Annotated in this window: 51 protein-coding genes (2 of these 51 only partly in view); 29 read left to right on the forward strand and 22 right to left on the reverse strand. The window is 64.8% G+C overall.

All coding sequences use genetic code 11. From position 1 onward, the window contains the following. Nucleotides 1-504, forward strand: the 3' portion of a protein-coding gene (locus G5S35_RS28650; RefSeq protein ID WP_110328663.1) for a BCAM0308 family protein. 12 nt of this gene lie to the left of the window's left edge; the window shows 504 of its 516 coding nt (coding positions 13-516); its start codon lies off the left edge, out of view; the stop codon is at nt 502-504. A gap of 15 nt (nt 505-519) precedes the next feature. Continuing rightward, nucleotides 520-1,233 (forward strand): phosphoribosyltransferase, encoded by a 714-nt coding sequence (locus G5S35_RS28655; protein WP_110328662.1) that lies wholly within the window; start codon nt 520-522, stop codon nt 1,231-1,233. A 161-nt stretch (nt 1,234-1,394) separates the two neighbouring features. Here the strand turns inward: G5S35_RS28655 and G5S35_RS28660 are convergent, their stop codons facing one another. Both G5S35_RS28660 and G5S35_RS28665 read right to left on the reverse strand, forming a co-directional pair. Beyond that, nucleotides 1,395-2,036: an HD domain-containing protein gene (locus G5S35_RS28660; RefSeq protein WP_074986188.1), complete on the reverse strand. Its 642-nt coding sequence runs from the start codon at nt 2,034-2,036 to the stop codon at nt 1,395-1,397. A gap of 126 nt (nt 2,037-2,162) precedes the next feature. Then, a complete protein-coding gene (locus tag G5S35_RS28665; protein ID WP_110328660.1) occupies nt 2,163-3,161 on the reverse strand; it encodes a GlxA family transcriptional regulator in 999 nt (332 codons plus the stop codon). Nucleotides 3,162-3,546: 385 nt separating this feature from the next. On the opposite strand from G5S35_RS28665, the gene G5S35_RS28670 reads away from it, so the two are divergent. After that, nucleotides 3,547-4,143: a carbonic anhydrase gene (locus tag G5S35_RS28670; protein ID WP_065060543.1), complete on the forward strand. Its 597-nt coding sequence runs from the start codon at nt 3,547-3,549 to the stop codon at nt 4,141-4,143. 841 nt (nt 4,144-4,984) lie between these two features. Beyond that, nucleotides 4,985-6,301, forward strand: a complete 1,317-nt coding sequence (locus tag G5S35_RS28675) for a dicarboxylate/amino acid:cation symporter (protein ID WP_065060544.1) — start codon at nt 4,985-4,987, stop codon at nt 6,299-6,301. A 102-nt stretch (nt 6,302-6,403) separates the two neighbouring features. Here G5S35_RS28675 and G5S35_RS28680 read toward each other — a convergent pair whose 3' ends face one another. Next, entirely contained in the window at nt 6,404-7,801 is a 1,398-nt protein-coding gene (locus G5S35_RS28680; protein ID WP_110328659.1) for an MFS transporter, read from the reverse strand. A 324-nt stretch (nt 7,802-8,125) separates the two neighbouring features. After that, a complete protein-coding gene (locus G5S35_RS28685) occupies nt 8,126-9,523 on the reverse strand; it encodes a DHA2 family efflux MFS transporter permease subunit (RefSeq protein ID WP_237181555.1) in 1,398 nt (465 codons plus the stop codon). A 148-nt stretch (nt 9,524-9,671) separates the two neighbouring features. On the opposite strand from G5S35_RS28685, the gene G5S35_RS28690 reads away from it, so the two are divergent. After that, nucleotides 9,672-10,532 (forward strand): LysR family transcriptional regulator, encoded by an 861-nt coding sequence (locus G5S35_RS28690; RefSeq protein WP_074986196.1) that lies wholly within the window; start codon nt 9,672-9,674, stop codon nt 10,530-10,532. A gap of 95 nt (nt 10,533-10,627) precedes the next feature. Continuing rightward, nucleotides 10,628-10,849, forward strand: a complete 222-nt coding sequence (locus G5S35_RS28695) for a hypothetical protein (RefSeq protein ID WP_065060550.1) — start codon at nt 10,628-10,630, stop codon at nt 10,847-10,849. Between the two features lie 80 nt (nt 10,850-10,929). Here the strand turns inward: G5S35_RS28695 and G5S35_RS28700 are convergent, their stop codons facing one another. Continuing rightward, on the reverse strand, nt 10,930-12,381 hold the full coding sequence (locus tag G5S35_RS28700; RefSeq protein WP_065060551.1) for an MFS transporter: 1,452 nt from the start codon (nt 12,379-12,381) through the stop codon (nt 10,930-10,932). Nucleotides 12,382-12,586: 205 nt separating this feature from the next. Then, the gene (locus G5S35_RS28705; RefSeq protein ID WP_124263174.1) at nt 12,587-12,781 is read right to left on the reverse strand and encodes a hypothetical protein; all 195 of its coding nucleotides are present in this window, start codon (nt 12,779-12,781) and stop codon (nt 12,587-12,589) included. Here G5S35_RS28705 and G5S35_RS28710 point away from each other — a divergent pair. Further along, on the forward strand, nt 12,771-13,886 hold the full coding sequence (locus G5S35_RS28710; RefSeq protein WP_082991943.1) for a GNAT family N-acetyltransferase: 1,116 nt from the start codon (nt 12,771-12,773) through the stop codon (nt 13,884-13,886). The genes G5S35_RS28705 and G5S35_RS28710 overlap by 11 nt on opposite strands. Before the next feature lie 57 nt (nt 13,887-13,943). Here the strand turns inward: G5S35_RS28710 and G5S35_RS28715 are convergent, their stop codons facing one another. The 5 genes from G5S35_RS28715 to G5S35_RS28735 form a co-directional block, all read right to left on the reverse strand. Further along, on the reverse strand, nt 13,944-15,134 hold the full coding sequence (locus G5S35_RS28715; RefSeq protein ID WP_065060552.1) for a glycosyltransferase family 4 protein: 1,191 nt from the start codon (nt 15,132-15,134) through the stop codon (nt 13,944-13,946). Nucleotides 15,135-15,488: 354 nt separating this feature from the next. Further along, on the reverse strand, nt 15,489-16,277 hold the full coding sequence (locus tag G5S35_RS28720; protein ID WP_074986198.1) for an ABC transporter substrate-binding protein: 789 nt from the start codon (nt 16,275-16,277) through the stop codon (nt 15,489-15,491). A 29-nt stretch (nt 16,278-16,306) separates the two neighbouring features. Further along, nucleotides 16,307-17,461, reverse strand: coding sequence for a methionine aminotransferase (locus G5S35_RS28725; RefSeq protein ID WP_183039595.1), 1,155 nt, complete (start codon nt 17,459-17,461; stop codon nt 16,307-16,309). Nucleotides 17,462-17,601: 140 nt separating this feature from the next. Then, the gene (locus tag G5S35_RS28730; protein ID WP_065060555.1) at nt 17,602-18,495 is read right to left on the reverse strand and encodes a LysR substrate-binding domain-containing protein; all 894 of its coding nucleotides are present in this window, start codon (nt 18,493-18,495) and stop codon (nt 17,602-17,604) included. Continuing rightward, entirely contained in the window at nt 18,492-19,451 is a 960-nt protein-coding gene (locus tag G5S35_RS28735; RefSeq protein ID WP_183039596.1) for a substrate-binding domain-containing protein, read from the reverse strand. Before G5S35_RS28735 ends, G5S35_RS28730 begins: the two co-directional genes overlap by 4 nt. A 707-nt stretch (nt 19,452-20,158) precedes the next feature. On the opposite strand from G5S35_RS28735, the gene G5S35_RS28740 reads away from it, so the two are divergent. Genes G5S35_RS28740 through G5S35_RS28750 form a run of 3 tightly spaced genes read left to right on the forward strand, consistent with a single transcriptional unit; the run spans nt 20,159 to nt 21,704 of the window. Next, on the forward strand, nt 20,159-20,695 hold the full coding sequence (locus G5S35_RS28740; protein WP_183039597.1) for a PAAR domain-containing protein: 537 nt from the start codon (nt 20,159-20,161) through the stop codon (nt 20,693-20,695). Continuing rightward, entirely contained in the window at nt 20,696-21,283 is a 588-nt protein-coding gene (locus G5S35_RS28745) for a glycoside hydrolase family protein (protein ID WP_110328652.1), read from the forward strand. Further along, nucleotides 21,249-21,704: a hypothetical protein gene (locus G5S35_RS28750; protein ID WP_146230054.1), complete on the forward strand. Its 456-nt coding sequence runs from the start codon at nt 21,249-21,251 to the stop codon at nt 21,702-21,704. Before G5S35_RS28745 ends, G5S35_RS28750 begins: the two co-directional genes overlap by 35 nt. A gap of 512 nt (nt 21,705-22,216) precedes the next feature. On the opposite strand, the gene G5S35_RS28755 is transcribed toward G5S35_RS28750, so the two are convergent. From G5S35_RS28755 to G5S35_RS28765, 3 genes are all read right to left on the reverse strand, one after another. Then, nucleotides 22,217-22,588, reverse strand: a complete 372-nt coding sequence (locus tag G5S35_RS28755; protein ID WP_183039598.1) for a copper resistance protein CopC — start codon at nt 22,586-22,588, stop codon at nt 22,217-22,219. Nucleotides 22,589-22,621: 33 nt separating this feature from the next. After that, complete coding sequence (locus G5S35_RS28760) at nt 22,622-23,533, reverse strand: hypothetical protein (RefSeq protein ID WP_231957575.1); 912 nt, start codon at nt 23,531-23,533, stop codon at nt 22,622-22,624. Between the two features lie 101 nt (nt 23,534-23,634). Then, the gene (locus G5S35_RS28765) at nt 23,635-24,024 is read right to left on the reverse strand and encodes a DUF2946 domain-containing protein (protein WP_176081578.1); all 390 of its coding nucleotides are present in this window, start codon (nt 24,022-24,024) and stop codon (nt 23,635-23,637) included. Nucleotides 24,025-24,275: 251 nt separating this feature from the next. Here G5S35_RS28765 and G5S35_RS28770 point away from each other — a divergent pair, with 251 nt between their 5' ends. Continuing rightward, nucleotides 24,276-26,312 carry an NADPH-dependent 2,4-dienoyl-CoA reductase gene (locus G5S35_RS28770; RefSeq protein ID WP_183039599.1) on the forward strand — a complete coding sequence of 679 codons (2,037 nt, stop codon included), beginning with the start codon at nt 24,276-24,278 and terminating at the stop codon, nt 26,310-26,312. A 130-nt stretch (nt 26,313-26,442) separates the two neighbouring features. After that, nucleotides 26,443-28,548 (forward strand): hybrid sensor histidine kinase/response regulator, encoded by a 2,106-nt coding sequence (locus G5S35_RS28775; RefSeq protein WP_183039600.1) that lies wholly within the window; start codon nt 26,443-26,445, stop codon nt 28,546-28,548. 55 nt (nt 28,549-28,603) lie between these two features. Here the strand turns inward: G5S35_RS28775 and G5S35_RS28780 are convergent, their stop codons facing one another. Beyond that, nucleotides 28,604-28,756, reverse strand: a complete 153-nt coding sequence (locus tag G5S35_RS28780; protein ID WP_183039601.1) for a DUF6496 domain-containing protein — start codon at nt 28,754-28,756, stop codon at nt 28,604-28,606. A gap of 183 nt (nt 28,757-28,939) precedes the next feature. Between G5S35_RS28780 and ku the strand changes: the two genes are divergently transcribed. Both ku and ligD read left to right on the forward strand, forming a co-directional pair. Further along, nucleotides 28,940-29,803 (forward strand): non-homologous end joining protein Ku, encoded by an 864-nt coding sequence (gene ku, locus G5S35_RS28785; RefSeq protein WP_065060563.1) that lies wholly within the window; start codon nt 28,940-28,942, stop codon nt 29,801-29,803. A 44-nt stretch (nt 29,804-29,847) separates the two neighbouring features. Continuing rightward, complete coding sequence (gene ligD, locus G5S35_RS28790; RefSeq protein WP_183039602.1) at nt 29,848-32,493, forward strand: DNA ligase D; 2,646 nt, start codon at nt 29,848-29,850, stop codon at nt 32,491-32,493. 31 nt (nt 32,494-32,524) lie between these two features. On the opposite strand, the gene G5S35_RS28795 is transcribed toward ligD, so the two are convergent. Continuing rightward, the gene (locus G5S35_RS28795) at nt 32,525-33,001 is read right to left on the reverse strand and encodes a surface-adhesin E family protein (RefSeq protein ID WP_183039603.1); all 477 of its coding nucleotides are present in this window, start codon (nt 32,999-33,001) and stop codon (nt 32,525-32,527) included. Between the two features lie 230 nt (nt 33,002-33,231). Here G5S35_RS28795 and G5S35_RS28800 point away from each other — a divergent pair, with 230 nt between their 5' ends. Next, complete coding sequence (locus tag G5S35_RS28800) at nt 33,232-34,359, forward strand: pyridoxal-phosphate-dependent aminotransferase family protein (RefSeq protein ID WP_237181557.1); 1,128 nt, start codon at nt 33,232-33,234, stop codon at nt 34,357-34,359. Between the two features lie 56 nt (nt 34,360-34,415). Here the strand turns inward: G5S35_RS28800 and tkt are convergent, their stop codons facing one another. After that, entirely contained in the window at nt 34,416-36,461 is a 2,046-nt protein-coding gene (tkt, locus tag G5S35_RS28805) for a transketolase (protein WP_183039605.1), read from the reverse strand. 192 nt (nt 36,462-36,653) lie between these two features. On the opposite strand from tkt, the gene G5S35_RS28810 reads away from it, so the two are divergent. After that, the gene (locus G5S35_RS28810) at nt 36,654-36,956 is read left to right on the forward strand and encodes a hypothetical protein (RefSeq protein ID WP_065060566.1); all 303 of its coding nucleotides are present in this window, start codon (nt 36,654-36,656) and stop codon (nt 36,954-36,956) included. A 51-nt stretch (nt 36,957-37,007) separates the two neighbouring features. On the opposite strand, the gene G5S35_RS28815 is transcribed toward G5S35_RS28810, so the two are convergent. Next, on the reverse strand, nt 37,008-37,904 hold the full coding sequence (locus G5S35_RS28815; RefSeq protein WP_074986215.1) for a LysR family transcriptional regulator: 897 nt from the start codon (nt 37,902-37,904) through the stop codon (nt 37,008-37,010). 246 nt (nt 37,905-38,150) lie between these two features. On the opposite strand from G5S35_RS28815, the gene G5S35_RS28820 reads away from it, so the two are divergent. The 7 genes from G5S35_RS28820 to G5S35_RS28850 all read left to right on the forward strand — a co-directional run bounded on the left by G5S35_RS28820 (nt 38,151) and on the right by G5S35_RS28850 (nt 47,492). Continuing rightward, on the forward strand, nt 38,151-40,472 hold the full coding sequence (locus tag G5S35_RS28820; protein WP_183039606.1) for a TonB-dependent siderophore receptor: 2,322 nt from the start codon (nt 38,151-38,153) through the stop codon (nt 40,470-40,472). A 40-nt stretch (nt 40,473-40,512) separates the two neighbouring features. Then, the gene (locus tag G5S35_RS28825; RefSeq protein WP_065060569.1) at nt 40,513-41,436 is read left to right on the forward strand and encodes an ABC transporter substrate-binding protein; all 924 of its coding nucleotides are present in this window, start codon (nt 40,513-40,515) and stop codon (nt 41,434-41,436) included. Nucleotides 41,437-41,504: 68 nt separating this feature from the next. After that, on the forward strand, nt 41,505-42,131 hold the full coding sequence (pnuC, locus tag G5S35_RS28830; protein ID WP_074986216.1) for a nicotinamide riboside transporter PnuC: 627 nt from the start codon (nt 41,505-41,507) through the stop codon (nt 42,129-42,131). A 30-nt stretch (nt 42,132-42,161) separates the two neighbouring features. Next, entirely contained in the window at nt 42,162-43,379 is a 1,218-nt protein-coding gene (locus G5S35_RS28835) for a phosphotransferase enzyme family protein (RefSeq protein WP_183039607.1), read from the forward strand. Next, nucleotides 43,376-44,266 (forward strand): sulfurtransferase, encoded by an 891-nt coding sequence (locus tag G5S35_RS28840; RefSeq protein ID WP_074986219.1) that lies wholly within the window; start codon nt 43,376-43,378, stop codon nt 44,264-44,266. The genes G5S35_RS28835 and G5S35_RS28840 overlap by 4 nt, the downstream gene beginning before the upstream one ends. Nucleotides 44,267-44,601: 335 nt before the next feature. Further along, entirely contained in the window at nt 44,602-45,732 is a 1,131-nt protein-coding gene (locus tag G5S35_RS28845) for an extracellular solute-binding protein (RefSeq protein ID WP_074986221.1), read from the forward strand. Further along, entirely contained in the window at nt 45,729-47,492 is a 1,764-nt protein-coding gene (locus G5S35_RS28850) for a sensor domain-containing diguanylate cyclase (RefSeq protein ID WP_183039608.1), read from the forward strand. The genes G5S35_RS28845 and G5S35_RS28850 overlap by 4 nt, the downstream gene beginning before the upstream one ends. A 306-nt stretch (nt 47,493-47,798) precedes the next feature. Here the strand turns inward: G5S35_RS28850 and G5S35_RS28855 are convergent, their stop codons facing one another. Next, nucleotides 47,799-48,743, reverse strand: a complete 945-nt coding sequence (locus tag G5S35_RS28855) for a class I SAM-dependent methyltransferase (RefSeq protein WP_183039609.1) — start codon at nt 48,741-48,743, stop codon at nt 47,799-47,801. A 162-nt stretch (nt 48,744-48,905) separates the two neighbouring features. After that, nucleotides 48,906-49,559 carry an ASCH domain-containing protein gene (locus G5S35_RS28860; protein ID WP_237181559.1) on the reverse strand — a complete coding sequence of 218 codons (654 nt, stop codon included), beginning with the start codon at nt 49,557-49,559 and terminating at the stop codon, nt 48,906-48,908. A gap of 247 nt (nt 49,560-49,806) precedes the next feature. On the opposite strand from G5S35_RS28860, the gene G5S35_RS28865 reads away from it, so the two are divergent. After that, nucleotides 49,807-50,934 carry a branched-chain amino acid aminotransferase gene (locus G5S35_RS28865; RefSeq protein WP_065060576.1) on the forward strand — a complete coding sequence of 376 codons (1,128 nt, stop codon included), beginning with the start codon at nt 49,807-49,809 and terminating at the stop codon, nt 50,932-50,934. Nucleotides 50,935-51,025: 91 nt separating this feature from the next. On the opposite strand, the gene G5S35_RS28870 is transcribed toward G5S35_RS28865, so the two are convergent. Next, nucleotides 51,026-51,802, reverse strand: a complete 777-nt coding sequence (locus G5S35_RS28870) for an SDR family NAD(P)-dependent oxidoreductase (RefSeq protein WP_065060577.1) — start codon at nt 51,800-51,802, stop codon at nt 51,026-51,028. Nucleotides 51,803-51,960: 158 nt separating this feature from the next. Between G5S35_RS28870 and G5S35_RS28875 the strand changes: the two genes are divergently transcribed. The 5 genes from G5S35_RS28875 (at nt 51,961) to G5S35_RS28895 (ending at nt 56,230) form a co-directional block, all read left to right on the forward strand. Continuing rightward, the gene (locus tag G5S35_RS28875; RefSeq protein ID WP_110328640.1) at nt 51,961-52,857 is read left to right on the forward strand and encodes an AraC family transcriptional regulator; all 897 of its coding nucleotides are present in this window, start codon (nt 51,961-51,963) and stop codon (nt 52,855-52,857) included. Between the two features lie 73 nt (nt 52,858-52,930). Further along, entirely contained in the window at nt 52,931-53,143 is a 213-nt protein-coding gene (locus G5S35_RS28880) for a ParD-like family protein (RefSeq protein ID WP_065060615.1), read from the forward strand. Continuing rightward, entirely contained in the window at nt 53,140-53,907 is a 768-nt protein-coding gene (gene map / locus G5S35_RS28885; protein ID WP_074986227.1) for a type I methionyl aminopeptidase, read from the forward strand. Before G5S35_RS28880 ends, map begins: the two co-directional genes overlap by 4 nt. Nucleotides 53,908-54,237: 330 nt before the next feature. Continuing rightward, nucleotides 54,238-54,978: a DUF2325 domain-containing protein gene (locus G5S35_RS39625; RefSeq protein WP_237181561.1), complete on the forward strand. Its 741-nt coding sequence runs from the start codon at nt 54,238-54,240 to the stop codon at nt 54,976-54,978. Nucleotides 54,979-55,165: 187 nt separating this feature from the next. Beyond that, nucleotides 55,166-56,230 carry a fatty acid desaturase gene (locus tag G5S35_RS28895; protein WP_183039610.1) on the forward strand — a complete coding sequence of 355 codons (1,065 nt, stop codon included), beginning with the start codon at nt 55,166-55,168 and terminating at the stop codon, nt 56,228-56,230. Nucleotides 56,231-56,314: 84 nt separating this feature from the next. On the opposite strand, the gene G5S35_RS28900 is transcribed toward G5S35_RS28895, so the two are convergent. Continuing rightward, nucleotides 56,315-56,947 carry the 3' portion of an Nramp family divalent metal transporter gene (locus G5S35_RS28900; protein ID WP_074986230.1) on the reverse strand. 678 nt of this gene lie beyond the right edge of the window, so only the last 633 of its 1,311 coding nucleotides appear in the window; the start codon falls outside the window, past its right edge; its stop codon occupies nt 56,315-56,317.

A 56,947-nucleotide genomic window follows, 5' to 3' on the forward strand; every position in this document is an offset into this window, starting at 1 on the left:
CGCAACGAAAGCGCGGCGACTGGAATGCGTCGCGACAAGCGACTGCAACCGCACACGAACGACAGCTATCGCGCCCCCGCCCGCGTGATGAGCGGCACGGGCTGCCGCGAATGTGGCGCTATCTACGAAAATGGCCGGTGGATTTGGAGCGCCAGCGCGGAAGTGACCCGACAACTCCTGTGTCCCGCCTGTCGAAGGATTCAGGATCACGCGCCGGCGGGAGAGTTGTGGCTCAAGTCTTGCGACTATCTGAACGCGCACCTCGATCAGGTCGTCGCGCTGCTCTCCCGCGAGGCGCGCAACGAAGCAGGCCTGCATGCGCTCGAACGCATCATGGACATACAGGTCCAGTCCGATGGCGTGCGCGTTTCGACGACGGGCCCGCATGTGCTCCGCAAGCTCGCCGCAGCGATGCTGCGGGCGCACCACGGCAGACTCTCGATCGAGTATCGCGATGGCGAACGGCTGTTGCGTGCCCGATGGAGCCACGAAAGCCGGCCCTGAAGAGGACGCCAGATCATGAGCGAGGTATTCCGCGATCGTGCCGATGCCGGCAGACAGCTTGCAACGGCGCTCCAGCGCTACGCAGGCCGCGATGATGTCGTGGTGCTGGCGCTGCCACGAGGTGGCGTGCCGGTTGGTTACGAAGTAGCGAGGGCCTTGCGATGTCCCTTGGACGTGCTGATCGTGCGCAAGCTCGGGGCGCCCTATAACCCTGAGCTGGCGATGGGCGCCGTGGCGAGCGGCGACGCGCTCTACGTCAACGACGCAGTGATGCGCGCGCTTGGCGTGAGCGAAGCGCGGTTCGCCGAGACCCTTGCGCGCGAGCGCATCGAGCTGCAGCGCCGTGAGTCGGCTTACCGGGGACAAAGGCCGCCTGTGGCGGTGCTCGGGAAGACGGTTATTGTCGTGGATGACGGAATCGCAACGGGCGCGACCATGCATGTGGCCCTCAAGGCGCTGCGCGCGAGTCGGCCGCGAGCGCTCGTCATCGCGGTCCCGGTCTGTCCGGTCGGTGCCGAAGCGCGCTTCACCGAGGAGGCGGACGATTTTGTCTGCGTGATGCAGCCGTACCATTTCATGGGCATCGGGCAGTTTTACGCGGACTTTTCCCAGACCGGCGATGACGAAGTTCGCGCTTGTCTGGACGCCGCTCAGGAGTGGCAGCTTTCGGCTGCATGCGGCGATGCCGCCGGCGCGCGGCCCTTGCCTCCCGACGGCAGGCCGGACTGAGCGGACGGCCGTGGCAGCAAGGAGGGCAGGGACGGTATGCGCTCGGAAATCACGCGGATAAGGCAAAGGCGTAGGCGCTATCGAACCGATCACGATTGCCGCCCCATCACAAGACATGGGCCGCGGCCTCGCGGGTTGCTGCTTGATCTCGTTGCGTCAGCTTAGCTTTCGAACGGCGCGGCGAGCAGCAGATCGCAGACATCGGGGATTTCAATGCCCGGCGCGAGGCGACGTCCAATGTCGGCCAAACCCGTTCCAATCGCAGTATGGGGTTTCCGTCTCGCCACTTCGGCGAGTGCTTGCGTGAACGCCTGTTTGAAGCCGAGCCGGGGATAAAGCGCGAGGGTGTCGTCGATCAACTGCGGAGATATCTCGTCCATCCTGAGTCCCATCACGTCGACGTGGGCGCCGAAGTGCACGAGCGCGACTTCCGGTTCCCGGCGATCGGCGATATCTGCGGATGAGTGAAGCGCGATCGCATCCCAGACAACATCGACTTTCGCCTTCGGATAGTCATGCGCATGCAGGAACCTGCTCGCCGCGTCGGCGCCATCGACCTCAAAGCGTTTATCTGCCGCGTGATGCGCCGACAACCCGAGATCGTGAAGCAGCGATGCGAGATAAACGAGCTCGCGATCGTATTTCATCTGCCGCTTTTTTCCGATGAACTCCGCGAACCACCACGTCCGGTGAACGTGATTCAAAAGCGGCTTCGTGTGGGCTGATTCGGCGAGCGCGGCTGCTCGACGTGCAAGCTCGGAATCAGGAGCCGTTATGCCTCCGACGGTGACAGGGTGTTTCATACAGGATCCTTGAATGTTCGGTACGACGAAGATAGGGCGTACCGAACCCGTCAGCAATGACAAACACACCTCGTTTCCGGCCGATGGCTCGTCGTCGGCATGCCGGCGTGAGGCTTCTCGTGCGTGTTATGCCTTTGGCGGTCCGAAGCGTCGGCGGTAGTCTTGCGGAGCCACACCGTACACTTTCGTGAAGGCCCGGCGCATACGCTCGTCGTCGCCAAAACCCGTCCTGCGCGCGATGACCTGGATGGGCTCGTGCGCAGACTCGAGTAGACGTCTGGCCGCTTCGATGCGCAGTCGCTCTACCGCCCTCGCCGGGCTTTCCCCGGTTTCGCGAAGATAGACGCGAGCAAAGTTGCGCGGGCTCATCCGTGCGGCGTCGGCGAGTGCGGGAATGGACAGGTCCGCGTCCAGATGGGTACGAATCCAGTCATGGAGGTCTTCGAACCGGCCGCGCGCGTCGCGCATCTGCTGGCGCAGTTCGATGCTGAACTGCGCCTGGCCACCGGGTCGCTTGAGAAAGAGAACCATGCCGCGTGCAACATTGAGCGCCGCGAGATGGCCCAGATCGTCCTCGATCATGGCCAGCGCCATGTCGATCCCGGCGGAGACGCCGGCGGACGTCCAGATATGGCCGGACGTGACGAAAATCGAGTCGGGCTTCACGTTGATGGCCGGATGTTGTTGCTCCAACCGGTTGCAGGCCGCCCAGTGAGTCGTCACATCCCGATGATCGAGGACGCCGAGTTGCGCGAGGACGAACGCGCCCGTGCACACCGAACCGAGCCGACGCGGTCGTTCCAGATAGTTCGCCAGCGTTGCACGCAGCGATGCCGTCGCGGCGGCGGGCATGATCAGGTCGGCGCCGGCGATGAGCAACGTGTCGACAGAGTCCATCATCGTGTCATCGATGCACTCCGTTTCAAGCTTCACACGCGTGTCCGTCCGCACCGAACCGCCTGACTCGGAGGCCAGCACGACCTGATACGCGGAGCGACCGTCGTCAAAACAGGCATCGCTGAAAGCTTGCAATGGACCTGATATGTCCAGGAGCTTGGCGCCTTCATAGGCGACGATGACAACCTTGCGCGGCGCTCGACCATCCGGATTGTCGGTTCTGGACATTTGCTGACGTATCAAAGTACGGGGATCGCCGATCGAACCGGACCCAGCCTTATGCGGGCCATGACAAGACCTGGCTATGGCGACCGGTCGTGGACCAGCGCACACGCTACCGGAATCCGGCGTAGCGGCGCAAGGCCAACCATACCTCATTTTCTGCCAATGTCCGGGCGCGCCGCCAGGTCTTACGCGAGGTCGGCGGTGCGAGAGCAGGCGGATATCGCGGCCGGTTCGGAGTGAGCGGGAAAAGAAAACGAGGTCTTGCCCAGAACGAATTAGCGTTCTGGCAGAAAACGAGGTGTCAATGTCTGCGGCACATCGATCAATGATCCTATAGTGATTCAGCTAATCGCATCAGTCCATGAATGTGGAAAATGGAGCAAGGAAAATGAGTCAATACAGCGAATTCGAATTCAGGAAGCAGCCGTGGTTTGACGCGGCGTGGTTCGATCGGTCAAATTTTCAGGGATTCAGTCGCTTCATTCCGATGAAGACGATCGTGGTCCACTGCTTTGATCCGAGGGCATCTGAAATACCGCAGGCTGTCGCGGACTATTTCGGTGATGAGGTTTATCCCGGTGAGAACATTCTCGACGAAGCGGGCAACCGCATCGGTAACACGCGTACGTTGTTTGCGGTGTCTAACGCGGGTGGGCGCGCGCTTTCGGCTTTGCAGTCGGTCGCCACGATGGACTATCTTTTCAAGGTTCAAAATGTCGTTGTGGTGCATCACTCGTTTTGCGGCGCTACGGCTTTCGAACCTGAAGACCTCGTTGATGAGTTTCATCATCATCACCATGCCGATATTTCAACGCTGTTCGATCACGATAGCCTCGCCATTTCGAACTTCGAAGATTCGATCAAACACGATGTCCGCTTACTTCGCGACAGCGCAGCCGTTCCGGCGAACGTCAAGCTTTACGGTTTCTTTTACGAGATCAATTCGGGCAAATTGACGGAGGTGGTGCGCGACATTCCGGCCTGAAGCCGGCTTCGGGGCCGCGCATGGGGGATCGCCGCCGGCCGCGTCTTCCTGAATTGCAATGTATCGGCCTGTGTAGATATTTAATTAAAACGACGGAGCATTCGTAGACATCGCCGATGTTCAAACAGCAGGCAGCACTTCAGCCGGTGTGGCTTCAGATACCGTTTCAACATCTCGAAACGTAGCTGGGCTCGTTGAAAAAAGCCGCCACTTCTGCCAGAAGCGGCGGCTAGCACACACGCCGGCGCTGAGGCGCCGATGATTGCGGAATGTCTAAACGCAATCACAGTTCAATTTAGCAACCCGAAAAGCTTTCGTCCATATTTAGAAACGTTTGAGTACCGTTTATTTGTGTAATGCGGATGCAGCCTCATGCGCATTGCATCGCATGGGCGCGGGTCGAACTGAGTGCTTTTTCCTGCTGAGACGCCGCCCACCGGTGGAGCATCGGCTTTAGAACATGTAGAGACCGGAACGATCCCCCTGGTTAAACCTTGCGCTGAGTCGCCAACAGAATTGAGATGTTCAAAGTGAATAATAATTTCACACCAACATTGAGATTGTAATCGGCATAAAAGGATTTTCTGGGGTTTCTGAATAACCGCCGATTGCGTGGTGAGCTTCACAGCGATGGTCAACTTTGTTTGTCGCAAATCGTCAAGCCAAGGTTGTCTGCACCAAACCAGCATGGGTTTGCGTCTCACCAACACCCGACATTCCGCCACACCAGGGTTTTTGACAGGTTTGCAACAACTGGTGCAACAAAGTACAGTGTTGCAACAAATGTATTCGTAAGCCTGTTGCCGGCCGCTCGTCTGCGCGGCCAAAAAGGAGTGTCGCAATGAAACGTACGAAGCTGACCGGCTGGATCGTGATCGGCATGCTATTGGGGATTGCCGTGGGTTACGGCTGTCATCGCGCGATCGACGACGCGCAGAGCCTGAAGTCGGTCGCAGACGGCTTCGCGCTCGTCACCGACCTGTTCCTGCGGCTCATCAAAATGATCGTCGCGCCGCTGGTGTTCGCCACGCTCGTGGTGGGCGTCGCGAAGATGGGCGACGCGAAGGCGGTCGGTCGCGTAGGCGTGCGCACGCTCGCGTGGTTTCTTGGCGCAACCTTTGTTTCATTGCTGCTGGGGGCGCTGGTCGCGAACTGGCTGCAACCGGGCGCGGGGCTGAATCTGCCGCTGCCCGATTCGCATGCCGCCACCGGCATTCAGGCGGGCGCGATTTCGATCCGCGAGTTCGTCACGCATCTGGTGCCCAAGAGCGTGGTGCAGGCCATGGCCGAAAACGAAATCCTGCAGATCGTGGTGTTTGCGGCGTTCTTCAGCCTCGGCATCATCGCGATCGGCGAGCAGGCGAAGGGCATCGTCAAACTGCTCGAACAGATTTCGGCGGTCATGTTCAAGGTGACGGGCTACGTCATGGCGTTTGCGCCGGTCGCCGTGTTCGCCGCGCTCGCACACGTGGTGGCCATTCAGGGTCTGGGCGTGCTGCTCAGCTACGGGCGTTTCATGGGCGTGTTCATTGGCGCGCTGGTGCTGCTGTGGTGCGCGATCGTCGCGGCGGGCGGTCTCGTGATCGGTGGCCGTGTGTTCGGACTCGTGCGCTCGGTGCGTCTGCCGATGCTGCTGGCGTTCAGCACGGCGAGCAGCGAATCGGCGTATCCGAAGCTGCTCGAACAACTCGAACGCAGCGGCGTGCCGCGCCGCATTTCGAGCTTCGTGCTGCCGCTCGGCTATTCGTTCAATCTCGACGGCTCGATGATCTATTGCACCTTCGCCACGCTCTTTATCGCGCAGGCGTATGGCATTCACCTGTCGTTCATGGATCAGGCAGCAATGCTCGCGATCCTGATGCTCACGAGCAAGGGCATGGCGGCCGTGCCGAAAGCGTCGCTCGTCGTGATTGCGGCGACGCTCGGGCAATTCAATATTCCCGAAGCGGGTCTGCTGCTCATCATGGGCGTGGACACGTTCCTCGATATGGGGCGCACGGCGACCAACGTGCTCGGCAACAGCGTGGCTGCCGCCGTGGTGACGAAGTGGGAAGGCCAGCTTGGCCCGGTGTTGAGCGAGGACGAGTACGAAGCGCTCGCGACTGCGCGAGAGGAAGCGCATGCCGGCGCGGGTCTGGTCGAAGGCGTGACGACGTAATCCGTATCGTACGGAATCCGAATTAATCGTCGATCAAGATCATCCGGATAAAAAACGGCGGCCCGCATCACGCGGCGCCGCCGTTTTTTATTACCTTGCCGTTTAGCGGCTGATGTCTTCGAGCGAACGTCCGCGCGTCGCCGGTCCGAGCAGCACCATCACGATCCCGACCAGCATCGACACGCCGATAAACATCGCCACGCCCGGCACGCCGTAGTGGTGCAGCAGAATGCCGATCGCCAGCCCGGCGAACGCGGCGGCGATGCGGCTCCACGAATAGACGAAACCCACGGCGCGCGCCCGCACGCGCGTCGGGTACAGCTCGGCCTGGTAGCCGTGATACGCGTACGACATGATGTTCGCGGCGAGCGTGAACAGCACGCCCAGCACGATCAGCAGCCACGGCTGCGAAGCCTGCGCGAACAGCGCGATCACCACGGCCATGATCAGCAGGCCGCCGACGATCTGGGTCTTGCGTTCGAGCTTGTCCGCGAACCAGAAGCCGATGAGCGGCCCGAACGGATTCGCGATGGCGATCACGAACGCATACGCGAGGCTCTGCGTGACGTGAATGCCGCGCTCGATCAGCAGCGTCGGCACCCAGGCGGCGAAGCCGTAGAAGCCGATCACCTGCGCCATGTTGAAGATCGAGAGAATGACCGTGCGACGCAGATACGGCGGGCGCAGCACTTCGGCGAGCGAGCCCGCACCGGCGACTTCCGGCGCGGCCGGTTCGGGCGCGGGCAGCGGCGTGCGGGTTTCGGCTTGCACGCGGCGCTCGATATCGGCGACGATGCGCTCCGCGTCGGCTTCGCGGCCGTTGCGCGCGAGCCAGCGCGGGCTTTCGGGAATGCGTCGGCGCACGAACCACACGACGATCGCGCCCAGCGAGCCGATCAGGATCACGACGCGCCAGTAGTCGAGGCCGAGCGGCTGTGTGTCCTTGAGCGCATAGGCGAGAAACGCGACCACCGGCACCGCGCAGAACGTGATGACCTGATTGAGCGCGTAGGCGCGGCCGCGTTCGCCGCGCGGAATCAGCTCGGAGATGTACGTGTCGATCGTCACGAGTTCGATACCGATACCGATGCCCGCGATGAATCGCCAGATGTTCAGCGCGAGGCCGGTGGTCTGGAACGCCATGATCGCCGTGCAGACGATGTACCAGATCAGCGACCAGGTGAAGATCATGCGTCGGCCGAAGCGGTCCGCGACCTGGCCGAACACGAGTGCGCCGACCCAGAGACCCGCGAAGGTCGAGAATACGAAGGTGCCGAAGCCCGCCACTTTCAACGGCCCCAGCGCCGAAAAGAAGCCGAGCGACTCGGGCGTGAAGAGTCCGGCGTGGACCATGCCGGGCGCCACGTAGCCGGTGAAGAACAGGTCGTAGAACTCGAACACGCCGCCGAGCGACAGCAGGATCACCATGGTCCAGACGGTGCGTGACGGCGGCAGCCGGTCGAGGCGGGCCGCGATCTCCGCCGATGTTGGAGTCGACATCGAATTCCTTTTATGAGTTTCAGGTGCGAGCAGTGAGACCTGGCGCGGGCGAGCATGAGCGCGCAGGAGTTATGCCGCAGCTTAATTGAGGCGGCGCTTCACGGCACCTGGTTGAAACCCAGCTTGAAGGCGGGCGGCGGGGATCGTCGGTCGCGCGGGGACGTAAAGAGAAGCGCAAGCAGCGGCGTTTCGAGCGTCGATTGCCCGATGCCGCTGTTGGGCCATTGCGCGGCAAACGCGCTTGATCGGGGAGATCGCGCCTGCGCGGCGCGATGCCTGTCGTGAGGTCTGGCGTGAGGTCTGGCGCGATGCCTGGCGTTGCGCCTATCGACCGCCCGCCGCCACGGCTTTCACCGTCGCGCGCGCCGGCGGCGCTTCCTCGATGCCACGGAAGATCAGCGCGGAGATCAGCGTGATCGCGCCCACGGAAGCGAAGCTCACGCGAAAGCCCAGCGCCACCGAGTCCCAATGCGCGGCGACGAGGCTCACGAGCGCGCCGCCGATGGTCACGCCGAGGCCCATCGCGAGCATCTGCACCATCGAAAAGAGGCTGTTGCCGCTGCCCGCGTCTTCGTGCGAGAGACCCTTGAGCGTGATGCTGTTCATCGCCGCGAACTGCATCGAGTTGGCCGCGCCGAAGATCGCCAGCACGACGAGCGAGACGATGACCGGCGTGCCGCGCGAAATCAGTGCGAACGCGACGATCGAGCCGCCGACGATCAACGTGTTGACGAGCAGGAAGGTGTCGTAGCCGTAGCGGCGGATCAGCGGCGCGATCCAGCGTTTGGCGACCGTGCCCGCGAGCGCGGCCGGCAGCATCATGAGGCCGGAATGCAGCGGCGTGTAGCCGAGTTCGAGCTGCATGAGCAGCGGCACGAGAAACGGCACCGCGCTGGAACCGACGCGGCAGACGAGATTGCCGATCAGACCCACGCTGAAGTTGGGCTCGCCGAACAGCGCAAGCTTGAAAAGCGGATCGCGGCGGCGGCGCGCATACGGCACGTAGGCGAGCGCGGAGGCGAGGCCGAGCGCGAAGAGTCCCGCCGACCAGGCTGCGCGATGCGTCTGCACCGGCGCGTCGAAGGCGAGCGAAAACGCGATCATGCACAGCGAGACCAGCGTGCAGCCGATCACGTCGAACGGCGGCGCGGCGGTGCCCGAACTGCGCGGCAGATAGCGCCACACCATGAACAGACCGGCGGCGCCGATCGGCACATTGATCAGAAAGATCCAGTGCCAGGTGATGGCCTGCACGAACCAGCCGCCGAGCGTCGGGCCGACGATCGGTCCGACCTGCCCGGCGACCGAAATCAGCGCGAGCGCGGAGACGTATTGCTCGCCCGTCACGGCGCGCAGCACGGCGAGGCGGCCGATCGGCATCAGCATCGAGCCACCGACGCCTTGCAGTACGCGCGCAATGACGAGTTCGCCGAGCGTATGCGCGCTCGCGCAGCACAGCGAGCCGAGCACGAAGATGAGGATGGCGGTGAAGTAGACGCGGCGCGTGCCGAAGCGGTCGGCGAGCCAGCCCGAAGCGGGCGTGAGCATGGCCATGGTGAGCGTGTAGGCGACGATCACCGGCTGCATCATGAGCGGTTTGACGCCGAGGCTGTGCGCCATGGAAGGCAGGGCGGTGTTGACGATCGTCGTGTCCAGCGCCTGCATGAAAAAGCCTGCGGCGACGATCCACAGCAGCGCCGTCTGGCTTGAATCCTTGTTCATGGGAACGTCTTGGCGGGGCGCGAACGGTGGGGAAACACGGGCGCGCAGCGCGGAAATCTGCAATGACGTCATGATATTGTCATCGCGGGCAATCGGGAACCCCACTCAGGACATTGACTGTTATCGGCGTTGCCGATAACAATGCGGCATGCTCAATCCCACCTGGCTCAAATCCTTCGCGACTGTCGCGGCCTGCCACAGCTTCACTGCTGCGGCGCGGCAACTCGGCCTGACGCAGTCGAGCGTGAGCGACCATATTCGCCGGCTCGAACAGGAAATCGGCCGCCGCCTGTTCGTGCGCGACACCCATACGCTCGCGATCACGCCCGACGGCGAGGCCATGCTCGCGCACGCGGGCGCGATCCTCCAGGCGATCAACCGCGCCGAATCGCAATTCCGCGCGCCGCGCCTGAAGGGCCGCGTGCGGCTCGGTTCCTCCGACGACATCGCGCTCGGCCCGCTGCCCACCGTGCTCACAGCGTTTCGCAACGCGCATCCGGACGTCGAGCTGGAAATCATCATCGGCATGACGGGGCGGCTTTACGAGCTGCTCGACGCGGGCGCGATCGACCTGATGGTGGGCAAGCGGCGGCTCGGCGACAAGCGCGGCGTGGCGCTCTTCACCGGGCGGCTCGAATGGCTCGCGCGCACCGGCACGATGGTCGATCTCACGCAGCCGCTGCCGCTCAATCTCGTGGCCGAGCCGAGCGTCACGCGCGCCGTGGTGCTCGACGCGCTCGCGCAAACCGACTTTCGCTGGCAGATCGTGTGCACGAGCAGCAGTCACTCGGGCTGCGTGGCGGCGGCGCGCGGCGGTCTGGGCATCACGGTGCGGCCGCAGTACCTGGCGGCGCGCGGACTCGCGCCGCCGCTCAATGTCGCGAGCCTGCCGGTGTTGCCGGACGTCGAATTCATCGCGCTCGCGGCGAAGCGCCTGAGCCGTCCCGCGCAAACGCTGATGCAATTGCTGCACGACAGCGATCTGCGTGGCTCGTGGATCGGCGAATGAGGCGCGCCCGTTTCCGCACGATCGGGCGCGCGCCGCACGCGCGTCTGGTGTAAGATCCGCCGCCTGGCATCAGGTATTAGCGGCAGGTGAATGATATGGATCGAAAAACAGCGGAGCGTCTGCTCGTCGACGCGGACAGGATTGCCGAATTCGTTCTCGAATGTTTCGATCTGACGCTCGACGCGCCGCAAGGGCGCGAGCTTTACGACCGCGCGTTCAGCCTCTACCTGAAGCGCGAAGCGGGCGACGTGCCGCTCGCCGATCTCTACGACGCGCTCAAGGGCCACGGCGAGTTGCCGGAAGCGCCCGCGGCCTGAACGTGCATCGCGCGCGGGCTCGCGGCCCGCGCATCGCGTTGCAAACGTCCGTTTTCCAGACTTAGCCCACTCAGCCCGATTCAGCCTGACTCCCCCGCGCGCGCCGCATAGGCACGCACGGGCGCATCGGCATCGTCCTCGGCCAGCGCTTCGAGCGAGAGCCCTTTCGTTTCGATGCCCATGACCGCCACGGCCAGCGCGGCGACGACGAACGACAGCGCGCCGAGCGTGAACACGCCGCTTTGTCCGAAGACCGGCAGCACGACGCCCACGGCGTACGGGCCGATCAGCGAGCCGACGCGCCCGATCGCCGAGGCGAATCCCGATCCCGTCGCGCGCGCGCCCGTGCCGTACAACTCCGGCGTGTAGGTGTAGAGCACGGCCCACATCCCGAACATGAAGAACTGCATCGCGAGCCCCGAGCCGATCAGCAGCGCGGCGCTTTGCAGATGCAGCGCCGTTTGTCCGTAGACCCACGCCATCGCGCCCGCGCCGACGAGCGAGGCCACGCAGGTCGGCTTGCGGCCGATGCGTTCGACGAGCCACGCCGCGCACAGGAAGCCGGGGATGCCGCCGAGCGAAATCAGCACGGTATAGAGCACGGACTTCGTGACAGTCGCGCCCGCTTGCTGCATCAGCGCGCCGAGCCAGGACGTGAGGCCGTAAAAACCGAGCAGCGCGAAGAACCACAGCGCCCAGACCATGATCGTGCGGCGCCGGTACGCGGCGCTCCAGATTTCGCGGAACGCGCCGTGCGGCCGGTTCAGCGCCGATCCTGCCGGGGACGTTTGACGCGCAGGCGCGGGCAGCGTGGCGACGCCGAGCGTGCGCATGACCTGGGCTTCGATCTTCGTGGTGACGGCATCCGCTTCGGCGCTGCGGCCGCGATGTTCGAGCCAGCGCGGCGACTCCGGCACGATGCGGCGCACAATCAGCACGAACAGCGCGGGAATCGCGAGCAGCGCGAACACCGTGCGCCAGCCGAAATGCGGCAGCACGAAATACGAGGCGACGCCCGCGGCGATGAAGCCGAGCGGCCAGAAGCCGTCCATCAGCGCGACGAGGCGGCCGCGTTTCGCGGCGGGCACGAACTCGGAAAGCAGCGTTTGCGCGACGGGGAACTCCATGCCCATGCCGACGCCGAGCAGCACGCGCCAGAGGATCAGCGCATCGACGCTGTGTGCTGTAGAGCACAGATACGAGGCCGCGCCCCAGAGCACCATGCTCCACTGGAAGACCGGCCGTCGGCCGAATCGGTCCGACAACAGGCCCGCGAGCGCGGCGCCCAGCACCATGCCGAAAAAGCTCGCGCTCGCCACGAGTCCCGCCGTCGCGCTCGACAGGCCGAACTCGGTCTTGATCGAGCCGAGCACGAAAGTCATCGTGCCGAGATCCACGGAATCGAAGAAGAACGCCACCGCGATGATCAGGAAGATCGTGCGGTGATACGGCGAATACGGCAGACGTTCGAGCCGCGCGGCGGCGTTGGCCGATGTCGCGCGTGCCGGTGCATGGGGCGAATGGCGTGTCATGTCGTTCCTGTCGTCTGGAAGCGCGACCCGGTGCGCGGGTGCGGCGCGCGCCGGTCGATGACCGGGCGATCCAGTAGACGCCGCCATTAATGTCAGACATAGAACAGAACCGGCGTGGGAATGGAATGCGGGCGTCGCGCCGCAGCGAGCCATTGCGGTGCATTCATGTCCGCGCGGACTAAATCTTGGCGTAAAAGGCCAGCCGTCAGCCCGTAGACTGATCACCGGAAAAACCGCCGCACATCGCGCTTTCGCGCAGACCGAAGCCGAAGCGCACAGCAAAGTTCAGATCAAAAGACCCAAGCCGAGGCTGAAAGCCGAGCTTGAAGACAGCACGGAGACAACGCGTTGCAATGCGGGTGGCAGCGCGGAATGAGAACGGGTGAACGATGACGACCATAAGAGACCGCTTGGTGTTCGGGGAACAGCCGCAGATTGCCCCGCTATCTCTGCCGCAGCCGCAGCAATCGCAGCCGTCGCCACAACCGCAGCCGTTCGCCAGGCTATCGAGGCAGGCGCGCGCGCGCGAAGTTGCGTCGGCCGCGTCGTCGTCGGCCGATGTGGAGTCGAAGTTCGCGCGCGCGCATTCGATTTTTCACGAACGCTGGTGGCTCGACATCGCGACGCAAGGCAACTGGGCGCTCGCGACCGTCAAGCAGGACGACGCGGTGCTCGGCGAAATGCCGTACGCGCTGATCCGCCGGCGCGTGTGGCGCATTTCGCATCTGCCGCCGCTCACGCGCACGCTCGGTCCGGTGATTGCGCCGGTCACGGGCAGCGCGGCGCGTCAGCGTCGTCATCAGCTCGATGTGACGGCGCGGCTGATCGAGCAATTGCCTGTGTGTGACAGCTTTTTCCAGGTGCTCGATCCGCGCGTGGACGACGCGATCGCGTTCGCGCTGCGCGGCTATACGGTGTCGGCGCGCTACACCTTCCGTCTCGATGCGCAATGCACGCAGGACGAGGCATGGTCGCGGCTCGACAGCAAGACGCGCAACGTGATTCGCGGCGCGGCGCGCGAGCTGACCGTCGCGCCCATCGCGACGCCGGGCGAATTCCTCGGCTTTTACGAGGACAATCTGCGCGCGCGCTCGCGCAGCAACGCCTATGGCAGCGCGGTCATGCGCCAGCTCGTCAACACGTTCGTCGAACGCAAGTCGGGCACGCTGCTGGGCGCGTATGGGCCGGGCGCGAAGCTCGTCGCGGCCATCGGTCTCGTGTGGGATCAGCAGGCGATGTATTTTCTGCTTTCGTCGCGCATGCCCGAGGCGCATTGCGGCTCGATCAGTCTGCTGATCTGGAGCGGCATCCAGCGCGCGATCGAAAGCGGACTCATCTTCGATTTCGACGGTTTTTCGAGCCCGTCAACATTCAGCTTTCTCAATGGTTTTGGCGCGACGCTCACGCAGCGGCTCGGCGTCGAACGGCATGGCACCGCGTATCTGCTGGCGCGCACGCTCAAGCGGCGGCTCGCGCCGGGTTCCGTGTTTGCACCGAATCTATAAGGACGTTGGGAATGCGGCGCGTTCGATCCGGGCGCGCCGTGAATGCAGACGATTGAATCAAACCAGTTCGTGCTGCGCGTGCGGCGTGGCGCGACGCGTGGTGGCCTGCGCGAGTTCGAGCGCGCTGGAAGCGAACAGCAAGGGCGACCAGCGCCGGATCGCATCGCGCGCGCCATTGGCGAAGCGCTCGCGCAACGTGCCGTCGCTGCCGAGCTGGCCGATCCGCTGCGCGAGCGTGCGCACGTCGCGCGGCTCGACGACGAAACCGTTCACGCCGTCGTGCACGATCTCGCCCGCTACCCCGCAGGTGCGGGTGACGATGGCCGGGCAGCCCGCCGCGAATGCTTCGTTCACGCACAATCCCCACTGGTCGAATTCGCTCGCGAGCACGATGAAGTCCGCGAGCGCGTAGAGGTTCGGCATTTCGTGATTCGGCAGCGAACTGAGGATCGACACGTCGGCGTCGAGTCCGTGCGCGGCGATGCGCGCGCGCAGTGCCGCATCGAGCGGCCCCTGACCCACGAGCACGAGGCCGATGCCGCGCTCGCGCAGCCCCGTTTGCGCATAGGCGTCGATCAGCACGTCGACGTTCTTGCGCGCCACGAAGCGGCTCACGCACAGCAGGAAACGCGGCGGCAGGCGGTAGCGTTCGCGCACGCTGCGGGCGTTGTCGCGCGCGCGTTGTGCGAGGCGCGCGAAATAGTCGATGTCGACGACGTCGAAGCCGATGCGCGAACGCGTCATCGGGATGCCGAGCGAGAGCGCGTAGCGGCGGTGCCGTTCGCCCGCGACGAGCGCGCCGTCGAAGCGGCTCACGATCATCCGCTTGAGGCGTTCCTTGGCGGCGCTGCGCACGCCGTCGTCGGCTTTCGAATCGGACATGTAGATGAGCTTGAAGCGCCGCGTGAGATGGCGCAGCGCGCACAGCAGCGCCGAATACTGCGTGTTGTAGCCGAGCGTGATGACCACGTCGGGCGCGAACGCGCGCAACCGCGCGACGAGGCGCGAGCAGTCGCGCAGGCCGAGCCCGTCGCTGTCCGAGCCGTCTTCGACGAGCGTGATGGCGTGCGGTGGCCGGTTCGCGAAGAACGCCGCGCGGCGCTCCTGCGGGAAGCCGTAGACGCCCGAGCGCGCGAAGACTTCGAGCAGCGACACGTCGTGCCCGCTGCGGGTCGCGGCGTCGACGAGGGCTTCGTAGCGAGGCACGTGGTAGTCGCCCAGGTTGCCGACGACGAAGAGAATGCGCATGGACAATGACCGCTCACGATTGAGTTGGCAGGGACGTCCGCCGCGCCACGCGCCTGCGTTCCGCGATCAGCGGTCCGAGGCTGTCGCGCCTGTAACGTCATCGTAACCGCGCGTGCGGCGCCGCAGCGCCGCGCCACGCCGTACTGGCTGTCAGCGGCGAGGGTTTGTCCGAATCGATCGGGCTAGGGCGGTGCGCCGCCTCGCGCGGCGCGTTTTGTCAGGCAAGCGCCGGGGCAGGCTGGCGCCCCGGCGTTACGTTGCAAGACGACGAGCCGGCGACGATGGTGTGACCCCGCCGTGCCGGCTTGCCGCATGCGCTTGCCGCGACGGCGGCCGCAGCGCGATCGATCGCGCTTACTTCGGCGAGACGTCGATATCGCCGAAATATTTGCGGGCGAGCGTGTTGACCGTGCCGTCCGCTTCGAGCTTCGCGATCGCCGTGTTCAGACGCTCGCGCAGCGCCGCGTCGCCCTTGCGGATACCGAACGCCACGCCGTTGCCGAGGATCCTGTCGTCGCGCACGGGTTCGCCCACGAACGCGAAGCCCTTGCCGTCGGGCTGCGAGAGAAAGCCTTTCTGACCGGCGGGCGCGAGCAGCAGCGTGCCGTCGAGCCGGCCGGACACGAGATCGGCGTAGATCTGGTTCTGGTCCTGGTACGGCACCACGTTCACGCCCGCCGGTTCCCAATGCGTCTTCGCATAGGTTTCCTGAATCGACGCCTGCAGCACGCCCACGCGCTTGCCTTTGAGCGACGCCGCCGTGGCCACGAGGCCGCTGTCCGTGCGCGCGATCAGGCGGCTCGGCACGCGATAGATCACGGTCGTGAAGTCGATCGCTTCACGGCGTTGCGCGGTGGCGTTCATCGCCGAATTGATCGCGTCGAACTTGCGGCCCTGGAGTGCGGGAATCAGCCCGTCGAATGAAGTTTCGACCCACGCGCAATGCAGCTGCGCACGCGCGCAGACGGCATTGCCAATGTCGATGTCGAAGCCTTGCAGGCGTCCGTTGGCGTCCTTCGATTCGAACGGCGGATACTGCGCCTCCACGCCGAAGCGCAGCGAACCGGAGTCGGCGAATGCGGGCAGCGCGGGCAGCGCGGCGAATGCGCACGCGAGCGCGAGCAGCGTGGTGAGGGGCTTCATCGTGATCTCCTGGCCGGGTCTTGAGTGATTCAAATCGTGCAAAGGCGGCGCGCGCCTTCGAGCAATGTTTCGTCATCCTTCGCAAAACTCAGGCGAATGACGCCGTGATCGGTGCCGTCGGTGTAGAACGCGGACAGCGGAATAGTCGCCACGCGGGCGTCGCGAATCAGGCGCAGCACGAAGTCGCTGTCGCGCTCGTCGGAGAAGGCGCGAAAGCGCGCGAGCATGAAGAAGCTGCCTTCGCTCGGCAACAATTCGAAGCGTGAACCGGCGAGCGCGTGCGCGAGCAGATCGCGTTTGCGCTGATAGAACGCGCCGAGGTCGAGATACGAGGACGCATCGGCGAGCGCCGCGCTGAACGCGTGCTGCATGGGCGTGTCGGCGGCGAAGGTCATGAACTGATGCACCTTGCGGATCTCGTCCATCAGCGCGGCCGGTGCGAGGCAATAGCCCACGCGCCAGCCCGTGACGTGATACGACTTGCCGAACGACGAGACGATCACGCTGCGTTCGGCCAGCTCCGTGTAGCGCGCCATGCTGCAATGGCGCGCGCCGTCGAACACCACGTGCTCGTAGACTTCGTCGGAGAGAATCACGATGTCGGTGTTGCGCGTAAGGGCCTTGAGGCGCGCGATGTCCTTCGCGCCGAGCACCGTCGCCGTGGGATTGTGCGGCGTGTTCACGATGATCATGCGTGTGCGCGGCGTGATCGCGGCGGCGACTTCGTCCCAGTTCACGCGGAAATGCGGCTGCGCGAGTTGGATGGCGACGGGCGTCGCGCCTTGCAGGCGCACGATAGGTGCGTAGCTGTCGAACGACGGCTCGAAGTAGATCACCTCGTCGCCCGCGTGCACGAGCGCGCTGATCGCCGAATAGAGCCCCTCGCTCGCGCTCGCCACGACCGTCACTTCGCTCGCGGGATCGTAGTGCGCGTCGTAGAGCGCCGCGTACTTGGCCGCGAGCGCTTCGCGCAGCGCGAGCACGCCCGCCATCGGCGCGTACTGGTTGTAGCCCGCGCGCATGGCGGCGGTCACGTCGTCGATCAACTGCGGATTGGGCGCGAAGTTTGGCGCGCCTTGCGAGAGATTCAGGGCGTCGTGTTCGGCGGCAAGCTGGCCGATGACGGTGAAGATCGTGGTGCCCACGTCGGGCAGCTTCGAGCGGGAGGAGGCGGCGCTGTGCATCGTCCGGAAATGGGAGAAAAACGGCTATTTGGCCTAAAAGCCCGCGCGGGGGCAATCGAATTTTTCTCATGTGCGCCATGCGTTCGGCTCATGGGCCGCCTGCGCCGGGTTCGCACGGACGCTGGCGGTCTGGTTCGGCTTCAGGCAGACGGCGCCGCGCCGTGCGCGCGGTCGCGTTCCATCCACGCGCTGAATAGCTGGATCTTCGGCTGCTGCGCGGCGAAGTCGGGATAGACGAAGTAGTAGCGCGAACCTGTCGCCACCGCGAAGTCGATCGGCTGCGCGAGCCGCTGCGCGGCCACGTCCTCGCTCACCAGCGTGCGGTCGCCGATGGCCACGCCGAAGCCCTGCATCGCCGCGCTGGTGGCGAGATCGAGCGATTCGAAGGTGGGGCCGCGATGGGCGTCGACGTGCGCCGCGCCCGCGCGGGCGAGCCACAGCTTCCAGTCGGCGTGATCGCGTGTGGGATGCAGCAGCGTGAGGTGCGCGAGGTCGTCGGCGTGCGCGATCGGATGGCTGCGCAGGAATTCCGGCGTGCACACGGGCGTGAGGTATTCGTCGAACAGCGGCACCGCGTGCACGTCCGCGCCCGGCGACGGACCGTAGATGATGGCCGCGTCGAAGGGCTCGGCCTGGAAGTCGACTTCGTGCTGCCAGGTCGTGGTGATCTGCACCTGGAGTTCAGGGTGCTCAGTCTGGAAGCGCGTGATGCGCGGCAGCATCCAGCGCATCACGCAGGTCGGCATCTTGAGCGCGAGTTCGCCGCGCTGCCGCGTGAGCCGCATCGACGCCTCCTCGATGCGCCCGAAACCCTCGCGCACGGCGGGCAGCAACTGCTCGCCCTCGGCGGTGAGCGTGAGGCCCTTCGGCGAGCGGCGAAACAGCGGCAGCCGGTAATACTCCTCGAGCGCGAGAATCTGGCGGCTGACGGCGCCCTGCGTGAGACACAGATGTTCGGCGGCGCGCGTGAAACTGCCGTAACGGGCGACCGTTTCGAAGATCTGCAGCGCGTTGAGCGGCGGCAGGCGCCTCATGACGCGCTGTCCTTCGTGACCAGCACGAGCGGCGTCTCGACCCGGTCGGGCAGGTCGTCCTGGCGACGCTGCTCGATCAGCGCCTGCAAGACGACGTCGATGCCGTAGACGGCCTGTTTGTCCGCGAACTGGTCGATGGTGGCGAGCACGCGGCCGTCGGCGAGCATCGGCTTGATGGCGGCGCTGGCGTTGTAGCCGGTGATCAGCACGCGGCCGCGCAGATGCGCCATGTTGACGGCGTCCACCGCGCCGCGCGCCATGTTGTCGTTCGCGCACAGCAGCGCGCGCAGGCCGGGCTGCGTGGCGAGCATCGCGGTGGCCGCGGCGCGGCCCTTGGCGTAGTCCCAGTCGCCGGGCTGAGCGGCGACAATCCTCACCGAAGCGGCCCGCATCGCCTCGCGAAAACCCACCTCGCGCTGCTGCGCGTTGCGATCGGACGCCACGCCGCCGATGATGGCGGCGCGCTCGCCCGCATGCAGCCGCCGCGCGAGATAGTCGCCGACGAGCCGCGCGCCGCGTCGGTTGTCGGGGCCGACGAAGGGTACGTGGAGCCGGGCTTCGCGCAGTGCGTCCGCGTCGAGCGGATTGTCGATCGTCACGGCCAGCACGCCCTGGCGTACGCACGTTGCGACGGCGGGCACGAGGCGGCGCGAATCGGCGGGCGCGAGCACGATGGCGCTGACCGATTTCGCGGCGAGCGATTCGACGTAGGCAGCCTGCTGCGAGACGTCGGTCTCGCCTTCGGTGCTGCGCACGATCAGCTTGAACGGATAGGGCGAATGCGCCTGGAAGGCCGTGGCCGCCGCGATCATGGCGGCGGTGAACGGATCGTTGCCGGCTTTGAGGACGAGCGCGACGGTGATGTCGCGACCCGCGCCGCGCGCGAAGGGCGACGCCGCGCCGCAGGCCGCCAGGGCACTGGCGATCAGGAAACGGCGGCGCGTGAGCTCGTGCATGGCGGGTTCGGCCGGATGCCGAAAAGCGGGTTCGGATGGCCCGGAGTTTACGCGATTGGCGCGCGCCTGGCGAGGCGGGGAAGCGAGCGGTGGTGGCGCCTGGCGCTTTTGTTAAGTGGGCGTGGTGGTTTCGCGTGGTGTGCTTGTAGCGGCACAGTTCGACGATCCCGAGCAGCGAGAAGATCGCGAACGCGATGCCAGCCACCATAGCGAAGAGGCTTTTTGCCTGCACTAGCAGGAACATCGGATACGGCGTGACCTTCGAGAGAATCGCTGCGCAGGTGAGGAAGTGCGTTTCGCCGAAGCGTTGTGCGAGCAGCACTTACAACGCAAACATACCGCTGCGTTCAGAGGCGTGGCGCGTCGAGCCGGAAGCGCTCAATACTGCTCGCGCATGATGAAAGACACCCTGAGCGTCTTGAGCAGTCGAAGAAGCAAAAAAATCGGCTGTTTCGGGCCGGTTCATTTATTCGAACGACGTTCTGGGATCCGAATAAAGCGCGATGCCAGCCGAATTTGTCGGATGTCAAATTGCGTTCCGTTCGTGATGCAAATCGACTAAATCAACCCCCATTTTAAAGCTTGTCTGATGGTCTGCTCGCTTGCGCAGTCCGACGATTGCCGGTTAGCGGCGGATGGTCCGCCGCGACTGTGCCGGTCGTGTATCTGCACAGTATCCGTAGCTGCAATCGAACGGAGGCACGCACATGAGGCGTTTTCTGTTAAGGCTAGGCGACAAATCTACGGCAGGCGGCGTTGTCCTTGAGGGAGCGGAAAACTGCTCGCACCACGGTATACCGATTGCGTTTATCGGCGCAAAGGTCTGGTGCGAAGGCTGTGAATCGAGCGGTTACATCGAGTCGGTAGGACCGCACCATCCGGCAACGATGCTCGGCAAGCAACAGGCGCTGGAAGGCGATATCTGCATCTGCAAGTGTTCACCGCCGCCTGTATTCAGCGCATCGCAAACAAGCGCCTCTCACAGCTGGGAAGACGAATGGGGGGGCATGGGGTATGCCGCGAGCCTGGTGGCGTCACAGGGCGAACGGCGCGCCACACACCACGAACGATTCAGGCTATGCGATCGCGCAGGAAAGCCGATGCGCGATACGTACTACACGCTGCGGTTATCAACGGGCGAGATTGAACACGGCACCACTGACGAGCATGGCCGCACCGCGCGCTACGCGACGGATAGCGCGCAACCGATCCGGTTTTATATTGGGCACAGAGAGGAAATATAAATGCCTGACGCACTTGGAAGTTCAGTAACCAACGCGGACCCGAATTCATGCGTTACCGTGCAATCAGACAGACTATGCAAGCCTTGGACACTTTCAAACGATGGTTTAGCATTCGTGGCAGTATGCGAGAGTGGGGTTCTGAATGGCACCTATCAGGGAATGCCCGTCGTTGATGGGATGATCTTAAAAGTCTACATCGACAGCAAGGGGTTTCCTACAGTTGGATTCGGTCATAAGGTTTTGCCAGAAGATCACCTACATGTAGGCGATACGATTTCGGTCGAGCGGGCGCGCGAACTCTCGAAGAAAAATCAACGTGAAGCGACCTCGGCAGTCAATCGAAAAATTCACGTCCCGCTAATGCAATATGAATTCGACGCTTTAGCTAGCATCGCGTTCAATGCCGGTGGCGGTAACGGATTCAATGGTATAGCGGATAAGGTCAATGAAGGCGTATATACAGGCGTTCCCAATTTCATACGAACATACCGAGCGCATGGGATCGAGTGGCGTCGGGCGCTTGAGGCACGCCTGTTCCGCTATGGAAACTACGATGCGCGTCACGGGCCGGGGGTCGCAATTGAATAAAATTATTATTTTCGTTCTGTTGATGTTTTTGGTAGTTATGCAAAACGTACAGGCCGATGAGAATGTAAATTACTCCAATTGCCTGCAATACGTAGGTGGCGGCGGTTTGGGTGACGTTGATTGCTATGGTGGACACACAAAATCACTCGAATCGGAAAATCAAAAATTGATTGCGTCGATCAAATCATCGTCCGGAATAAAGGCAGACACGAAAGCGAGGCTGGATAGATACATAAGAGCCGAAGACGTGGCCATGAAAGGCTGCGCGCTTGCTCCACGGTTGGCTCTGGATTGGGCTATTGTTGACGTGAACAAAAATCACGTTGATATGTATGACGCTATGGAGTCCAGTTGTCGATATCAAATTCGAAAACAGGAGAATGAATTTTTGCGAAATCTTTTGTCTATCAAAACAGGCTGACATTGACGATTGATTCCGCTAATTCAATGCCCCGCTTCCAGGTGTAGGCATACATGCGCAGCACGTGCCACTCTGAGGATGATTCAGACAACTGGCGCGTGTTGCCGTTGCAGCAATTCTACTTATCAGAGCATGGCCGGGTTTGCCCACGCTCCTTCTGGTGCTTGATGGCTTTCGCCATAACGTTCGAAGACGAAGATTCAATGATTGTGCGCAGCGGGGCCGCGCGACTACGCCATGTCCCGCTGAAATTCGATCTGCCCGTCAACGATCGCAGTCTCACGTTCCATTTCAATTAACCCGTGAGTGCTCGCGTATCGATTCGATCACGGCGCGGTGCACTTCGCCAAGCAATGCGTGCAAACGCACAGCTTCACTTCGATTCATCGGATGGGCTCCAGAAAGCAAGGGCGGCACCATAGTGTTCGCCCTTGCGGCCCTTCACGTCAATTTCAACGTTCTTATATTTTTCATTAATGGCGCGAATAATCATCGCGCCCCGCGCCGCGATTTCAGCGCACGGTGAAGCTGTAGTGGCCCGTGGTGCGATGGCCGTCGGCGGCCACGGCGATCCACCTGACCGCGTATTGCCCCGCGCCGAGCGGATTCACCGCCACCGACATGCGTTTCTTGTTGCTCGCGTCGACCGCGGCCTTATCGTGAATCACCGACTTGCCCGCGGCGTCGGTGACGTCGATCGAGCTGAATGCGGGTTCGAGTTCGTCGTCGAAATCGATCGTGACGGTGGATTGGCCCGCGGCGACGCTCGCGCCGGCGGCGGGCGTTTGATGCGTCGGATAAGCGTGCGCCCAGGCGAGTTGCGCGCCTGCGAGGGCGGCGGTGGCGGCGAGCGCGCGAAGCGAACGGATAGCGTTGAAAGTCATGATGAAGTCCTCGATAAAACTCGATGCTGCGGGTTATTGAAAGAGCGGCTTGCCGATGCTGTGCGGCGCCACGTCGTCGAAGAAAATATGCGTTTGCACGAGGATGCCCACGTGCGAGCCGCTCGCGCGGTTGATCGGAATCTGTGCCTCGATGCCGAGCTGGCCGTAGCGGTTCATCCAGATGAAGCCGGGATTCACGGTGCCGGTCGTCTGTCCCTGGCTGCGCGAGAGCGGCACTTCCACGAGCGGAATCAGGTTCGAGAGCGGTTGCGGCAGGCCGAGATCGTGTACGTGCTGCTGCAGATACGGCAGGCTGTACTGGAACGTGAAGCCGTAATTGAAGGCGTTCGGCTGGCCGCCGCCCGTGGTGAGCGCCGGGCCCGCTTCGCCGGTGATGGCGATCGGGCGCAGCCACGCGAGCGCGTCGGGCAGGTCGCCCATGCCTTTGCCTGCGTAGATCGTCGGCGAAATGGTGGAGAAGTTGTCGGCGATGGCGCGGCTGCCGGTGCCGCCGATGTCGGCGTCCACGCCCACCGAGGTCATGAATTCGTGCGCGTCGTTCACGTAGAGCAGATATTTCAGGCCGACGCCGAAGTTGTCGAAGCCGTGCGCGGTCGGGTTGTTCTGCATGACGTAGCCGCCGTCGACGGAGAACGCGAGGCGCGGCGTGATGAGCTTGTCGTATTCGAAGTCGAAGGTGTTGACGCTCTGGTCGCCCGCGTCGCCGGGCACGCGCTGGTGGCCGAATTGCAGGTCGGCTTCGTCGCCGACGCCGGGATCGTCGACGGACAGGGTCGCGGGAAACACACGATCGCCTGCGATTGCGTGTGCGTGGGCCAGGTGCGGTGCGAGCGCGAGGCAAGCGAGCGCGAGCGTCAGCGCATACGCGCCGCGGCGTCGTGCGGGCGCGTCGAACGCGCTCCGGCACGGCAAGGTTGGGAACATGAAGCGTCCTGTAACGAAGAGGGTCGCGCGCCGTGTGGATGGCGCGCGCGAACGCGCGGCGGCACGCTAAACGCGGGGCCGCGCAAACGGTCAGGCTTCGTTCAGGCGAGTGGCGGGGCGCGCGCGAGCGCGAAGGTGAGCGGCTCGATGCGCCGCTGGCTGTCGAAGCGCGCGGCCACGCGCGCGTGCACGAGGCGCGTGGCGAGCGGCAGCGCGATCGGCACGCCCGGCACCACGGGCAGATGCGCGAGCAGGTTGCAGTAGCCGCAGTCCTGCATGTCGCCGGGGCTGGCGTGCGGGTTGGCCTGGTTGTCGCCGTGCGCGGCCATCGTCGCGCCGCGCATCGACGGCATGTTGCAGTGCATGGCCGCCATGCCGGCCGGCGCGGCGGTCGTGGCGGCGAGCAGATGCGAAATCACGGGCGCGAACGTCGTCAGCAGGATCGCGAGCGTTCCTAATAGACTGACGAACTGGAGGCGGAGCCGGCGCACGGTGATCAGCGAACGAGACGGGAAAAAACGAGGCGTTCATTATGCCATGCGTGCGGCGGCGGGCTGTCTGGCGCGGGCAAGGTGCGACACTGCGTAAATAGGCAATATATTTCCTTATTGATGCATGAGTATTCGATATTTATAGCGATTTGAATTCCATAAAGCCGCGCAAATACGTCAAGATATTGACGTAAAACGCCCGTCACCCTAGAGTACGCACGATACCCCACAACAACATCGAGACATCCGCCATGTCGATTTTCGACCGGCTTTTGACCCCGCTTGCGGTCGGCCAGACCGTGCTGCCCAACCGCATGGTGATGGGCGCGATGCATACGCGGCTCGAAACGCTCGACCGTCCGCACGCGCGCCTCGCGGCGTTCTACGCGGCGCGCGCGGCAGGGGAAATCGGCCTGATCCTGAGCGGCGGTTTTTCGCCGAACGCCGAGGGCGTGATGGAAGCGGGCGGCCCGCTGTTCGACCGCGCCGAACAGCTCGACGAGCATCGCGCCGTCACGCGCGCCGTGCACGCGGCGGGCGGCAAGATCGTGTTGCAGATCCTGCACGCGGGCCGTTACGCGAAGGTGCCCGAGTGCGTCGCGCCGTCGGCGATCAAGGCGCGCATCAACGCGTGGACGCCGCGCGCGCTCAGCCTCGACGACATCGGCCGCACCATCGCCGATTTCGCCCACACGGCCGCGCTCGCCGTCGAGGCGGGTTACGACGGCGTCGAAATCATGGGCTCGGAAGGCTATCTGATCAACGAGTTCGCGGCGGCCGCCACCAATCATCGCGACGACGCCTACGGCGGCAGCTTCGACGCGCGCATCCGTTTCGCGCTCGACGTCGTGCGCGCGGTGCGCGAGCGGCTGGGCGCGGCGCCCATGCTGATCTACCGGATTTCGTCGATCGATCTCGTCGAAGGCGGCTTGAGCGGCGCGGAGGTCGCCACCTTTGCGCAGCGCGTGGAAGCGGCCGGCGCGGATCTCATCAACACGGGCGTGGGCTGGCACGAATCGGCCGTGCCGACGATCGCGGCTTCGGTGCCGCGGGCGGCCTGGCGCGAGGCGATCCGCAACGTGAAGCGCGCAGTGAGCATTCCGGTGATGGCGTCGAATCGCATCAACATGCCCGAGGTGGCCGAGGAACTGATTGCGTCGGGCGTGGCCGATTGCGTTTCGATGGCGCGTCCGCTGCTCGCCGATCCCGAGTTCGCGAAGAAAACGCGCCTGGGTCTCGCCGATGAAATCAACACCTGTATCGGCTGCAATCAGGCGTGTCTCGACCGCATCTTTACCGAGCGCACGGCCACGTGTCTCGTGAACCCGCGTGCGGGGCGAGAGATCGAGTTTCCGGAGGGCCGGGCGCGCGCGGTGAAACGCGTGGCGGTCGTCGGCGGCGGCCCGGCGGGCATGGCGTTCGCCGTGAATGCGGCGGAGCGCGGCCACGCGGTCACGCTCTACGAGGCCGCGCCGCGTCTGGGCGGCCAGCTCAACATGGCGAAAGTCGTGCCCGGCAAGGCGGAGTTCAACGAAACGCTGCGCTATTTCACGGCGCGGCTCGCGAAGCTCGGCGTGGACGTGCGGCTCGGCGAAGCGGTCAGCGCGGCGGCGCTGGCGGACGCCGGGTACGACGAGATCGTGCTGGCCACCGGCGTCACGCCGCGCGTGCCCGATATCGCGGGCGTCGATCACCCGAAGGTGGTGTCGTACGTCGACGTGTTGACCGGCAAGGTGGACGTGGGCGCGCGCGTGGCGATCATCGGCGCGGGCGGGATGGGTTTCGACGTCGCCGAATATCTGCTCGGCGATGCGCGCGAATCGCTCGATCCCGAGGCGTTCTTTCGCGCGTGGGGCGTGGATGTTGCGAACGCCAATGCGGGTTCGGGCGGTTTGACGAAGGAGATGGGCGCAACGAATCCCGCCAAACCGCGCCGCAGCGTGCACCTGTTGCAGCGCAAGGCCGAAGCGCCGGGCAAGGGCCTCGGCAAATCGACGGGCTGGATTCTCAAGGCGCGCCTGCGCCGCGCGAATCTCGTGACGATCTCGGGCGCGGCCTACGACGCCATCGACGATCAGGGGCTGCATTATCGCGTCGATGGCGTGGCGCAGACGCTGGCCGTCGATCACGTGGTGCTGTGCGCGGGCCAGAACGCGAACCGCGTGCTGTTCGACGAACTGGCGGCGCGCGGCATCCACGCGAAGCTGATTGGCGGCGCCGACGTGGCCGCCGAACTCGACGCGCTGCGGGCCATCGATCAGGCCACGCGGCTCGCCGTCGAACTCTGACCCAGCGCCGTACGCAAACCCGCTGCCGCGCCGGAGCAAGCCTTTTCACCGCGCGCACCGCTCAGGACTGGAACTTGCGCCCTTCGTCAGCGAGCGAAGGGTCACATCATCCACGAATGCAGGAGGAAGCGTGTCTGGCGCACGGAATTCGAGTTTCATCCGGGGGAACAGCGAGATGTCGGGGCGCGTGCGTGACTTCGACTGGGACGCGACGCCGTTTGGCGCGCTCGCGGACTGGCCGCCGCCGCTGCGCGCGGCGCTCAGTCTGTGCCTCGGCGCGCACGCGCCCGCCGCCATCTGGTGGGGCGACGACGCGCGCGTGCTCTACAACGACGCCTATATCCCGTTCCTCGGCGCGGGCAAGCATCCCGGCGTGCTCGGCCTGCCGGGCGCCGCGGGCTGGCCCGACGCCTGGCCGCAACTCGGCGCGCGCATCGAAGGCGTGATGCACAGCGGCAACACCGCCTTGAGCGAAGACGAGCAGGTCTTCTTCGCGCGCCATCTCGCGCAGGAGGAGGTCTATGCGAGCTGCGCCTACGAACCCCTTTACGCCGACGACGGCTCGGTGGCCGGCGTGTTCTGCCTGTGCAGCGAAACCACGCCGCGCATGCAGGGCGAACGCCGGCTCAAGACCTTGCGCGGCCTGAGCACCTGCGCGACGGACGAAGGCGCGGTCGCGGCGGCCTGCGAGTGCGCGGCCGACGTGCTGGCGGCGAACGGCTACGACGTGCCGTTTTCGGCGATCTACGCCGCGCCGACGGGGCGCACCGAACTCGAACTCGTCGCGAGCAGCCGGCTCGGTGCGCCGCTCGTGGCGCGCCTGCATACGCTCGCGGACGCGCAGGCGCAGGCGTGGCCGCTGCGGGAAGTGCTCGCGCAAGGCGAGTCGCGCGAATTCATGCTGACGTCGCTCGACTGGAGCGGCGACGCGCAGGGCGGCTGGCCCGAAGCGCCGCTTTCCGCGCTGGCGATTCCGTTGCGCCGTGCGGGCGTGCAGGATATCTGCGGCATTGCGGTGCTGGGCGTGAGTCCGCGTTGCGTGCTCGACGAGAGCTATCGCGCGTTTTTCGATCTCGTCGCGGCGAGCGTGGAAGCCGTGGTCGCGAGCGCGCTCGGACGCGAGGCGCTGCAAGCCGCGAATCGCCAGAAGACCGAATTTCTGGCGATGCTCGCGCACGAGTTGCGCAATCCGCTTGCGCCGATACGCCATGTCGCTGACCGGCTGGGTTCCGAGGGACTCACCGGGCCGCAGGCGGCACGCTGCATCGAAATCCTGCGTCGCCAGGCGGCGGTGCTGAGCCGTCTTGTCGACGATCTGCTCGACATGTCGCGCATCACACTTGGCCGCGTGCAGTTGAACAAGCGCGGCGTGCTGTTGCAGGAGATCATCGCGCAGTCGCTGGAGAGCGTCGATGCGCTGATCCGCGAGCGGCAGCATCGGCTCACGGTGACGAGCGAGGGCGCGGCGCGCGTGGACGGCGATCCGCAGCGGCTCGTGCAATGTCTCGTCAACGTGCTGACGAATGCCGCGAAATACACCGGCAAAGGCGGCGAATTGCGCATCGAATCGTTCGAGCGCGAGGGCTTCGGCGTGCTGCGCGTGCGCGATACGGGGCAGGGCATTGCACCGGAACTGGTCGAACATATCTTCGACCTGTTCGTGCAAAGCGAGCGCACGCTCGACCGCGCGCAAGGCGGCTTGGGGCTCGGGCTTTCGCTCGTCAAGAAAGTGATCGAGATGCATGGCGGTCATGCGTACGCGACGAGCGACGGCGTCGGGCGCGGCACCACGGTCACGCTCGAAGTGCCGCTGGCCGATTGCGATGCGACGACGCTCGAAGCGGAGGCGGATGCGCCGCTGGAGCAAAGCGGCCCGCTGCGCGTGCTGGTCGTCGACGATAACGCCGATGCCGCCGACTCGCTCGTCATGCTGCTCGAAGCGGAAGGTCACGCGGCCACGGCGGTGTACGACTCCGATGCCGTGCTCGCGTCGGCGCGCCAGTTCGCGCCGGACGCGATCGTGCTCGACATCGGCTTGCCGAAAGTGGACGGTTATCACATGGCGCAGCGTCTGCGCGCGACGCCGGATCTTGCGCACGTCGTGTTGATCGCGGTGACGGGTTACGGCCAGCCGGAAGATCGCGCGCGCGCGTTCGAAGCCGGTTTCGACGATCATCTCGTCAAGCCGGCGACGCTCGATGCACTGCGTCGCGCGCTCGCCAAAGCAGGGCGATGATGCTCGCGGCGCGTGAGTGAAAACGCGCCGCTGCGTGTTGCGCCTGATGATCGGATCAATGCTTCGCTTTCTTCGGAATCTTCGCGCCCGATTTACGCGCCTGATTCAAGGCAATAGCAACCGCCTGCTTTTGCGGTTTGCCCTCCTTCATTTCCGTCTCGATGTTCTTCGAGATTGCCTCGCGAGATTTGCCTTTGTTGAGCGGCATGACGACCTCCTTCGCAGATAGCGGCTATGTTGAGGAATGAAGCACTCATGCACGCATGCGGCGTGCCGCGCGCACGTTTCGAGACGTTTCGAGACATGTGCGCGGACGACTTGAAGCGCACGGCGGGCATCGTGCTTGCTCAATGCAGATTCCCCATGCCCGACGAGGCGACAGGAGGCCATCATGCCGCGCGCAATCTGGAAAGGCGCTATCAGTTTCGGACTGGTTTACGTGCCCGTCGAACTGTATCCGGCCACGCAAAGCGAACGCACCGGTTTCAGTCTGCTCGACCGCCGCAGTTTCGATCCGGTCGGTCATCAGAACATCAATAAACGCACGGGCAAGCCCATCGCACGCGACGACATCGTGCGCGGTTACGAATACGAAAAGGGCGCATACGTGGTGATTTCCGATGAGGAAATCGAAGCGGCCAGTCCCGAAGCGACGCAGACCGTGGATATTCTCGCGTTCGTCGAAGCCGCGCAGGTTTCGTTTCTGTATCTGGACACGCCGTATTGGCTCGCGCCCGACAAGCGCGCGGGCAAGACCTATGCGCTGCTGCGCGATGCGCTGGCGGCGAGCGGCAAGATCGGCATTGCGAACGTGGTGATGCACAGCCGTCAGCATCTGGCGGCGCTGGTCGCCACCGGTCCGGCGCTGGCGTTGCAGACCTTGCGCTGGTCGACCGAAGTGCGCGAGGACGAAGCGATTCCCGCGCTGCCGAAATCCGCGAAGGAAGCGGGCGTCAGCGCGCACGAGATGCAGATGGCGCGCAAGCTCATCGACGACATGACGACCGAGTGGCAGCCGGAGTCGTATCACGACACCTATCGCGATGAAATTCTCGCGCTCGTCGAGCGCAAGGTGCGTGAGGGCAAGGCGCACGAAGTGGAGCAGGTGCATGCGCCCGCGCACGAGCGTCGCAGCGCCGACATCGTCGATCTTTCCGATCTGCTCAAACGCAGTCTCGGCAAACGCAACGGCGCGGCGAGCAACGATTCGCCGCCGCGCAAGAGCACGCCCCGGCGCGGGAAGCGCGCGGCGTGACGATGGTGCGACGAATGCTGCGCCAATGAAACGGGATGGTCGCGATGAAGCGCAATCTATCGGGCAATCTGCGGGCTTACGAAGCAAAACGACGCTTCAATGAAACGCCTGAGCCCGCACCGACACGCGGGCGTGCGCGTCGCAACGGCAGCGCGTCGTTCGTGATTCAGCGCCACGACGCGCGGCGGCTGCACTACGATTTCCGGCTCGAACTCGACGGCGCACTCAAGTCGTGGGCGGTGCCGAAAGGCCCGAGTCTCGATCCGTCGGTGAAGCGGCTCGCCGTGCATGTCGAAGATCATCCGCTCGAATATGGCGCGTTCGAAGGCACGATTCCGGCGGGTCATTATGGCGCCGGCACCGTCGAGATCTGGGATCACGGCAGTTGGCAACCCGAAGGCGGCATGCGCGCCGCGCGCGAGGGATACGCGCATGGCCATCTGAAATTCACGCTCAATGGCGACAAGCTGCACGGCGGCTGGGCGCTGGTGCGTAGCCCGATGGGCGACAGCAAGCAGGAGCGCTGGCTCCTCATCAAGCAACGCGACGACGATGCGGTGAGCGAGGACGCTTTCAAGGTCACGGACGGGCGCGGCGAGAGAAACGGCCATGCGAACCAGCGTGAAAAGACTCCGGCAAAAACGAAAGCGCGCGATGCGGTGAAAATGAAAAACACGTTGGCCGATTCGGGCGCCGCGAAAAAACGGGCTTCGAAAGCCGCTGAAAAACCGTTGGATCAAACCGCGCTTGGCAAGCTGCCCGGCGCGGTTCGCGCGGCAATACCGCACACGTTCGCGCCTCAACTCGCCACGCCCGCCGACACATCGCCGAAAGGCGAAGACTGGCTCTACGAGCTGAAATTCGATGGTTATCGCGTGCTCGCCCGCGTCGACCGGCGTGAGAAAGGCGGGCGCGCTGTACGCATTTTCACGCGTAGCGGTCTCGACTGGAGCGCGAAGTTTCCGCGTCAGATGGAAGCGCTTGCCGCGCTCGATATCGATTCCGCGTGGCTCGACGGCGAAGCCGTCGTCCTCGACGATCAAGGCGTACCGGATTTTCAGGCGCTGCAAAACGCCTTCGAAGAAGGGCATGAGGACGCCATCGTTTTCTGGCTGTTCGATCTGCCCTGGCTCGACGGTTTCGATTTGCGCAAGGTGCCGCTAGAAACGCGCCGCGCGCAGCTTGCCGCCTTGCTCGAACGCGGCGATCAGGACGTGCTGCGTTTTTCCGCTGCATTCGACGGCGATCCCGACGACTTACTGCAAGCCGCGTGCGCCGCAAATCTCGAAGGGCTCGTCGCGAAGCGACGCGAAAGCGCCTATACGTCCACGCGCAGCGCGTCGTGGCTCAAGCTGCGTTGTGCGCGTCGGCAGGAGTTTGTGATTGGCGGCTACACGGAACCGGCGGGCAGCCGCGCGGGCTTCGGCGCCTTGATTATCGGCGTGTATGACGAAGCGGGCGCGTTGCACTATGCGGGTCGCGTCGGCACCGGTTTCGATACGGCCTTGCTGGAAAAACTCGCGCGCGAGTTGAAAACGCGGACGCGCAAGACCACGCCGTTTGCCGAGGTGCCCGCGGCCGAGCGGCGCACGCATGTGCATTGGGTGAAACCGGAACTCGTGGCCGAAGTGCGTTTCAAGACCTGGACGAGCGCGGGCGTGGTGCGTCAGGCGTCGTTCGTCGGTCTGCGTCGCGACAAGGCGGCGGCATCGATCGTGCGGGAGCCGCAGTCCCAGCCTGTGAAAGTGAAGGCGCGTGCATCGTCGCCTGCACACGCCATCGACAAGGAAGCCAACGTGGAAGACGAAGTTTCAGGCGTGCGCATCACGCATCCCGAGCGCGTGATCGACGAACGCAGCGGCACGCGCAAGATCGACCTAGTGCGGTATTTTGCGTGGATCGCGCCGCATTTGCTGCCGGGTTTGCGCAATCGCCCGGTCGCGCTGGTGCGTGCGCCGAAGGGCGTCGACGGCGAACTGTTTTTCCAGAAGCACGCGAACAAGTTGCAGATTCCGCATGCGACGCAGCATGCCGATCTCGATCCCGGACACGCGCCGCTGCTCACGCTCGACAGTCTCGAGGCGCTGATCGGCGCCGCGCAAATGGACACGATCGAGCTGCATACGTGGAACGCGCTCGCGAGCCATATCGAAAAGCCCGACCGTCTGATTTTCGACCTCGATCCCGATCCGTCGCTCGACTGGGCGCGCATGCGCGAAGCGGCGCAACTCACGCGCGAATTGCTCGAGGCGCTCGGTCTGCGTGCGTGGTGCAAGACGAGCGGCGGCAAGGGGCTGCACGTTGTGGTGCCGATCACGCGCCACAGCAGCTGGGACGAAGCGAAGGACTTCGCGCAGGCCGTGGCGAGGCATATGGCCGCGACCTTACCCGATCGCTTCAGCGCGAAGATGGGGCCGCAGAATCGCAAGGGCCGTATTTTCGTGGACTATCTGCGCAACGGGCGCGGCGCGACCGCGATCGAGGCTTACGCGCCGCGCGCGCGTCCCGGCTTGGGCGTCTCGACGCCGATCGCCTGGGACGAGCTGCCGCGCGTGACGGGCGGCGATCAGTGGAACGTTTCGAACCTGCGTGAGCGCCTCGACGCGCTGCGCACCGATCCGTGGCACGAATACGCCGATGCGAAGCAGCGCATCACGGCGGCCATGTGGACGTTGCTCAAGTGCGAATGACGCCCTTGTCGGCGATGCATTTCATGTGCGCTCAATGCGCACACACGGCGGTGAGTGCGTTGTCCCACTCGGTGTCGGGATCGACGTCGAAGAACTTGCCTGCGCCGACCGTGGGCATCATGTCCACGCGATCGATCAACTGGCCTTGCGCGTCGTAGCTCAGGCGCGTCATCAGCGACGCCTGGTGTTTCGTGCAATTGAAGGCCACCCGTTGCTTGAGCATCGAGGCAGGCGCAACGCCATGCGCAACGGCCGTGGGCCGGTCGTAGCGGATCTGCAGCCAGGCGCGGCGAATCGCGCCTTCGCGCACGATGGACGACGTATCCACCGATTCGGTCCACGTATTGGGCACCGAGCCGACCGGGGTCCAGATTGCGGCGTGGGCCACGGGCGCGGCCACGGCCAGCATCAGGCCGGTCAAGCAGGTCAGGCAGGTCAGCAATGGTTGCGCGGAGCGGGGCAACAGGGCGCGCGTGGGACGACGTGAGGTGGACGCTTCGGTACTCATAGGTTCTCTGCGGATAAGTCGGCTTGCCGGGCGGCGACGAGCGATCGCCATTGTAAGCGCCTGTTGCAGAGGCAAGCGGTTTCGCTTGCCGCGCGCGGAAATCCGCACGCCGGATCTGCTGCGTCGCACCATCCCCACGCATCGCCGGCTTTCGCTAGAATCGATCTTCGTCACGGCATGATCGAAGCGAGCATGCTGCTCTCATGGTTCATCCTTTAACGGAGGCGAGCGTGCCTGGTTTACTTCCCAATGTCGACCGCGAAGGGCTTCTCGAGTACTCGGTGGTGTACACCGATCGCTCGCTCAATCACATGTCGCAGCGCTTTCAGGGCGTCATGCGCGATCTTTCCGCGAGCCTGAAAAAGGTCTATCACGCGAAGGCCGTCGCGATCGTCCCGGGTAGCGGAACGTTCGGCATGGAAGCCGTTGCGAGGCAGTTCGCCACGGACAAAAAATGTCTGGTGATCCGCAACGGCTGGTTCAGCTATCGCTGGACGCAGATCTTCGACATGGGGCGCATCCCGTCGGAGTCGGTGGTGTTGAAGGCGCGTCCGGTCGAGGCGGGCCACCAGGCCGCGTTTGCGCCGCCGCCCATCGACGAAGTGGTTGCCGCCATCAAGGAACACAAGCCCGATCTCGTTTTCGCGCCGCATGTGGAAACCGCGTCCGGCATGCTGTTGCCCGATGCGTATCTGCGCGCGGTGGCCGACGCCGTGCATGCCGAGGGCGGGATGTTCGTGCTCGACTGCATCGCGTCGGGAACGGTGTGGGTCGATATGGAGGCGAGCGGCGTCGACATCCTGATCAGCGCGCCGCAAAAGGGCTGGAGCGCGCCGCCGTGCTGCGCATTGGTCATGTTGAGCCCGCTTGCGCGCGAACGTATCGACTCGACCACCAGCACGAGTTTCGCGTGCGATCTGCGCAAATGGCTGCAGATCATGGAAGCCTACGAGGGCGGCGCTTTTGCATATCACGCCACGATGCCCACGGACAGCCTCGCGATACTGCGCGACGTGATGAAGGAAACCGAGAGCTACGGCTTTGCGAAAGTGCAGGCCGAGCAACTCGAACTCGGCGCGCGCATTCGCGCATTGCTCGCGGAGCACGGTTTCCGGAGCGTGGCCGCCGAAGGTTTCGAAGCGCCGGGCGTGGTGGTTTGCTATACCGATGACGACGGCATACGCTCAGGCAAGAAGTTCGCCGACGTGGGTTTGCAGATCGCCGCCGGCGTGCCGCTGCAATGCGACGAACCGGCCGATTTCAAAACCTTCCGTATCGGTTTGTTCGGGCTCGACAAGCTGCACGACATCGAAGGCGCGGTCGCGCGTTTCGCGAAGGCGTTGAAGACGATCGACTGAGTTCGTGTTTCACACGATGTTTGAAGGGGCAGGCGTGCGCGCCTGCCCCTTTTACGTTACGACGACGCGAGCGACTCGCGCGCCGCTTTCACGACCGCATCGGTCGTAATGCCGAACTTGGCGTACACGTCCTGAATCTTGCCGGACTCGCCGAAGCTGTGCATGCCGACGAAGCGCCCCTCGGGTCCGATATAGCGATCCCAGCCCAGCTCGACGGCGGCTTCCACCGCCACTCGCGCGGGCGATTCGCCCAGCACGGCGCGTCGATATTCGCGATCCTGTTCTTCGAATAGCAGACGGCAAGGCATCGACACCACGGCGGTCGGCACGCCTTCGCTTTGCAGAATCTCGCGCGCCGCCACGGCCAGTTGCAGCTCCGACCCGGTGCCGATCAACGTGAGCTTGCGCGGTCCGCCTTCGGCTTCGTGCAGCACATATGCACCGCGCGCCGAGCGGTTCTCGCCGCTCGCATCCTTGCGCAGCAGCGGCACCGGCTGGCGCGACAGCGCGATCAGCGCGGCGCGGCGCGGAGTGTCCAGAATCAGCTCCCAGCATTCCGCCGTTTCGACCGGATCGGCGGGGCGGTACACGGCCAGTTGCGGGATCGCGCGCAGCGCCGCGAGGTGTTCGACCGGCTGATGCGTCGGGCCGTCTTCGCCGAGACCGATCGAATCGTGCGTCATCACGAAGACCGAGCGGATGCGCATCATCGCGCTCAGGCGGATCGCCGGGCGGCAATAGTCCGAGAAGCACATGAACGTGCCGCCGTAGGGAATCAGGCCGCCATGCAGCGCGATGCCGTTCATGGCCGCGGCCATGCCGTGCTCGCGCACGCCGTAGTGAACGTACGAGCCCGCATATTGCCCGGGCTTGATCTCGACCTGATGCTTCGTTTTCGTGTTGTTCGACGGCGTGAGGTCGGCGGAACCGCCGAGCAGTTCGGGGATGGCGTCGAAGAGCTTGTCGAGCACGTCGCCGCTGGCCTTGCGCGTGGCGATCGCGTCGCCTTTTTCGACGAAGGCCTGGCGGGCCGCGGCGATGGCCGATTTCCAGTCCGGCGGCAAACGGTGTTCGTTGCGGCGCGTGAATTCGTCGCGCAACGCGGGCGGCGCCTGCTTGACGCGTTCATTCCACGCGAGCCGCGCCTCGCTTCCGCGCGCGCCGATTGCGCGCCACTCGCGCAACAGATCGTCGGGGATCTCGAACGGCGGCGACGGCCAGTCGAGAATCTTGCGCGCGCCCGCGATTTCTTCTTCGCCGGGCGCGTCGCTATGCGCTTTCTGCGTGCCCGCCTTGGTCGGAAAGCCGAAGCCGATGATCGTCCGGCACGCGATCAGCGTCGGGCGGTCTTGCGTCGCGCGCGCGGTGGTGATGGCGTCGCGGATCGCGTCGGTGTCGTGGCCGTCGATCTCGAGCACCTGCCAGCCGGAGGCGTGGAAGCGCTCGATTTCGTTATCGGAGACCGCGAGACTCGTCGCGCCGTCGATCGAAATCGAGTTGTTGTCCCAGAAGGCGATCAGGCGTCCGAGCTTCAGATGGCCGGCGAGCGAGATCGCTTCCTGGCTCACGCCTTCCATCAGGCAGCCGTCGCCGAGAAAGACGTAGGTGTGGTGATCGACGAGTTCGTCGCCGAAACTGGCGTTCAGGATGCGCTCGGCCAGCGCCATGCCGACCGAATTCGCGATGCCCTGGCCGAGCGGCCCGGTCGTGGTTTCGATCCCGGCGGCGTGCGAATACTCGGGATGCCCAGCGGTCTTGCTGCCGACCTGACGAAAACGCTTCAATTCGTCGATCGTGATGTCCTTGTAGCCGGTCAGATAAAAGAGGCTGTAAAGCAGCATCGACGCGTGGCCGTTCGAGAGGATGAAGCGGTCGCGATCGAGCCAGTGCGGCTCGGCGGCGTCGAAGCGCAGGAAGTCGTGGAACAGCACGGTCGCGACATCGGCCAGACCCATCGGCGCGCCGGGGTGGCCGCTGTTCGCTTTCTGGACTGCATCCATCGACAGAAAGCGGATGCAGTTCGCCATCGCGCGCAGATGCGGGTCCCGGGGCGATGGAATGGCGTGCGCGGGCGCGCTGCCGCTGGCGGTCTGGTCGGTCATGGGAGGTCCTCTTTCGGATGGCGGTTTGGCGGATGGCGAATAGGTGGTCGCGCAAGTTGCGTGCCGGTGCGGCGGGTGTCGAGGGTGCTGAGCGGGGTAACAAGCACTGACGATACGCCGCTTCGGCGCACGGCGACGGGAACGTGTCATGCGGCGATGAGCTTACGTTTTGCCACAGGAGGGCAACGCATCATGGAACCGGATACCCAGTCGGATACCCCGTCGGCGCCCCACGAGGAAGCGGGCGCGCATTCGACGCGCGCGACGAATGCGCGCGATCAGCAACCCGCGAAACCCGACAATCCCGAGAAGCCCGCGCGCGGCGCGCCGGGCAGCTTCGATCAGCCCGAACCGAATCCCGACGTGATGCCGCGCGAAGGCGGCCCGCACCCCGAGCAGACGGCCGAAGTGCCGCTGGGATCGGGCGACGAAGGGCTGCCGTCCGGCGCGCGCGGCCACAACAGCCCGCCGGTCAGAAGGAAGCCTGGCGCGTGAGACGGCACGACAGCGGCGATACCGGCAACCCCGGAAGCTCGGTCCGCCGCCTCAGCTTTCCTGTAAGATCCACGCCTTCGCATCGGCTTCCGGCAGCAGGGCCACGAAGTTCTCGACGATCGAATCGGCGCCCGTGTCGCGCCACGTAAGACCGACGTCCCAGCGGGCGTCGGCATCTTCGATCGGCAGGCACACGACCTTGTCGCCGGGCGAATGCAAGGCCGACTCGTGCATGATCGACACGCCGAGCCCCGCGCCGACCAGCGAAAGGATCGTCAGCGACTCGTTCGCGTGCTGCACGGAGTGCGGCTCGAAGCGGCGCGACGCGCAGAATCGGACGATGTGGTCGTGCAGGCCCGGCGCACGCGCGCGTTGCAGCATCAGGAACGGCAGCGTGCGCAGCGCCTCGACGTCGAAACCGGTGATGGTGTGCGCGAGCGTGCGCGGCACGACGAGCGCGAGCCGGTCGGAGAGAATGCGCCGGTGCGCGAGACCGGCCTGCACGGGCAGACGCACGAACCCCGCCTGAAGGCTGCCTTCGAGCAGCCGTTCCATCTGTTCCGCTGAAGACAGATCGTGCAGCGTGACGTCGACGTCGGGAAACCGCGCGCGAAAACGCGGCAGCACGCGCGACACGGTGTCCACCGTCGAGAAGCTGTAGCCGATCGCGAGGCGGCCGACTTCGCCGCGCGCGGCGCGCTTGCCCTGCGAGAACACGCGTTCGGCCTGCTCGACCAGCGGCCGCGCTTCGCCGAGAAAGTAGCGGCCCAGTTCGGTGAGCGCCGTGCCGTGACGGTCGCGATGGAACAGCGGCGCACCGAGATCGTCTTCGAGCCGCTTGATCTGTTTGGTGAGCGCGGGCTGCGAGAGATTGAGCGTTTGCGAGGCGGTGCCGAAGTGCAGCGAGTTCGCGAGCGTGACGAAGGATTTGAGTAAATGGAAGTTCATATCCGCGAGTTATCACCGCCGGTTATCACCACAACGACAACAAGTCATTGGACCGCGCGGCGCGGCTATGTTCGAATGCCGTTTCGCGCAGTATAGCGGGCACATTTGAGTCGGAGTGCCATGCAATTCATATATTGCAAACGGTGATTTCGTTATTCCGCAAATCCCTATGCGAATGCGGCTTTATGCGTGTCAACGCAATCGCGCCGTAATTCGTTCAAGGGCGGAACCATCAGCAGGAAATACATGAAACGATATTCGGGGAGATCACGCGCGGCATCCGTACCGCGCGTCGTGGCGCGGCGATTCGCGGGGCCTGTGCGTCTGGGCGTGGGCGTTGGTGTCGGTCTGAGCGTGAGTCTGATGGCGGCGAATGTGATCGCGGCCACCGCAGCGCTAGCCGATCAGACGGATCAGGCACAAGCGGCAACACCGACAACACCGGCTGATAAGGCCGCGCCGCCCGTGGCCGCATCGGCCAGTAACGCGGTGTTGCCGACCGTCACGGTCAACGGCGCGAGCGGCAACGCATGGCGCGCCCGCACGGCGTCGGTCGCGGGCTACGACAATGCGTCGCTGCAGAATACGCCCGCGTCGATCACGGTCGTCACGCGCGCGCAGCTTGACGATCAGCAGGCCAAACGTCTGAGCGACGTGGTGCGCAACGATGCTTCGGTGAACAAGGATTACGCGCCGGTCGGCTACTACGAGGGCTTTTCGATTCGCGGCTTCGCGCTCGATCCGGCGAGCGCCTATCGGCTCGACGGTCTCACGCTGTCCGGCGAGCAGCAGGTGGCGCTCGAAAACAAGGAGCGCGTCGAGATCCTCAAGGGTCTCGCAGGCATCGACAGTGGCGTGATTTCGCCGGGCGGCGTGGTCAACTACGTGAGCAAGCGCCCCGAGAATGTGGCGAGCGTGACGGCCGGCGTGGACAGCCGCGGCTCGACATCGGCGGCCGTGGATCTCGGGCGGCGCTTCGGTCCCGACGATCAGTTCGGCCTGCGCGTGAATGCCGCGAAGGAGAACATGCATTCGTACATCGACGGCACGAACGGACGGCGCACCTTCGGCTCGATCGCGGCGGACTGGAACATCGATCCGCGCGCGAGCCTGCAATTGAACGCGGAATTCCAGCAGTGGATCCAGCGTTCGGCGTCGGGCTATCAATTGCTGGGCGGCACGGTGGTGCCGTCGGCGGTGTCGTCGTCGAAACTGCTGGGCGCGCAGTCCTGGGCCAAACCCGTGACCACCGACGCGCTCAACATCAACGGCCGCTTCGACTACGCGTTCAACGACAACTGGCGCGCGTATGTGGCAGCCGGCCGCAGCCGCACGATGATCGACGATAACGTTGCGTTCGCGTATGGCTGTTATTACGTGTCGAGTTGCGGCGCGGGCGGCACGTCGCCGTACTTCTTCAGCTCGAACGGCGACTACGACGTCTACGACTATCGCAGCCCCGGCGAATATCGCCGCAACGACGAAATGCGCGTGGCCGTCGACGGCAAATTCACGACCGGACCGCTGCGCCACGACGTGCTGTTCGGCACGAGCGCGCTGCATCGCGTGGTGCATCTGTCCGATGCGGTCTACGACTACGTGGGCAGCGAAAACATCTATGGCGACGATGTCGACTTCGCGCCGTCGCCGAATTCGCCGAGCGTGTCGTATCCGCAACTCGACGCGTGGCAGTATTCGTTGTTCGCCACCGACCGCGTGAGTCTCGGCGAGCATTGGGAAGTGCTGGCGGGCGGCCGCGCCGTGTTCCTGCGCCAGAAAGCGTGGACGAGCCAGGACGGCCCGGAGACCGGCACCGACAAATCGGCGTTGCTGCCGCAGATCGCGCTGGTCTACAAGCCGGTCGCGCCGCTCTCGCTCTATGCGTCGTACAGCAAGGATCTGTCGCTCGGCGATCAGGCGCCCGTGCGTGCGAGCAATGCTTATGCGTTCCTGCCGCCCGTCGAGTCGCATCAGTATGAAATCGGCGCAAAGTACGACTGGGCGAATCGCCTGAGTCTCACGGCGGCGGTGTTTTCGATCAGCAAGCCGTTCCAGTATGCCGAGCCCGATGCGTCCGAGGCCGGTTATACCTTCGTGCAGCGCGGCACGGAACGTCACGACGGTATCGAGCTGTCGGCGTCGGGACGCGTGACGGAGCGCGTGTCGGTGACAGCGAGCGTCGCGGCGATTCGCGCGCGCGCCTACGATTCGGGCACGCCCGCGTACGAAGGACATCAGGTCATCAACGTGCCGGCCTTGCGCGCGGCGCTCAACGCGGACTGGTCGGTGCCGGGCCTCGCGGGATTCGATCTGCTCGGCGGCATCGAATACAGTTCGAGCCGCAACGCCAACGAGGAAGGCACGGCGCGCGTGCCGGGCTGGATCGTGTTCAACGCGGGCGCGCGCTACACGACGAAGCTCGCGGGCCATCGCACGGTGGTGCGCCTGTGGGTCGACAATCTCTTCAACCGCTACTACTGGAGCGATGCGGGCGAGCAGCAGGGCGACGCGTATCTGTTCCTCGGCGCGCCGCGCACGGCGCGTCTGTCCGTGACTTACGACTTCTGATGACTTCCGTTCGCGTGGCCGTGGCCGCTGGAGAAATTGCATGACCCGAATGACCCTGATGCTCGAGTACTTCCATCCGTGGACGAATGCGGCGGGCTTCTATGTGGCGCGAGACGAAGGCTGGTTCGCCGAGGCGGGACTCGACGTCGAAATCGTCGTGCCCGACCCGGCGCGCGGCGACGCGCTCGCGCATCTCGCGCGCCACGACGTGGACTTTGGCGTGTTCCCGAGCAATCGCCTGTTCGTGCAGCGCGAGGCGGGCCATCCGCTCGTCGGCATCGCGGCGATCAATCATCGCGCGCTGGAGACGATCCAGACCGTCGCGGCCACCGGCATCGAACGGCCGCGCGATCTGGCGGGACGGCGTCTCGCGCTGAACCCGACGCCGCGCGGCATGGCGATGGTGCGCCATCTCGTGGCGCACGACGGCGGCGATCCGGATGCGATCACCATCGTCGATAGCGGCGTGCGCGAACTGCCGCCCGAAAGCTTTCTCGACGGCGAGGCGGACGCCTCGTTCGGCAGCTACTGGGCGTGGGACACGCTGTTCGCCTCGCGCGTGCCGGACGACGAGCGGCGCATCTGGCCGGTCGATGAAATCGGCGCGCCCGCCTATCATAGCTATCTGCTCGGCGCGCACGAGGACACGCTGGAAACGCGCGGCGAACTCGTGCGCGGGTTTCTGGCGGCGGCGCGACGCGGCTATCTGGCGGTCGCGCAGGAGCCCGAGCGGGCGTTGCCGTCGCTGGAGCGCGTGATTCCGTATTTCCCGCGCGCGTTGCTCAAGCGCTCGCTGCCGCTGATCGCGCCCACGTGGACGCACGACGGCACGTGGGGCGTGCAGCGCGAGGCGCTCGTGCATCCTTACGCGCAATGGCTTGGCCGGCATGGCGTGCTGCGCGACGCCTCGCAGAGTCCGCACGCATTTACCAACGCCTTTCTGCCCGACGATACGCGGCAATAAACGACGCACAAGCCCGTACGCACCCGCCCGTACGTACCCGCTACCCGACAAGGAACGTTCTACACATCATGTCCGCACTCGAAATCATCGGCGTTATCGTCAGCGCGCTCGCCATCTGGCTCACGGCGCGCCGCAAGATGCTGTGCTGGCCGGTCGGGCTGGCCTCGGTGGCGCTGTATGGCTGGATCTTCTTCGACGCGCGGCTCTATTCCGATGCGCTCCTGCAAGGCGCATTCGCGGTGCTGCAACTCTACGGCTGGCATCGCTGGCTCGCGCAACAGCGCGGCGGCGCGCAGCAGGCGAGCGACGACGCGCAGCCGGTCGTGCCGGTCGGCGGATTGACGCTCGCGCGTCTCGCGCCCGACCTGTTCGCGGCGGTGGTCGGCAGCGTGCTGCTCGGCGCGGCGATGGCGCATTTCACAGATGCGGCGCTGCCCTGGGTCGATGCCTCGCTCACGGCGTTCAGTCTGGTCGCGCAATACTGGACCGCGCGGCGCTACATCGCGTCGTGGACCTTGTGGATCGTGGTCGATGTGATCTACGTGGGCGTGTTCATCTATAAGGGCTTGTATCTCACGTCGGGGCTGTATGCGCTGTTCCTGCTGCTTGCGGCGCTCGGCTGGCGCGACTGGTCGCGTGCGTTGCGTGCCGATGCCGAGCAGGCCGCGTATGCGGCGTCGGGCAGCCGGGTCTGATGCGGCCACGCCAACGAGATCATCGACATCATGAAGCACGAACAAGATAACGATCACGATATCGACCCCGCCGCGAAAGCCGACACGCGCGACGCCGCCGCGCGCGCCGCGCCGCAATTCACAGTCGACGGAGAGAAGGCCGAGCGCGACTGGCCGCTCATCACGCGTGACGAAGTCGAGCGCCTGCTCGCCGGTTTTGCCGATCTCGCGCCGCTCGCGAAGATCGCGTGGCACAGCCCGCGGCCGTTTTCATCGGCGGTGCTCGCGCATACGCTCGATGGCCGCGCGTGGTTCGTGAAGCGTCATCACGCGCGTTTGCGCAGCGTTGCGGGCCTCGCGGAAGAACACGGCTTCATCGCGCATCTGCGCAGTCGCGGCGTGCCGGTCGCGGAGGTGCTCGCCGATCGCGCGGGCCGAACGGCCATCGCGCAGGACGGTTGGACCTGGGAGGTGCACGCGGCCGCGCCGGGACTCGACGCGTATCGCGGCGTGATGTCGTGGAAGCCGTTTTTTCACGCGAGCCACGCGTGGTCGGCGGGCCGCACGCTGGCGCGTCTGCATCTGGCCGCCGCCGATTACGACGCGCCCGCGCGCGCGTTTCAGCCGTTGCTGTCGAGCTTTCGCGTGCTGAGTTCGCCGACGCTCGAACCGACGCTCGACGCCTGGGTGCAGGCGCAACCCGGCCTCGCGCGCTCGCTGGCGAAACACAACTGGCGCGCCGATATCGCCGAGGTCATCGCGCCCGCTCACGCGCGGCTCGTGCCGTGGCTGCCGGCGCTTCGCTCTCAGTGGACGCACGGCGACTGGCACGCGTCGAACCTGTTGTGGACCGATGCCGCGCCGGGCGCGCAGGTGCGCACGGTGCTCGACTTCGGTCTCGCGGATCGCACCTGTGCGGTCTACGATCTCGCGCTTGCCATCGAGCGCAATACGATCGACTGGCTCGCCGCGCCCGCAACGCGCACGGTGCAGTACGAGCAGATCGCCGCGCTGCTCGACGGCTACGCGTCGCTCGCGCCGTTGAGCGAGGCCGAGCACGAAGCGCTGCTCGCGCTGCTGCCAATCGTGCACACCGAATTCGCGCTGCTCGAAGTCGAATATTTCGACGATATCCTTGGCGATGAAACGGGCGTGAACGCTGCGTACGATGGCTATCTGATCGGGCACGCGCGCTGGTTCGAGAGCGAGGACGGCATGCGTCTGCTTGCGTGGTTACGAAATCGATATCGTCAGGATACCAAAGCATGAGTATTGAGCAGACACACGATACACGTCGCGCCGACGTGCTGGTCGAAGCGGCGGCGCTCGCGCGCGAGTTGGGCGAGCCGGATCTCGTGGTGCTCGACGCGCATGTGGAATTGCCGTCGCCGCGTTTCGACGGCGATTACCGCGTGGCGAGCGGTTACGACGGCTGGCTCGCGCAACGTGTGCCGGGCGCGCGTCATGCCGATCTGAGCGCCGTGTTGAGCGCGCCGCATGAAACGCTGTCGTTCATGCGGCCTGCGCCGTCCGCGCTCGCGCACGGCCTTGAAACGCTGGGCGTGAGCAACGGATCGCGCGTGGTGATCTACGATCGCGCCGATGGATTCTGGGCCGCCAGGCTTTGGTGGATGCTGCGCTGGATCGGCATCGATGCGCGTGTGCTCGATGGCGGCTGGCGCGCCTGGCGGGCGGCGGATCTGCCGGTCGAAAGCGGGCCGGGAAGGGCGGTGGCGCGCGGGCATATCGAGGTGCGCGAGCGCGCAGGGATGTGGGCCGACCGCGCCGATGTCGAAGCGATCGTGGCGGGTGCGGTTCGCAGCACGCTGGTGTGCGCGTTGTCGGCTGAGGTGTTTTCGGGTGTTTCGGCGAGCCGCTATGCGCGGCGCGGGCATATTCCGGGCAGTGTGAATGTGCCCGCACGCGGGCTGTTCGATGAAAGCGGGCGGTACGCGGCGGTTCCCGCTTTGCACGCGGCGCTGGGCGCGCTCGATCGCGCACAGCCGGTTTGCGTGTATTGCGGTGGCGGAATTTCAGCCGCCGTGGATGCACTCGCGCTGACCTTGACGGGCCGCGACGATGTCTCGATCTACGATGGATCGTTGCAGGAATGGGCAGCGGACCCGGCGCTTGCGATGGTGGCGGCAGCGAGGTGAAGTCGAATCGATGAGCGGCGCGCGGTGTAGTCATCGCCAATTCAATGACTTCTTCATTACGCCGCCATTCCATCCACGAAACAGCAATCCGCACTACACGAATCGCCCATTTAAAACGACCGTTTTTCTCCAGTGTGGATAAAAACCCGAAACGCATATTCTCATTTTCTTTCTTCGATAGAATATGCGTCGGGAATCCGGCACGTGTGATATTCGATATCGTCGATATCGGCTTCCCGCTTTGAATCGGGGGCGAGCGAAGCCATGTCTTCGTTCTGTCAAAAAGGGGACCGTGCGACGCGGAACCTTAAAACGGCATCGAATAAGTTGGCGACATGTGGCGACGCTTCACTACCGTCGTTGGCAGGGTCATTCCGGGTGCGGGCAGTCGTTGTCGCAAGCGTGGATGGGTGACGCCCGTCACCGTTGTCATTCTCGGCTTGAGCTTTCTCTGGACCGGCACCCTTGCGGACTCCAACACGCCGCGCCAGTCGGTGTTGCGCGTGCTCGCGTGGCCCGGCTATGCCGACGACGACTGGGTCCAGGCGTTCGAAAAGCGCTTTCACGCCAAGGTCGAAGTCACCATCGTCGATTCCGATGAAGCGCTGTGGGCGCAGATGCATAGCGCCGTGCCGCCGCCCTTCGACGTGCTCGCGGCCAATACCGCCGAGATCGCGCGCTACGCGCAGGCGGGCATGCTGAGCCCGCTCGACCTGACGAAAATTCCCAACCGCCGCTGGCAGCAGCCGTTTTTTCAGCGCCTCTCCGACATTCGCGGACTCGTGAATGCCGGTCACGCATACGCCATTCCGTTCACCTGGTCGTCGATGGGACTCATCTACGACCGCAAGCAGTTTGCGGTCGCGCCGAGTTCGATGCGGGTGATGTGGGATCCGCGCTATCGCGGCAAGGTGCTCGATTTCAATAGCGCGCAGCACAACTTCTCGTTCGCGGCGCTCGCGCTGGGCTATCCCGATCCGTTTCATCTGACGCCCGGGCAGATGCGCGACGTCGCGCGCGAGCTCGTGAATTTGCGGCGCAATCTTCTGACCTATTACACACTGCCCGAAGAGGCCACGGCGCTGTTCGTGCAGCATCACGCGGCGCTGATGTTCGGCAATTACGGTACGCAGCAGGTCGAGCAGTTGCGCAAGGCGGGCGTCGACGTGGGCTACGTGATGCCCGACGAAGGCGCGCTCGCCTGGCTCGATTGCTGGGCGATCACGCGCAACGCCAGCAATCTGGACCTCGCGCACCAATGGCTCGACTATATGCAGGAGCCGGAGATCGGCAAGCAGTTGACGCAGCGCGAAGGGCTTGCGAACACGATGATGCCGGTGCCCGGCGGCGCGTCCGATGCAGGGCCGAAGCTCGTCTGGCTGCAACTCGTCGAGAACATCGGCCAGCGCGAGGCGCTCTGGCAGCGCATCGAATCGGGTGATCGCTTGAGGACCTTCCCGCAATGATCAAGCTCGGGTTGACGGCGAGGCTCTCGATCCTGCTGGTGTGCATCGGCGTGCTGGCGTCGGGCGCGACCGGCTATTCGACGTATCAGGCCAATCGCCGGCTGCTCATGCGCGAAGCGGAGCGCAGCCTGCTGACCTCGACGCAGCTCCTCGGCCAGCGTTTCACCGCCGCGCTCGGCGACGTCGCCGCCGACGCGCTCGTGCTCGCAACGCTGCCGTCGTCGGTGCAGGTTGCGCTCGGCGAAGCGTCCGGGCTCGGCAGCACGCGGCTCAAGCAGGTTTTCGTCGGCTTCATGCTGCAACATCCCGAGTATCGGCAGATCCGTCTGATTTCGCGTTCGAATTTCGGCCTCGAACGCGTGCGCGTTGCGCGCGGCGAGCACGGCATCACGGTCGTGCCCGACGACGAGCTGCAGGAGAAAGGCCAGTTTCCCTATGTGTTCGATACGCTGACCGCGAATGCGGGGCACGTCTATCTTTCGCAGATCGGACTCGAGGGCGGCGCGGCGTCCGACCCGGATCAGCCGGTGGTGCGCATCGGCACGCCCGTCGCGGACACGAGCGGCAGCAACATCGGCGTGCTCGTGATCGACGTGGATCTGACGCGCGTGTTCGAGCGGATCGAACGCGATTTGCCGTCCGATTACGCGGTGTACATGGCGAACGAGTGGGGCGATTTTCTCGTGCATCCGGACCCGTCGCAGACCTTCGGTTTCGCGCGCGGGCGCCGTGTGCTGATGCAGAAAACTTTCCCGCTCACCGCGGCGCTCTTCGACGGCAACCAGTCGAACGTGACCTTTAACGGTTTCGCGCACGCGCATGAACCGCCCGCCGAGGTCTTCGCGTTCGCGCGCCTGCCATATGGCGTCGTGGACGACCGGCACTTCGTCACGCTCGGGCTCGCGCGGCCGCTCAGCGACGTGCTCGAACCCGCCAACGCGCTGGGTGCGCAGATCGTGTGGCTCGCGCTGATATCGAGCGTCATCGCGATCGTGCTGGCGATCCTGTTCGCGCGTGCGCTGGTGCGTCCGCTGCGCACGCTGGCCCATGCGGTGACGCACATCTTCGACGACGCGGCGATTCAACGTCTGCCGGTTGCGCGTTCGGATGAAATCGGCGTGCTCGCGCGCTGTTTCGAGCGCATGCGCAGCGAGATCCGCTCGCAGGTGCACGCACTGCACGCGCGTCAGGAAGAGTTGACGCATCTCGCGGGGCACGACGCGCTGACCGGTTTGCCGAACCGCATGCGTTTCATGGATCAGCTCGAATTCGCGATCGGTCGCGCTGCGCTGGGCGGCGAAAAACTGGCGGTGTTGTTCGTCGACCTGAACGGCTTCAAGCAGATCAACGATCACTTCGGTCATTCCGCCGGCGACGCCGCGCTCGTGGTGGTGGCGCAGCGTCTGCGCGCGGCGCTGCGAGAGACGGATATCGTCGCGCGTTTCGGTGGCGACGAGTTCGTGATTCTCGCGGGCGACGTGCATTCGCCCGATGCGATCGACTCGACGGCGGCGCGCATTCAGGCCGCAATGCGCCTGGCCGTGCCCGTTGGCTCGCATTCGGTCGATGTGGGTGTGAGCATTGGCGTGAGCGAGTTTCCCGCCGATGGCGACCATGCCGGAGAATTGCTGGCGAAGGCCGATACCGCGATGTATATCGCCAAGACGTCGCCGGGTGCCGATTACGTTCGCTATGGGGAACGCATGAGTGCGTCCAGCGACACGCCCGATCAACAACGTGTGATTCGCGACGGCGAATAAGACAACCGTTCGTTCGAATTATTCGTACCGATTGAATCGACCGCGCTTCGTCTGATGTTTATTCACGCGAGTTACAAAACAAATTTGGGGAGTCATGGATTTTTTGGAGCGTCGCGATTACACTGCGTGTCTGATTTGTACCGAACAGTTAATTCGGTTCACTGATTTCCCCGCCGTGTTTGCTTCCCCGGCAAGATCGGCTTGTGCCAGCGACTGCTGGCACTTTTTATTTCGTCCGCCCGGCGCTCGCCGTATGGGGACATCGGCATGTCGAATGCGCGGGCGTCTTGCCCGCGCACCTCGCCGTTATTTACCCGCCGAGACTAAATACGTGAGCGTTGCGCCGCTGTCCCAGTAGCATTGGGCATCGATCAACGCGCGCAATTCGCTTTGGCTTTCGGCGCGTTTTGCGTGGATGCCGGCCACGAACGCCTGTGCTTCGACGTCATGCAACGCCGCGACCCAGCCATCGACCTGACTCTCCCACAATGCCGCGCGAGCGACGTCATGCGCCGCATTCAATTCAGCCAGATTCACGCGCGTTTCGTGATCGTCGTAAGGCGGCAGGATTGGCGCGGCTTTATCCGAGAGCCAGGTTTGAATGCCGGTGAATCCGGCGAGCTGAAACACACGCGGCAAGCGATCGCCGAGCGATAACACGCCTTCTCCGGCCGCGCGCTTGCCGCGCTCGCACAGCAGCGCATAACGAAACGCATCACAAAGCTCGTCGATCGACAGGTCGGTGGTCGTCGCGTTCGCGAGGGCGGCCTGCACCAGATTGCAGGGTTCGGCGCAGATCACGATGCCGCCGGGCCGCACGACGCGGCGCATTTCGCGCAAGGCGGCGAGCGGGTCGGCAAGGTGGATCAGTACGGTCTGGCAGGTCACGACGTCGAAGCTGTCGTCGGCGAACGGTAACGCCTGGGCATCGCCTTGCCGAAACGCGACGCTCGCGCCGAAAGCCGCGAATGCCGATGCAATCGCAGCGTCGCCCGCAGCCCATTTGACATCGCGATCGAGCGCGCTCACGTGCACGCCTCGCGCCATGCGCGGCGCGAGCAAGCGACTCCAGTGACATTGTCCGCAGCCGATATCGAGCAGACTGTGGCGATCCGCGAGTCGCCAGCGTTGGGCCATCAGGTCGAGAAAATCGGCGTTCCACCAGTAGTCGCGATAAGCGCCGAACCATTCTTCGGAATGGGCGAGTTGCGGCGAGGGCGCGAGCGCGCCCGTGTCCGGATTGAATTCCATGGATCAATTCCCTGTTCGTGCAAAACCGGCCGCACCCGTGAGGGTTGCGGCGACATGAGGTAGTGCGGGACGAGCAGGGATTTACATGGGATCGGGGCGGGTTAGCGATCGTTAGTGGGAATAGGGATTGGTCGAGATTAGCCGAGATTAGCCGCTAACAATTCATTGCGTGGGCGTCAGCGCCCGAAGCACTTCAAAGCGCTCGCATACGACCGGCATGGTCTTTTCCGCCACACGGCCGATTCGCCTGCATTCTTCGCTGAAGAAGCGCCAATGTTCGTTTCGCCAGTACGCGAGCGAAAGATCGCCTTCTCCTTCGCCGGCCGCGAAATCCGCGGCCACGCAATCGAACGGCGTGATGTCGACTTGCGTGGTCCGGCGGATCAAGGCGGGCGCGCCCTGCCAGTCGAGAACGATTTCGACGTCGCCCGTCCTGGGTGGCGTCTCGTTGTCGAAGTGCCACGACCAGAGCAGGCTGGACGTTGCGCGCTTCGCGCCGGCAACGATCAGATCGATCAGCGAATTCGAAAGCGCTGCGGAGTCGCCGAAGCCACCGAGGCGAATATCGCCGTCCGGCAACTGAATGCCGCGTGCATTCAACTCAGCGACGATTTTCCTTACATTTTCCTTCACGCAATGCTCCTGGCGAGAGCGCATCGTATCCCGACAAATTAAGCGTGGGTGATCTGGAAAGGCCCGGGTGTCGACTTCTTGCCGAGGCGATTTTCCTGGTAATCCTGAGTAATGGGCTGATCGGCGGAAATTGTCTGCGGAGCGGATTGCCGTCGCCCAAGGTTCCGCCCGGAAGCGCCGCAAGGCGCGAGCGCAGATCGGTCATTCTTCCGGCACAGATGGCGACTCATAGCGACTCATGGCGACTCGGGGCCGTCGCCAGCCGTCGCTCCACCGTCCACCAGCGCTTGACGAAAGCAGGCTGCGACGTCGAAACCGCCGTTACTGCACTGCACAAATAAGCGGGTTCGCTGGCGCGTCCGCGACGAAATTGCCATACTGGAGGGCCGCCGACCATTACGGGCGCATTTTTCCAGCTTTTTTACACGCCATGAACAAGACTGCCACTCCCCAGCCCGAGTTTACCCTCGAACGCCACCCGCAGCCGACGCCCGCCGCCGCCATCACCGCGTCGTTAGCTGACCCCGTATTCGGCAAGGTGTTTACGGACCACATGGTCACGATCCGCTGGAAGGAAGGCCTCGGCTGGCATGACGCCAAAGTTGGTCCCCGCCGCGCTTTTGAAATCGATCCGGCCTGCGCGGTGCTGCACTACGCCCAGGAAATCTTCGAAGGCATGAAGGCTTACCGTCGTGAAAACGGCGAGATTTCGCTGTTCCGCCCGCAGGAAAACGCCAAGCGCTTCCGCGCCTCGGCAAGCCGCATGTCGATGCCCGAACTGCCGGAAGCGTTGTTCGTCGGCGCGGTGGAAGCGCTCGTCGACATCGATCGCGCCTGGGTGCCGGGCGGCGAAGGCAGCAGCCTGTATCTGCGTCCGTTCATGTTCGCCATCGAGAACTATCTGGGCGTGCGCGCGGCTTCGGAGTTCCTCTTCTGCGTGATCGCGTGTCCGGTCGGCCCCTATTTCAAGTCGGGCAAGTCGGCCGTCACGGTGTGGGCGTCGGATCACTACACGCGCGCCGCGCCGGGCGGCACGGGCGCGGCCAAGTGCGGTGGCAACTACGCGGCCAGCCTGATCGCGCAGACGGAAGCCTCGTCGCACGGCTGCGACCAGGTGGTGTTCCTGGACGCCGCCTCGCATCGCTGGATCGAGGAACTCGGCGGCATGAACATCTTCTTCGTCATGGACGACAATTCGCTGCGCACGCCGCCGCTGTCGGGCACGATCCTGCCCGGCATCACGCGCGCGTCGATCATCGAACTGGCGCGCGCCGAGGGCTTCACGGTCAATGAAGCGCCGTATGCGTTCGACGAATGGCAAGCCGATGCGGCGTCGGGCCGTGTCAAGGAAACCTTCGCCTGCGGCACCGCGGCGGTCGTCACGGCGATCGGCGCCGTGCGTCACGCCGGCGGCGAGTTCAAGATCGGCGACGGCGGCGAGGGTGCGGTCACGCGCCAGCTGCGCACGCTGCTCACCGACATCCAGCGCGGCAAGGCGCCGGACACGCGCGGCTGGGTGCGCACGGTCGAAGCCCAGCCCGTGACCGCTGCGCAGTAAGAGCGCGCAGTAGGACCGCTGATTCAGGGCGGTCAAATAAAGCGGCGCTCCCGGAGCGCCGCTTTTGCGTTGACGCGCGGCAAACCGCGCGTCAGATATGCATCCCGCCCGCGACTTCGATCCGCTGGGCGTTCACCCAGCCGAAATCGTTCGACAGCAGCCCGGCGATCACCGGTCCGACGTCCTGCGGCAGTCCGGCCCGGCCGAGCGCCGTGTGATCGGCGACCGCCTTGTTGACTTCCGGATTGTCGCGGACCATGCCGCCGCTGAAATCGGTGGCGATCGCACCGGGCGCGACCACGTTGACCGCGATGCGGCGCGGCCCCAGTTCGAGCGCCATATAGCGCGTGAGCGCTTCCACGGCCGCCTTCATCGGCCCGTAGACGGCGCGATTCGGAAACGCGAAGCGCGCCAGCCCGGACGAGATATTGACGATGCGCCCGCCGTCGTTCATCAGCGGCAGCAGCTTTTGCGTCAGCAGGAACACGCCCTTGAAATGGACGGCGAATTGCGCGTCGAGTTCGGCTTCCGTCGCGGAGGCAAGGCTCGCGGCGGACGACGTGCCCGCGTTGTTGACCAGATAGTCGAAGCGCTGCGCGCCCATCGCGCCGAGCGTGTCGCGCACCTGCGCGGCGAACGCCTCGAACCCGGCGGCAACACCGGTGTCCAGCCGAAGCGCCACGCCGGGCGCGCCGGCTTCCTTCGTCAGCGCGATCACGGCCTGCGCTTCCTGCTCGTTCGAGCGGTAGGTGAAGATCGAGCGAACGCCGCGCGCCGCGAGGCGCAACACGGTATCGCGGCCGATGCCGCGGCTGCCGCCGGTGACGATCGCGATCGGGCCGGAAAGGGGTTGAGTCGTCTGTGACATGGTTTTCCTCTCTCATTCAATCAGTGGGTACCGCGATTTTATGAACGCGAGAGGGGGCGCTTGAATGCCGAAACGCGCCTGATTTCTGCCTGATTGTGCTCGGGCGGAGTATGCTCGGCGCACGTCGTCCGCCCACTTTCTCCGTCATTGTCCCGATCATGTCCGCTCCGCTCGCCGCGGCGATGCTGCGCTACACGCAGCGTCAGACCGCGCAAAGTCCCTACGCCACGGCCATCGACGGCGTGCTCATTCTTCGCTCCGATCACCCGACGCCGCCGTCCTACCGGCTCGCGAGTCCGGCGATGTGCATCGTCGCGCAGGGTGCGAAATGGGCGACGTTCGGCGGCAGCCAGCTCGAATACCGCGCGGGCCAGGCCTTGGTGGTCGGCGTGGAAGCGCCGTCGCTCGGCCGCGTGTTCGAAGCACGGCCCGACGAGCCTTGCCTCGTGCTGATCGTCGAACTCGATCTGGGCGAACTGCGCAGCGTGGTCGAGCAGATGCCGCGCCCGCCCGTGGCCGCCTCGCAGCGCGCGCGGGGCGTGCTGGTGACCGATTTCGACGGCCCGCTCGCCGACTGCGCGCTGCGCCTCGTGCGCCTGCTCGACACGCCCGAGGCGGTTGCGACCATCGCGCCGCTGATCCGGCGCGAGATGAGCTACTGGCTGCTGGCCGGGCCGCACGGCGGCGAGGTGGCGCGCTTCGCGCTCGCGGACAGCCCCTCGCAACGCGTGATGAACGCGATCCGTTCGCTGCGCCAGCGCTACGCCGCGCCGATTCACGTCGACGAACTCGCCTCGGTCGCGCAACTGAGCCGCTCGGCGTTTCATCGGCAATTCAAGGCGCTGACGTCGCTGACGCCGGTTCAATATCAGAAGCAGTTGCGCTTGCTCGAGGCGCGCCGGCTGATGCTGTCGCAGGCGATCGGCGTCGAGGCGGCGGCGTTCGCGGTCGGCTACGAGAGCGCGTCGCAGTTCAGCCGCGAGTACGCGCGCATGTTCGGCGCGCCGCCCAGCCGCGACACGAAGCAGTTGCGCCCCGCGCTCGAAGCGGGCTGAGCCAGATATCGCTTGCACGACTTGCTGCTCCGTATATATGATTCGTATATGGATCATATATACGGAGCAGCAAGTGGGCATTGTTAATATCGACGACGATCTGCACGATCAGATCCGCAAGGCGAGCGGCGTGTCGTGCCGCTCGATCAACGCGCAGGCGGCGTTCTGGATCAAGGTCGGCATGTTGTGCGAAATGAATCCGACGACGCCGTTCAACGAGATCGTCACGCGCGAACTGCGCGCCGCGGGCGTGGCGGCGGAAGCGCTCAAGGTGGCGTCTGCGTGACGAAGCGGCCAGAGGAAATCGCGCTGATGGCGGAGTCGGGCAAATTGCTCGCGGACGTGTTCGCGCGTCTGGACCGGCTGAGCCTGATCGGCATGTCGACGATGGCGGTGAACGATCTCGTCGACGGTCTCATCGTCAACGAACTCAAGGCGCGGCCGGCCAGCAAGGGGCAGTACGGCTACGCCTACGCGCTCAATGCGTCGCGCAATCATGTGGTGTGCCACGGCGTGCCGTCCGCGAGCGAGATCCTGCAAAGCGGCGACATCGTCAACTTCGACATCACGCTGGAGAAGAACGGCTATATCGCCGATTCCAGCAAGACCTATCTGGTCGGCGAAGTGTCGCCGCTCGCGAAACGCCTCGTGGATGTGACTTACGAGGCGATGTGGAAGGGCATTCGCGCGGTGCGTCCCGGCGCCACGCTCGGCGACGTGGGGCATGCGATCGAGCGGCACGCGCGGCGCAATGGCTATGCGGTCGTGCGGGAGTATTGCGGGCACGGCATCGGCCGCGAAATGCACGAAGATCCGCAGGTGCTGCACTGGGGCCGACCGCGCACGGGGCTGACGCTGCGCGAAGGGATGGTCTTTACCATCGAGCCGATGCTCAATCAGGGCCGCGCCGCCGTCGAGACCGAGGACGACGGCTGGACGGTCGTCACGCGCGACGGAAAACTGTCCGCGCAGTTCGAGCACACGGTCGCGGTGACGCGCAACGGCGTGCGCGTGCTGACGTTGCGGCCGGGCGAGCGCGTGGTCAATTGAGTCGCGACTGAGGAGTCGCGACTGCGCGGGCGTTTCTTCGCGTTCCGCGCCATTTAAATCTTTCGTGCTGTTACCTGCTTCATCCCGCTGCGGCGTCTCGCCGCGCGCCGCACGCTCGACTCCATCCGCCGCAAACGCCGACGCCACTGGCCGAAGGCAAGGCCGCACGCGTCCTCGAAGACCCATCCCCAGCGCATTGTCGCTCGCGCATCGCGCCGCGCATTCCCCCCAGCGTCGGGAGGGAGACTTCTGGTAAATGAGAATCATTGCTATTATGGCTGGGATCGAGACGAGCAATTCGGACGCGAATGCCTGCGAGGGTGAATGAACATGACGGCGACTGATCTGAACTGGGTGCGCCTGTGCGACGAGCACGGCAGGGTGGTTCGGGAACTGGGGCGGGCGCAACGGCGCGCGTCGGCCGTTATCGACGCGCAGGCGCAGAGAATCGCGGCGCTCGAAGCCCAGGCGATGCGACTGCGGGCCGCCGTGGTGATCCGCGAAACCGCGCTCGCGTGGACGCGCGACGAATTGCACGACGTGAAAACGGCGATTGCGGGGCTGCCGAAGCGCCTCGCGCTCGCCCAGCAGGTGCGCGTGCTCGAAGCAAGAGTGCACGCGCTGATGCGCCGCTCTCCCGAAGCGAAGCGCGCGCCGGTCGCCGCCTCGAACGCTTCAAGCGCTTCGAACGCCTCAAACGCCTCAAACGCCGCGAGCGAGCCGAGAACGGCTGCGCCGCCGACCGAGCGCAGGCGCGTCGTCATGTGGATCGCGCAGGACCGCGAAACCGCCCAGCACGCCGACGAAACCGCGCGCACCGAACGGGCGCTCGCGGAGAGCGGCGTGCGCCTCGTGCGCACGAACGCGGCCAGTGCGGAACAGCTCAAAGCGGGTCTTGCCGACGCCGATCTCGTCATCTGTCAGGCCGGCTGCGTGAGTCACGGCGACTGGTGGCGCGTGAAGGATTACTGCGCCCGAACGGGCAAGCAATGCATTCTGGTCGAGCACCCCGACGCGCTCGAACGCGTGACGGCATCGAGAAATACGGCATCGGTCGATAGCGCCGACTAGCCACTTTCAAAAACTTGATCTCTATCAATACGGCCCTCGGGATACTGATTAAAGGTTCCGGGTGCGCGGCGCGCCGCCCGAAAGGGCCGCGCCGCAAACGCATGATTGCCGCCCGCGCGTTTCGCACGCGCTCACGCGCCTGGCGTTGGCGGCCTGCTTCTTATTAATCATCGAGGTAATTCGAACTATGACTGCACCTGTCCAGCCTATACCGCCAGGTGACCCGCTGCCGCACCGCAAGATCCTGCGCTCGTGGCTGGTTTCGCTCTCGGGACGCACGACGGTCTATCCCATCGTCCTCCTGCTGATCGACTATGCGATCTTTGCCGCGCTGATCGCGCTCGTGGTGTTCGCGCGCAGCCTCTGGCTCAAGTTCGCCGGCGCGCTGCTTTCGGGCTTCGTGATCGGCCGTCTGTTCATCATCGGACACGACGCGTGCCATCAGAGCCTCACGCCGCGCCGCACGCTCAACAAATGGCTCGGCCGCATCGCGTTCCTGCCGTCGCTTACGCCGTACAGCCTCTGGGAAGTCGGGCACAACGTCGTGCACCACGGCTATACGAACCTCAAGGGTTTCGATTTCATCTGGGCGCCGCTGAGCCTCGCGGAATTCCGTGCGCTGTCGGGGCCGCGCCGCATGATGGAGCGCATCTATCGCAGCGGCTGGGGGCCCGGGCTCTACTACATGATCGAGATCTGGTGGCGCCGCATGTTCTTCCCGACCAAGGCCGCCATGCCGACGCGCCGTCCGGTGTTCTTCCGCGACTGCTGCCTCGTTGCCGTGTACGCGGTGTTCTGGCTGGGCGGCCTGGTCGCGGCCGCACTCGCGACGGGGCAATCGGTGTTCGTGCTGCTGGTGTTCGGCTTCGCGGTGCCGTTCCTGTTCTGGTGCTCGATGATCGGCTTCGTCGTCTACGTGCACCACACGCACGCGCGCGTGCGCTGGTACGACGACCGCACGGCGTGGGCGAACGCGCAGCCGTTCATCTCGACCACCGTGCATCTGACGTTCAAATGGCGTTTCGGCGCGCTGATGCATCACATCATGGAGCACACCGCGCACCATCTCGACATGAGCATTCCGCTGTACCGGCTCGAAGAGGCGCAATCGACGCTCGAAACGTTGCTGCCCGAGCGCATCGTGATCCAGCCGTTTTCGTGGCGCTGGTATTTTTCGACGGCGCAGCACTGCAAGCTCTACGATTTCAGCACGCAGCAGTGGACGGATTACCAGGGCCGCGCGTATTCGTGATGTGAGATCCAGGTAGCGCCAAACACAAAGCGGCGCGCGCCATCGAGGCGCGCGCCGCTTTTTTTGCATCGACGCAAACTGCGTTTACACGCTGCTCAGTCCCGGCAGCGCAATGCCCAGAGTCTGCAGCAGCAACACCGCGTTGAGCACCAGAACGACGCCCGTGGCGGCGATGGCCGCGATATCGGTGAAGCGTCCGTTGGCGAATTCGCCCATGATGTCGCGGCGGCGCGTGAAGCACACCAGCGCGATCATCGGCACCGGCAGCGCGAACGACAGCACGACCTGGCTGACGATCAGCGCCTGCGTCGCGTTCACGCCGAGCGCGACGACCACGAACGCGGGCAACATCGTCACGAGTCGACGCAGCCAGACCGGAATGCGAAAGCCGACGAAGCCCTGCATGATCATCTGCCCGGCCATCGTGCCGACGACCGAACTGGACACGCCCGAGCACAGCAGCGAGACGAGAAACAGCGAAGCGGCGCCCGCACCGAGCAGCGGCGTGAGCGTGCGATAGGCGGTGCCGATTTCCGCAATGTCGCTGTGGCTGCTGTGAAACGCGGCGCTCGCCATAATCACCATCGCCATGTTGACGAGCCCGGCCACTGACAGCGCGACGATTACTTCCAGATTCGAAAAGCGCACCAGCAAGCGCCGCTCGCGCGCATCGCCGCCGACGATGCGGTTCTGTGTCAGCCCCGAGTGCAGATAGAT

The organism is Paraburkholderia tropica (assembly GCF_014171495.1).
GTDB classification, from domain to species: domain Bacteria; phylum Pseudomonadota; class Gammaproteobacteria; order Burkholderiales; family Burkholderiaceae; genus Paraburkholderia; species Paraburkholderia tropica.

What these genes read in the sequence shown, in the direction of transcription:
- G5S35_RS28760 (WP_231957575.1), bottom strand. Translation starts at nt 23,533, where the DNA reads ATGTTCCCAACCTTGCCGTGCCGGAGCGCGTTCGACGCGCCCGCACGA.
- G5S35_RS28855 (WP_183039609.1), bottom strand. Translation starts at nt 48,743, where the DNA reads ATGGAATTCAATCCGGACACGGGCGCGCTCGCGCCCTCGCCGCAACTC.
- G5S35_RS28670 (WP_065060543.1), top strand. Translation starts at nt 3,547, where the DNA reads ATGAGTCAATACAGCGAATTCGAATTCAGGAAGCAGCCGTGGTTTGAC.
- G5S35_RS28740 (WP_183039597.1), top strand. Translation starts at nt 20,159, where the DNA reads ATGAGGCGTTTTCTGTTAAGGCTAGGCGACAAATCTACGGCAGGCGGC.
- G5S35_RS28780 (WP_183039601.1), bottom strand. Translation starts at nt 28,756, where the DNA reads ATGCCGCTCAACAAAGGCAAATCTCGCGAGGCAATCTCGAAGAACATC.
- tkt (WP_183039605.1), bottom strand. Translation starts at nt 36,461, where the DNA reads ATGACCGACCAGACCGCCAGCGGCAGCGCGCCCGCGCACGCCATTCCA.
- G5S35_RS28750 (WP_146230054.1), top strand. Translation starts at nt 21,249, where the DNA reads ATGCGCGTCACGGGCCGGGGGTCGCAATTGAATAAAATTATTATTTTC.
- G5S35_RS28675 (WP_065060544.1), top strand. Translation starts at nt 4,985, where the DNA reads ATGAAACGTACGAAGCTGACCGGCTGGATCGTGATCGGCATGCTATTG.
- G5S35_RS28820 (WP_183039606.1), top strand. Translation starts at nt 38,151, where the DNA reads ATGAAACGATATTCGGGGAGATCACGCGCGGCATCCGTACCGCGCGTC.
- ligD (WP_183039602.1), top strand. Translation starts at nt 29,848, where the DNA reads ATGAAGCGCAATCTATCGGGCAATCTGCGGGCTTACGAAGCAAAACGA.
- G5S35_RS28710 (WP_082991943.1), top strand. Translation starts at nt 12,771, where the DNA reads ATGACGACCATAAGAGACCGCTTGGTGTTCGGGGAACAGCCGCAGATT.
- G5S35_RS28660 (WP_074986188.1), bottom strand. Translation starts at nt 2,036, where the DNA reads ATGAAACACCCTGTCACCGTCGGAGGCATAACGGCTCCTGATTCCGAG.
- G5S35_RS28850 (WP_183039608.1), top strand. Translation starts at nt 45,729, where the DNA reads ATGATCAAGCTCGGGTTGACGGCGAGGCTCTCGATCCTGCTGGTGTGC.
- G5S35_RS28725 (WP_183039595.1), bottom strand. Translation starts at nt 17,461, where the DNA reads ATGCACAGCGCCGCCTCCTCCCGCTCGAAGCTGCCCGACGTGGGCACC.
- G5S35_RS28875 (WP_110328640.1), top strand. Translation starts at nt 51,961, where the DNA reads ATGTCCGCTCCGCTCGCCGCGGCGATGCTGCGCTACACGCAGCGTCAG.
- G5S35_RS28695 (WP_065060550.1), top strand. Translation starts at nt 10,628, where the DNA reads ATGGATCGAAAAACAGCGGAGCGTCTGCTCGTCGACGCGGACAGGATT.
- G5S35_RS28795 (WP_183039603.1), bottom strand. Translation starts at nt 33,001, where the DNA reads ATGAGTACCGAAGCGTCCACCTCACGTCGTCCCACGCGCGCCCTGTTG.
- G5S35_RS28810 (WP_065060566.1), top strand. Translation starts at nt 36,654, where the DNA reads ATGGAACCGGATACCCAGTCGGATACCCCGTCGGCGCCCCACGAGGAA.
- G5S35_RS28715 (WP_065060552.1), bottom strand. Translation starts at nt 15,134, where the DNA reads ATGCGCATTCTCTTCGTCGTCGGCAACCTGGGCGACTACCACGTGCCT.
- G5S35_RS28700 (WP_065060551.1), bottom strand. Translation starts at nt 12,381, where the DNA reads ATGACACGCCATTCGCCCCATGCACCGGCACGCGCGACATCGGCCAAC.
- G5S35_RS28705 (WP_124263174.1), bottom strand. Translation starts at nt 12,781, where the DNA reads ATGGTCGTCATCGTTCACCCGTTCTCATTCCGCGCTGCCACCCGCATT.
- G5S35_RS28835 (WP_183039607.1), top strand. Translation starts at nt 42,162, where the DNA reads ATGAAGCACGAACAAGATAACGATCACGATATCGACCCCGCCGCGAAA.
- G5S35_RS28815 (WP_074986215.1), bottom strand. Translation starts at nt 37,904, where the DNA reads ATGAACTTCCATTTACTCAAATCCTTCGTCACGCTCGCGAACTCGCTG.
- G5S35_RS28665 (WP_110328660.1), bottom strand. Translation starts at nt 3,161, where the DNA reads ATGTCCAGAACCGACAATCCGGATGGTCGAGCGCCGCGCAAGGTTGTC.
- ku (WP_065060563.1), top strand. Translation starts at nt 28,940, where the DNA reads ATGCCGCGCGCAATCTGGAAAGGCGCTATCAGTTTCGGACTGGTTTAC.
- G5S35_RS28840 (WP_074986219.1), top strand. Translation starts at nt 43,376, where the DNA reads ATGAGTATTGAGCAGACACACGATACACGTCGCGCCGACGTGCTGGTC.
- G5S35_RS28865 (WP_065060576.1), top strand. Translation starts at nt 49,807, where the DNA reads ATGAACAAGACTGCCACTCCCCAGCCCGAGTTTACCCTCGAACGCCAC.
- G5S35_RS28825 (WP_065060569.1), top strand. Translation starts at nt 40,513, where the DNA reads ATGACCCGAATGACCCTGATGCTCGAGTACTTCCATCCGTGGACGAAT.
- pnuC (WP_074986216.1), top strand. Translation starts at nt 41,505, where the DNA reads ATGTCCGCACTCGAAATCATCGGCGTTATCGTCAGCGCGCTCGCCATC.
- G5S35_RS28730 (WP_065060555.1), bottom strand. Translation starts at nt 18,495, where the DNA reads ATGAGGCGCCTGCCGCCGCTCAACGCGCTGCAGATCTTCGAAACGGTC.
- G5S35_RS28755 (WP_183039598.1), bottom strand. Translation starts at nt 22,588, where the DNA reads ATGACTTTCAACGCTATCCGTTCGCTTCGCGCGCTCGCCGCCACCGCC.
- G5S35_RS28680 (WP_110328659.1), bottom strand. Translation starts at nt 7,801, where the DNA reads ATGTCGACTCCAACATCGGCGGAGATCGCGGCCCGCCTCGACCGGCTG.
- G5S35_RS28735 (WP_183039596.1), bottom strand. Translation starts at nt 19,451, where the DNA reads ATGCACGAGCTCACGCGCCGCCGTTTCCTGATCGCCAGTGCCCTGGCG.
- G5S35_RS39625 (WP_237181561.1), top strand. Translation starts at nt 54,238, where the DNA reads ATGACGGCGACTGATCTGAACTGGGTGCGCCTGTGCGACGAGCACGGC.
- G5S35_RS28770 (WP_183039599.1), top strand. Translation starts at nt 24,276, where the DNA reads ATGTCGATTTTCGACCGGCTTTTGACCCCGCTTGCGGTCGGCCAGACC.
- G5S35_RS28685 (WP_237181555.1), bottom strand. Translation starts at nt 9,523, where the DNA reads ATGAACAAGGATTCAAGCCAGACGGCGCTGCTGTGGATCGTCGCCGCA.
- G5S35_RS28720 (WP_074986198.1), bottom strand. Translation starts at nt 16,277, where the DNA reads ATGAAGCCCCTCACCACGCTGCTCGCGCTCGCGTGCGCATTCGCCGCG.
- G5S35_RS28655 (WP_110328662.1), top strand. Translation starts at nt 520, where the DNA reads ATGAGCGAGGTATTCCGCGATCGTGCCGATGCCGGCAGACAGCTTGCA.
- G5S35_RS28745 (WP_110328652.1), top strand. Translation starts at nt 20,696, where the DNA reads ATGCCTGACGCACTTGGAAGTTCAGTAACCAACGCGGACCCGAATTCA.
- G5S35_RS28845 (WP_074986221.1), top strand. Translation starts at nt 44,602, where the DNA reads ATGTGGCGACGCTTCACTACCGTCGTTGGCAGGGTCATTCCGGGTGCG.
- G5S35_RS28690 (WP_074986196.1), top strand. Translation starts at nt 9,672, where the DNA reads ATGCTCAATCCCACCTGGCTCAAATCCTTCGCGACTGTCGCGGCCTGC.
- G5S35_RS28895 (WP_183039610.1), top strand. Translation starts at nt 55,166, where the DNA reads ATGACTGCACCTGTCCAGCCTATACCGCCAGGTGACCCGCTGCCGCAC.
- G5S35_RS28870 (WP_065060577.1), bottom strand. Translation starts at nt 51,802, where the DNA reads ATGTCACAGACGACTCAACCCCTTTCCGGCCCGATCGCGATCGTCACC.